Annotated in this window: 48 protein-coding genes and 2 tRNA genes (1 of these 50 running past the window's edge); 15 read left to right on the forward strand and 35 right to left on the reverse strand. The window is 73.1% G+C overall.

Annotated elements, in window-relative coordinates:
- Window positions 1-75: 75 nt before the first annotated feature.
- From def to ACWCV3_RS23040, 8 genes are all read right to left on the reverse strand, one after another.
- Complete coding sequence (gene def / locus ACWCV3_RS23005; protein ID WP_451227234.1) at window positions 76-726, reverse strand: peptide deformylase; 651 nt, start codon at window positions 724-726, stop codon at window positions 76-78.
- A 148-nt stretch (window positions 727-874) separates the two neighbouring features.
- The gene (locus tag ACWCV3_RS23010) at window positions 875-1,855 is read right to left on the reverse strand and encodes a hypothetical protein (RefSeq protein WP_030807439.1); all 981 of its coding nucleotides are present in this window, start codon (window positions 1,853-1,855) and stop codon (window positions 875-877) included.
- Between the two features lie 111 nt (window positions 1,856-1,966).
- Entirely contained in the window at window positions 1,967-3,196 is a 1,230-nt protein-coding gene (locus tag ACWCV3_RS23015) for an HD-GYP domain-containing protein (RefSeq protein ID WP_451227238.1), read from the reverse strand.
- Window positions 3,193-4,503, reverse strand: a complete 1,311-nt coding sequence (locus ACWCV3_RS23020) for an HD-GYP domain-containing protein (RefSeq protein WP_451227240.1) — start codon at window positions 4,501-4,503, stop codon at window positions 3,193-3,195. The genes ACWCV3_RS23015 and ACWCV3_RS23020 overlap by 4 nt, the downstream gene beginning before the upstream one ends.
- 107 nt (window positions 4,504-4,610) lie before the next feature.
- A complete protein-coding gene (gene rsrA / locus ACWCV3_RS23025; RefSeq protein ID WP_451227243.1) occupies window positions 4,611-4,913 on the reverse strand; it encodes a mycothiol system anti-sigma-R factor in 303 nt (100 codons plus the stop codon).
- Window positions 4,910-5,605: a sigma-70 family RNA polymerase sigma factor gene (locus ACWCV3_RS23030; protein ID WP_451227246.1), complete on the reverse strand. Its 696-nt coding sequence runs from the start codon at window positions 5,603-5,605 to the stop codon at window positions 4,910-4,912. The genes rsrA and ACWCV3_RS23030 overlap by 4 nt, the downstream gene beginning before the upstream one ends.
- A 257-nt stretch (window positions 5,606-5,862) precedes the next feature.
- Window positions 5,863-6,510 carry an alpha/beta hydrolase family protein gene (locus tag ACWCV3_RS23035; RefSeq protein ID WP_451227248.1) on the reverse strand — a complete coding sequence of 216 codons (648 nt, stop codon included), beginning with the start codon at window positions 6,508-6,510 and terminating at the stop codon, window positions 5,863-5,865.
- Between the two features lies 1 nt (window position 6,511).
- Window positions 6,512-7,366: an SOS response-associated peptidase gene (locus tag ACWCV3_RS23040; protein WP_451227251.1), complete on the reverse strand. Its 855-nt coding sequence runs from the start codon at window positions 7,364-7,366 to the stop codon at window positions 6,512-6,514.
- Between the two features lie 49 nt (window positions 7,367-7,415).
- Here ACWCV3_RS23040 and ACWCV3_RS23045 point away from each other — a divergent pair, with 49 nt between their 5' ends.
- From ACWCV3_RS23045 to ACWCV3_RS23060, 4 genes are all read left to right on the forward strand, one after another.
- Window positions 7,416-8,138, forward strand: a complete 723-nt coding sequence (locus tag ACWCV3_RS23045; protein WP_451227254.1) for a M50 family metallopeptidase — start codon at window positions 7,416-7,418, stop codon at window positions 8,136-8,138.
- Between the two features lie 61 nt (window positions 8,139-8,199).
- Entirely contained in the window at window positions 8,200-9,516 is a 1,317-nt protein-coding gene (gene aroA, locus ACWCV3_RS23050; protein ID WP_451227257.1) for a 3-phosphoshikimate 1-carboxyvinyltransferase, read from the forward strand.
- Window positions 9,517-9,532: 16 nt separating this feature from the next.
- Complete coding sequence (gene rsgA / locus ACWCV3_RS23055; protein WP_451227260.1) at window positions 9,533-10,543, forward strand: ribosome small subunit-dependent GTPase A; 1,011 nt, start codon at window positions 9,533-9,535, stop codon at window positions 10,541-10,543.
- A gap of 270 nt (window positions 10,544-10,813) precedes the next feature.
- A complete protein-coding gene (locus ACWCV3_RS23060; protein ID WP_451227263.1) occupies window positions 10,814-11,137 on the forward strand; it encodes a DMT family transporter in 324 nt (107 codons plus the stop codon).
- 50 nt (window positions 11,138-11,187) lie between these two features.
- Here the strand turns inward: ACWCV3_RS23060 and ACWCV3_RS23065 are convergent, their stop codons facing one another.
- Window positions 11,188-11,796, reverse strand: a complete 609-nt coding sequence (locus ACWCV3_RS23065) for a TetR/AcrR family transcriptional regulator (protein WP_451227266.1) — start codon at window positions 11,794-11,796, stop codon at window positions 11,188-11,190.
- 164 nt (window positions 11,797-11,960) lie between these two features.
- Between ACWCV3_RS23065 and hisN the strand changes: the two genes are divergently transcribed.
- The 3 genes from hisN to ACWCV3_RS23080 all read left to right on the forward strand — a co-directional run bounded on the left by hisN (window position 11,961) and on the right by ACWCV3_RS23080 (window position 13,842).
- A complete protein-coding gene (hisN, locus tag ACWCV3_RS23070; RefSeq protein ID WP_451227269.1) occupies window positions 11,961-12,755 on the forward strand; it encodes a histidinol-phosphatase in 795 nt (264 codons plus the stop codon).
- 197 nt (window positions 12,756-12,952) lie between these two features.
- On the forward strand, window positions 12,953-13,330 hold the full coding sequence (locus ACWCV3_RS23075; protein ID WP_451227272.1) for a CBS domain-containing protein: 378 nt from the start codon (window positions 12,953-12,955) through the stop codon (window positions 13,328-13,330).
- 95 nt (window positions 13,331-13,425) lie between these two features.
- Window positions 13,426-13,842 (forward strand): Fur family transcriptional regulator, encoded by a 417-nt coding sequence (locus tag ACWCV3_RS23080; protein WP_451227275.1) that lies wholly within the window; start codon window positions 13,426-13,428, stop codon window positions 13,840-13,842.
- A gap of 61 nt (window positions 13,843-13,903) precedes the next feature.
- Here ACWCV3_RS23080 and ACWCV3_RS23085 read toward each other — a convergent pair.
- The 4 genes from ACWCV3_RS23085 to ACWCV3_RS23100 all read right to left on the reverse strand — a co-directional run bounded on the left by ACWCV3_RS23085 (window position 13,904) and on the right by ACWCV3_RS23100 (window position 19,081).
- A tRNA-Met gene (locus ACWCV3_RS23085) sits at window positions 13,904-13,977 on the reverse strand.
- 72 nt (window positions 13,978-14,049) lie between these two features.
- The gene (locus ACWCV3_RS23090) at window positions 14,050-15,882 is read right to left on the reverse strand and encodes a tetratricopeptide repeat protein (RefSeq protein WP_451227278.1); all 1,833 of its coding nucleotides are present in this window, start codon (window positions 15,880-15,882) and stop codon (window positions 14,050-14,052) included.
- Window positions 15,883-16,087: 205 nt separating this feature from the next.
- Window positions 16,088-16,161, reverse strand: a tRNA-Met gene (locus tag ACWCV3_RS23095).
- 43 nt (window positions 16,162-16,204) lie between these two features.
- Window positions 16,205-19,081 (reverse strand): UPF0182 family membrane protein, encoded by a 2,877-nt coding sequence (locus tag ACWCV3_RS23100; RefSeq protein WP_451227419.1) that lies wholly within the window; start codon window positions 19,079-19,081, stop codon window positions 16,205-16,207.
- Between the two features lie 163 nt (window positions 19,082-19,244).
- Between ACWCV3_RS23100 and ACWCV3_RS23105 the strand changes: the two genes are divergently transcribed.
- Window positions 19,245-19,787: a PPA1309 family protein gene (locus ACWCV3_RS23105; RefSeq protein WP_451227281.1), complete on the forward strand. Its 543-nt coding sequence runs from the start codon at window positions 19,245-19,247 to the stop codon at window positions 19,785-19,787.
- An 85-nt stretch (window positions 19,788-19,872) separates the two neighbouring features.
- On the opposite strand, the gene ACWCV3_RS23110 is transcribed toward ACWCV3_RS23105, so the two are convergent.
- The 4 genes from ACWCV3_RS23110 to ACWCV3_RS23125 all read right to left on the reverse strand — a co-directional run bounded on the left by ACWCV3_RS23110 (window position 19,873) and on the right by ACWCV3_RS23125 (window position 22,967).
- Window positions 19,873-20,970, reverse strand: coding sequence for a YlbL family protein (locus tag ACWCV3_RS23110; RefSeq protein WP_451227284.1), 1,098 nt, complete (start codon window positions 20,968-20,970; stop codon window positions 19,873-19,875).
- 50 nt (window positions 20,971-21,020) lie between these two features.
- Entirely contained in the window at window positions 21,021-21,194 is a 174-nt protein-coding gene (locus tag ACWCV3_RS23115) for a hypothetical protein (RefSeq protein ID WP_165425490.1), read from the reverse strand.
- Between the two features lie 130 nt (window positions 21,195-21,324).
- On the reverse strand, window positions 21,325-21,786 hold the full coding sequence (locus ACWCV3_RS23120) for a molybdenum cofactor biosynthesis protein MoaE (RefSeq protein WP_451227287.1): 462 nt from the start codon (window positions 21,784-21,786) through the stop codon (window positions 21,325-21,327).
- A gap of 53 nt (window positions 21,787-21,839) precedes the next feature.
- On the reverse strand, window positions 21,840-22,967 hold the full coding sequence (locus ACWCV3_RS23125; protein ID WP_451227289.1) for an SDR family oxidoreductase: 1,128 nt from the start codon (window positions 22,965-22,967) through the stop codon (window positions 21,840-21,842).
- 191 nt (window positions 22,968-23,158) lie between these two features.
- Here ACWCV3_RS23125 and ACWCV3_RS23130 point away from each other — a divergent pair, with 191 nt between their 5' ends.
- Window positions 23,159-24,640, forward strand: a complete 1,482-nt coding sequence (locus ACWCV3_RS23130) for a zinc-dependent metalloprotease (RefSeq protein ID WP_451227291.1) — start codon at window positions 23,159-23,161, stop codon at window positions 24,638-24,640.
- Window positions 24,637-25,158, forward strand: coding sequence for an NUDIX hydrolase (locus tag ACWCV3_RS23135; RefSeq protein ID WP_451227293.1), 522 nt, complete (start codon window positions 24,637-24,639; stop codon window positions 25,156-25,158). Before ACWCV3_RS23130 ends, ACWCV3_RS23135 begins: the two co-directional genes overlap by 4 nt.
- Window positions 25,159-25,304: 146 nt before the next feature.
- Here ACWCV3_RS23135 and ACWCV3_RS23140 read toward each other — a convergent pair whose 3' ends face one another.
- The 4 genes from ACWCV3_RS23140 to ACWCV3_RS23155 form a co-directional block, all read right to left on the reverse strand.
- Window positions 25,305-26,060 (reverse strand): AIM24 family protein, encoded by a 756-nt coding sequence (locus tag ACWCV3_RS23140; protein ID WP_355381568.1) that lies wholly within the window; start codon window positions 26,058-26,060, stop codon window positions 25,305-25,307.
- Window positions 26,061-26,077: 17 nt separating this feature from the next.
- Window positions 26,078-26,758: an AIM24 family protein gene (locus ACWCV3_RS23145; RefSeq protein ID WP_405552972.1), complete on the reverse strand. Its 681-nt coding sequence runs from the start codon at window positions 26,756-26,758 to the stop codon at window positions 26,078-26,080.
- An 11-nt stretch (window positions 26,759-26,769) separates the two neighbouring features.
- Entirely contained in the window at window positions 26,770-28,419 is a 1,650-nt protein-coding gene (locus tag ACWCV3_RS23150; protein ID WP_451227297.1) for a TerD family protein, read from the reverse strand.
- A 111-nt stretch (window positions 28,420-28,530) separates the two neighbouring features.
- Window positions 28,531-29,109 (reverse strand): M48 metallopeptidase family protein, encoded by a 579-nt coding sequence (locus tag ACWCV3_RS23155; RefSeq protein WP_451227300.1) that lies wholly within the window; start codon window positions 29,107-29,109, stop codon window positions 28,531-28,533.
- A gap of 246 nt (window positions 29,110-29,355) precedes the next feature.
- On the opposite strand from ACWCV3_RS23155, the gene ACWCV3_RS23160 reads away from it, so the two are divergent.
- Together ACWCV3_RS23160 and ACWCV3_RS23165 are read left to right on the forward strand one after the other, a co-directional pair.
- Window positions 29,356-30,618 carry a TOMM precursor leader peptide-binding protein gene (locus ACWCV3_RS23160; protein WP_451227303.1) on the forward strand — a complete coding sequence of 421 codons (1,263 nt, stop codon included), beginning with the start codon at window positions 29,356-29,358 and terminating at the stop codon, window positions 30,616-30,618.
- On the forward strand, window positions 30,611-32,026 hold the full coding sequence (locus tag ACWCV3_RS23165) for an ABC1 kinase family protein (RefSeq protein ID WP_451227306.1): 1,416 nt from the start codon (window positions 30,611-30,613) through the stop codon (window positions 32,024-32,026). Before ACWCV3_RS23160 ends, ACWCV3_RS23165 begins: the two co-directional genes overlap by 8 nt.
- A 143-nt stretch (window positions 32,027-32,169) precedes the next feature.
- On the opposite strand, the gene ACWCV3_RS23170 is transcribed toward ACWCV3_RS23165, so the two are convergent.
- From ACWCV3_RS23170 to ACWCV3_RS23185, 4 genes are all read right to left on the reverse strand, one after another.
- A complete protein-coding gene (locus tag ACWCV3_RS23170; RefSeq protein ID WP_451227308.1) occupies window positions 32,170-32,511 on the reverse strand; it encodes a hypothetical protein in 342 nt (113 codons plus the stop codon).
- Window positions 32,508-32,876, reverse strand: coding sequence for a WhiB family transcriptional regulator (locus tag ACWCV3_RS23175; protein ID WP_451227310.1), 369 nt, complete (start codon window positions 32,874-32,876; stop codon window positions 32,508-32,510). Before ACWCV3_RS23175 ends, ACWCV3_RS23170 begins: the two co-directional genes overlap by 4 nt.
- Window positions 32,877-33,053: 177 nt before the next feature.
- Window positions 33,054-33,374 carry a hypothetical protein gene (locus ACWCV3_RS23180; RefSeq protein ID WP_451227313.1) on the reverse strand — a complete coding sequence of 107 codons (321 nt, stop codon included), beginning with the start codon at window positions 33,372-33,374 and terminating at the stop codon, window positions 33,054-33,056.
- A 140-nt stretch (window positions 33,375-33,514) separates the two neighbouring features.
- The gene (locus ACWCV3_RS23185; RefSeq protein WP_451227316.1) at window positions 33,515-35,827 is read right to left on the reverse strand and encodes an ATP-dependent DNA helicase UvrD2; all 2,313 of its coding nucleotides are present in this window, start codon (window positions 35,825-35,827) and stop codon (window positions 33,515-33,517) included.
- A gap of 111 nt (window positions 35,828-35,938) precedes the next feature.
- Between ACWCV3_RS23185 and ACWCV3_RS23190 the strand changes: the two genes are divergently transcribed.
- Window positions 35,939-36,196 carry a mycoredoxin gene (locus ACWCV3_RS23190; protein ID WP_451227319.1) on the forward strand — a complete coding sequence of 86 codons (258 nt, stop codon included), beginning with the start codon at window positions 35,939-35,941 and terminating at the stop codon, window positions 36,194-36,196.
- Between the two features lie 139 nt (window positions 36,197-36,335).
- Here the strand turns inward: ACWCV3_RS23190 and nudC are convergent, their stop codons facing one another.
- The 5 genes from nudC to ACWCV3_RS23215 form a co-directional block, all read right to left on the reverse strand.
- Complete coding sequence (gene nudC / locus ACWCV3_RS23195; RefSeq protein ID WP_451227322.1) at window positions 36,336-37,280, reverse strand: NAD(+) diphosphatase; 945 nt, start codon at window positions 37,278-37,280, stop codon at window positions 36,336-36,338.
- Window positions 37,281-37,402: 122 nt separating this feature from the next.
- The gene (locus tag ACWCV3_RS23200; RefSeq protein WP_451227325.1) at window positions 37,403-38,809 is read right to left on the reverse strand and encodes a dipeptidase; all 1,407 of its coding nucleotides are present in this window, start codon (window positions 38,807-38,809) and stop codon (window positions 37,403-37,405) included.
- 10 nt (window positions 38,810-38,819) lie between these two features.
- Window positions 38,820-42,242 (reverse strand): UvrD-helicase domain-containing protein, encoded by a 3,423-nt coding sequence (locus ACWCV3_RS23205; protein WP_451227328.1) that lies wholly within the window; start codon window positions 42,240-42,242, stop codon window positions 38,820-38,822.
- A gap of 85 nt (window positions 42,243-42,327) precedes the next feature.
- Window positions 42,328-45,672 (reverse strand): ATP-dependent helicase, encoded by a 3,345-nt coding sequence (locus tag ACWCV3_RS23210; protein ID WP_451227331.1) that lies wholly within the window; start codon window positions 45,670-45,672, stop codon window positions 42,328-42,330.
- Window positions 45,673-45,832: 160 nt separating this feature from the next.
- Window positions 45,833-46,204 carry an MGMT family protein gene (locus ACWCV3_RS23215; protein ID WP_451227334.1) on the reverse strand — a complete coding sequence of 124 codons (372 nt, stop codon included), beginning with the start codon at window positions 46,202-46,204 and terminating at the stop codon, window positions 45,833-45,835.
- 183 nt (window positions 46,205-46,387) lie between these two features.
- Here ACWCV3_RS23215 and ACWCV3_RS23220 point away from each other — a divergent pair, with 183 nt between their 5' ends.
- A complete protein-coding gene (locus ACWCV3_RS23220) occupies window positions 46,388-49,147 on the forward strand; it encodes a lysylphosphatidylglycerol synthase domain-containing protein (protein ID WP_451227337.1) in 2,760 nt (919 codons plus the stop codon).
- 113 nt (window positions 49,148-49,260) lie between these two features.
- A complete protein-coding gene (locus tag ACWCV3_RS23225) occupies window positions 49,261-50,802 on the forward strand; it encodes an alpha/beta hydrolase (RefSeq protein WP_451227340.1) in 1,542 nt (513 codons plus the stop codon).
- A gap of 191 nt (window positions 50,803-50,993) precedes the next feature.
- On the opposite strand, the gene moeZ is transcribed toward ACWCV3_RS23225, so the two are convergent.
- From moeZ to ACWCV3_RS23250, 5 genes are all read right to left on the reverse strand, one after another.
- Window positions 50,994-52,172, reverse strand: coding sequence for an adenylyltransferase/sulfurtransferase MoeZ (gene moeZ, locus ACWCV3_RS23230; RefSeq protein ID WP_451227343.1), 1,179 nt, complete (start codon window positions 52,170-52,172; stop codon window positions 50,994-50,996).
- Window positions 52,173-52,236: 64 nt separating this feature from the next.
- Window positions 52,237-52,977, reverse strand: a complete 741-nt coding sequence (locus ACWCV3_RS23235; RefSeq protein ID WP_451227346.1) for a spherulation-specific family 4 protein — start codon at window positions 52,975-52,977, stop codon at window positions 52,237-52,239.
- On the reverse strand, window positions 52,965-53,924 hold the full coding sequence (locus tag ACWCV3_RS23240) for an NAD-dependent epimerase/dehydratase family protein (RefSeq protein ID WP_030807303.1): 960 nt from the start codon (window positions 53,922-53,924) through the stop codon (window positions 52,965-52,967). Before ACWCV3_RS23240 ends, ACWCV3_RS23235 begins: the two co-directional genes overlap by 13 nt.
- A 336-nt stretch (window positions 53,925-54,260) precedes the next feature.
- Entirely contained in the window at window positions 54,261-55,406 is a 1,146-nt protein-coding gene (locus tag ACWCV3_RS23245) for a hypothetical protein (RefSeq protein WP_451227349.1), read from the reverse strand.
- Window positions 55,403-56,522, reverse strand: partial view of a DUF3492 domain-containing protein gene (locus ACWCV3_RS23250; RefSeq protein ID WP_451227352.1) — the 3' portion only. The gene runs 536 nt beyond the window's last position; the window shows 1,120 of its 1,656 coding nt (coding positions 537-1,656); its start codon lies off the right edge, out of view; the stop codon is at window positions 55,403-55,405. Before ACWCV3_RS23250 ends, ACWCV3_RS23245 begins: the two co-directional genes overlap by 4 nt.

Below are 56,522 nucleotides of genomic sequence, written 5' to 3' on the forward strand. Positions count from 1 at the left end.
GACGCCCGGCCGGAATGGTCTCCGGCCGGGCGTCGCGGCTGTTCGGTGCGGTGGCGCCGGTTCCGCGCGGCCGCGTCAGTCGTTGGCGACCACGTCGTAGCGCGGTTCGTTCTCGGCCATCTGCCGCAGCGCGTCCTTGCGGTCCCGCTTGGAGAGGCGGTCGATGTAGAGGTACCCGTACAGGTGGTCGGTCTCGTGCTGGAGGCAGCGGGCGAAGTAGCCGGTGCCGCGCACCTTGATGGGGTTGCCCTTCTCGTCCTGCCCGGTCACCTCGGCGTAGTCGGGGCGCGCGAGCGGCGCGTACGCGGTGGGCACGGAGAGGCAGCCCTCGTTGCTGTCGTCCAGGCGGCGGGCGGCGGCGGGCAGTTCGACCAGCTTGGGGTTGACGACCACGCCGGTGTGGCGGACGCCGTCGTCGTCCGGGCAGTCGTAGACGAAGACCTTCCGGCTCACGCCGATCTGGTTGGCGGCCAGGCCCACGCCCTCGGCGGTGCGCTGGCTGGCGAACATGTCCGCGACCAGTTCCTCCAGCTCGGGACCGAACTCGGTGACGTCCGCGCACTCCTTGTGCAGCACCGGGTTCCCGACGACCGTGATCGGCCGCGAGGTCCCGCGCTCGCGCCAGCCGGTCTCGCGCTCCTCGCAGTCCTCCGTGTCGACGACATAGCCCTCGTCATCGACGGGGAGCACGCCCACGCGCTGCTGATCGGTGTCCTGCTGAGCCATGACCGAGTGACGCCTTCCTCAAAACAAACATGGGGGGAGTAGCGGATACAGGGTACGTGGACACGCCTCCCGCGGGGCGCGGGTCCGGGTCCTTTCGTACGGGACCGCCGCGTGGGCGCGTACGAAGACCGCGCACCGGCAGCGGCGATCAGCAGACCTCTTCCAGATCCCGCCAGTCGCGGGAGTCGGGACTGTCGGCGACCCACCCGTCCAGCAGCCCCCGGACCAGCGAAGCCGGCGCGGCGATCCCGCACTCGCGCTCCGGCACCCAGAGCTGCCCGTCGGTCCGGTGCCCCAGCGGACCGGGATGACCGGGCTCACTGTGGTCGTGGGGATCGAGATGCACGCCCTCCCCCTCGTCGGACGGCATCCGCGACTCCGAGCACATCCGGCACAGCAGCCGCACGGAGGACGACCAGTCCTCCGCCGCGAACCCCGCGTCGGCGGCCAGCTGCTCCAGCGCGTCCCGGTCCGCCTCGGTCGCCGCCTCCAGCAGCACCACCCAGGTCGGCACGGGCGACGGCGCCCACAGCTCGATCTCGTCGAAGACCGGATAGGAGTGCCCGGTGGACGTGGTCCGCTCACCGTGCGGGACACCGTCGTGCAGCACGACCTCGCCCCAGCGCCGCCCCGAGGACGGCAGCGGGATGGACAGCACCTCGATGCGGGCCGGGTCCAGCCGGCGGCCCCAGACCACCTCGGCCTCGCCCTCCGGGGAGAGGCGTACGGCCGCGCTGCCCAGCTCCATGCCCAGCGGCTCGCCCAGCGCGGTGGCGCCGCCGGGCACCTTCAGCCCGTACGCCTGCCAGGCGCGGCGGGCCAGCGGCCAGTCCTGGAGAGCGGTGGCGGCGATGCCCACGTTCCACCAGTCGGGCGCGCCGGTCTCCCGGTCCAGCAGGGCGACCGCGCGCAGCCCGGCGGCGCGGGCCTGTTCCCAGTCGTGCCGGAACTTGTGCAGCAGGGCCAGGTTGAACCAGGACTCGGCGAGCCAGGGCTCCAGATCGGCGGCGCGGGTCAGCAGCTCGCCCGCGTCCTCGTACCGGCCGTCGCCGATGAGCGTGAACGCCCGGTCGGTGGCCTGCCGCCAGGAGGCGGAGGGCCGGTTCCGTACCTTGCCGAAGATCCTCACGATTCCCGCCTGCCAGTTCCGTTCCGCTCAGTGGGCTGGCTTGTGCCCCCGGACATGCCTCTCCCTCGCATCCAACCACGTCACGCGGGAGAGGCGCTCATTACCCGTCGGTTACCCAGCAACCGGCAGGCTCAGACAGTCACGGGACAGGACCCGCGCCAGGGACTCCACCACCTCGGGGGCGTAGTCCCCGGCGGTGGCCAGCCGGAGTTCCTCCAGTGCGCACAGCGGGCCCTGCGCCCCGGCGTCGTGGGACTTCTCCTCGTAGGCGTTGACCGCGCGCACGATGCGGGCGGCGACCGGCTGGTCCCGGTAGGGGTCGGCCTGCCGCTCCACGACCACGGCGACGGCCGCGGCCACCCCGGTCTGCCGGACGACGGCCCCGCCGAGCAGGGCGATGCGGCGCTGCTCCTCACAGGGCAGCCCGGCGGTCGCGCCCGCGGGGACCGGGTCGAGAAGGCTGAGCTGGCCGATGTCGTGCATCAGCGCCGCGTGTTCCAGCACGGTCAGCTCGGTGCCGGTGAGCCCGAGGTCCCGGCCCACCGCGAGGCTGAGGGCGGCGACCCGGCGGGCGTGCCCGGCCGGGGTGTAGCCGGCGATCTCGGTGGCGCGGGCCAGGGAGGTGATGGTCTGCCGGTAGGTGGCGCGCACCGCCGCGTACCGGCGCAGCGACAACTGGGTGAGCAGCAGCGGAAGGCAGAACACCGGCAGCGCCCAGAGTCCGGCGACGGCGACCGCGAGCGCCATCACCACGCCGGTGGCGCAGACGGCGGACCCGATGCCGGGCAGCCCGCGCAGTTCCTCGCGCAGCAGCGGGCCGAAGGGCCAGCCGGTGCGGGCCCGGCCGAGCGCGGCGGCCAGTACGGCGTCGCACAGCGCGGTCAGGACGAGCAGCGCGACGAGCAGCAGGGCGTAGGCGCAACCGTCCCAGTGCCGGAACACCCCCCGGCTGTAGAGGGGTTGGAAGCAGACGGCGGCGAAGCCCACCTTGAGGACCCGGCGGGCCAGGTGGTCCAGGGTGGGGCTCTGGCCACGCCAGATGTGGGGAACGCCACCGAGCAGCGTGGCGACGAGCACCACGGTGACGATCTGCGCCGGCCCGTGGTGCGCCGGTTCTCCGGCCTCCGCGCCGAGCAGGGCGTACGACAGGGAGCCCGCGGTGCCGAGTGGCGCGGCGCGGCGGGAGCCGCCGCCCCGCCAGCGGGTGAGTTCGCCGACGGCGATGAGGACACCGAAGGCGAGCGCGGTGCCCCGGTCCTCGATGCCGGTCCACAGGGTGGCGCCGAAGGCCAGGACGGCGACGAGCGCGGCGGCGCCGTGGATCAGTCTGCGGGCGGTCACCGGTGGGCCCCGGTGGTCCGTCCGTGGGTGCGCTGGCGCGGCGGGACGCCGGAGGCGGGCTCGTCGGCGGTGACCTCGGGCCGCCAGCCGTGGCGGCGCAGGGCGGCGGCGAGCGCGCCGACCATCCGGGGGTCGAACTGGGCACCCGCGCACCGCTCCAGCTCGGCGACGGCGACCTCGACCGGGCGGGCCCGGCTGTAGGAGCGGGTGGAGGTCATGGCGTCGAAGGCGTCGGCGACGGCGACCACACGGGCGCACTCGGGGATCTGGGCACCGGCGAGGCCGTAGGGGTAGCCACTGCCGTCGAGGCGTTCGTGGTGGTGCAGGATCGCCGCGCGGGCCTCCCCGAGGAAGGAGATGCCGCGGGTCATCTCGTGGCCGTACTCGGGGTGGAGTTCGATGATCCGGCGTTCCTCGGGGGTGAGCGGGCCGTCCTTGCGCAGCAGCCGGGTGGGGACGCCGAGCTTGCCCACGTCGTGCAGGATGCCCGCGAAGCGCAGTACCTCCACGCGTTCGTCGTCCAGGCCGAGCTGGCGGGCGATCATCACTGACGCCCGGCCGACGCGCTCGCTGTGGCCCCTCGTGTAGCCGTCCTTGATGTCGACGGCCTGGACGAGGGCGCGGATGGTGGCCTGGTGGGCGGCGCGCTCGCGGTGGTACTGGGCGAACACCCAGCAGGAGACGCCCATCGGCAGCAGCACCAGCAGGGCTGCGACGGGACCGTAGGGGCTGCGCCACAGCACGGCGGTCATCAGTCCGGCCAGGCCGTGCACGGCGACGGGCGCGAGGGAGCGGGTGAACAGTCCCCGCCAGGCGCGGCGCGCCGGCACCCGGTCGGCCGCGGCGTGCATGGCGCCGTCGAGCAGGGTGAGCACCAGGCAGAAGGCGAGCACGGCGGCCCCGGCGGGCAGCAGCGCGTACGGGAAGACGGAGCCGTCGACGGCGGCGCCGCCGTCGAGCGCGTGGTGCGTCCGGGCGGCAGCCCAGACGGCGAGCGCGGGCCGGGCGGCGCGCCAGACTCGGCGCGGGAGGGCCGGCGCGTGCTCGACCGGGGAGAGCAGGGCGGCGGGCAGCGGGACGAGCGCGGCGGCGGCCGGGGACAGCAGGAAGGCCCCGGCGAGCAGGACGGGGTAGAAGGTGCCGCCGAAGCGGCGCCGGACGACCTGGTCACAGAGCGCGTACAGCGCGGAGAGGAGTCCGACGGCGCCCCAGGCCGTGGGGCCGGTGAGGGCGGGCAGCGCGCAGAGCGCGGCGAGCAGGGCGGCACCGGCCACGCAGACCCGTGCTCTTGCCGGAACCGCCTTCATGACGCCCTCCCCGAACGTGCCCCGTCCGGGTGGAGCGTAGGACGGGGCACGGGGAGGGCGGGGGCTGGTCCGGGGGGATTAGCACGTTCGGGTGACCGAGGCGGCGGTCAGCTCTCGCGGGCGACCGTGGTCACGTCATGCTCGGGGACGGTGCCGCCGGAGCGGATCAGGTCGATCCGGCCCATGACCTTGGCGCGCAGGTCCGCGGGGACGTCGTCGTGCCCGCAGCACCGCTTGACCAGCTTCTTGACGGCCTGCTCCAGACCGTACTTCTCCAGGCACGGGTGGCATTCCTCGAAGTGGTGCTGGAACTTGTCGCGGTCGACGTCCGGCATCTCGCTGTCGAGGAACTCGTACAGGTGGTCGAGGACCTCACTGCAGTCCGTCTCGTGCGGCTCTCCGCAGCTCATGAGCCCGAGCCTTTCGCTTCGTCCGACTCTCCGGCGCCCGCGGGGACCAGGCCGCGCTCGCGCGCGTAGTCCTCCAGCATGCCGCGCAGTTGGCGACGGCCCCGGTGCAGCCGGGACATCACCGTACCGATGGGTGTCCCCATGATGTCCGCGATCTCCTTGTACGCAAAGCCCTCCACGTCCGCGAGATAGACCGCGATGCGGAACTCCTCGGGGATCGACTGGAGCGCGGACTTCACGTCCGAGTCCGGCAGGTGGTCCAGCGCCTGGGACTCGGCGGAGCGCAGCCCCGTCGACATGTGCGACTCGGCACGGGCGAGCTGCCAGTCCTCGATCTCCTCGGCCGCGCTGCGCTGCGGTTCCCGCTGCTTCTTGCGGTACGAGTTGATGAAGGTGTTGGTGAGGATCCGGTACAGCCACGCCTTGAGGTTGGTGCCTTCGCGGAACTGGTGGAACGAGGCGTACGCCTTGGCGTACGTCTCCTGCACCAGGTCCTCCGCGTCGGCCGGGTTGCGCGTCATGCGCAGCGCGGCCGAGTACATCTGGTCGAGGAATTCGAGCGCGTCCCGCTCGAAGCGCGCGCTGCGCTCCGCGCTGGTCTCGGCGCCCGTACCCGCGCTCGCGCCCTGGCCCTCGGGCTGCTCCGCCTGGCCGCTGCCGGCCCCTGCGTCGGTACCGGTGACCGGACCCACCTCCTCAAGTTCCCGCGCGAGGCCGAAACCGGCCCCACTCGTCTCGGAGGATAGAACACGACCCGTACCCGCCGCCGCTCGAAGCGGAGCGGTCCTGGCCGCGTGCAGCACCGTCCAGTCCAGGTCAGTGCGGCTGCTGCGACTCGGACATGCGGTCGAACCCATGCGGCTGACTTCCTCTCCCGCGACGACGCCCCTTCGGGCTCCCTTGCTTCTGCTCGCCACAACAGCGTTGCCGCGTCCGGCATTCCCGGGGGTCACCCGAGTGACGCGGCCCACCTGGTGACGGCGTCCGTCACGGTCTCCAGCGCGGCCTCCCCGGTCAGGGGGGCCCGCTTGGGCACCGCGAGGGAGTGGTCGCCGCAGGGCACCTCGACGAGCTCGAACCCGTCCGCGGGGAACTCCTCGGGGCGGCCGAAGGGGTCGTTCCCGCCCTGGACGACGAGCGTGGGCACCCCGGCGCCGAGCAGCTCGTCGGCCCGGGACCTCTCCGGCCTGCCCGGCGGGTGCAGCGGGAAGCTCAGCGCGAGCACCGCGCGGGCGCCCAGCTCGGTGGCGGTACGGCAGGCGACGCGGGCGCCCGCGCTGCGGCCCCCGGAGATCACCGGCAGGCCGGCGCGGGTGAGGGCGGGCCACACACCCCGCCAGCCGCTGTCCAGCGTCCTGGGCGCGGGGGCGACCTTGCGGCCGGCCACCCGCCAGGGCTGTTCGACCAGGGCGACGCTCACCCCGTGCGCGGGCAGGGCGGTGGCGAGGGCCTGGAGGTCGCGGGCCTCGATGCCGCCCCCGGCGCCGTGACCGGCGGCCAGGACGAGGCGGGGCTCGGGTGCGTGGTGCCAGGTGACGCGGGCCGTCCCGGCCACGGTCTCGACGGTCTCGGTCGCATCGGCGGAAGTGGGGCTCACGTCAGAAGAGTGTGCCCTCCTCGGGCCCCTCCAGCTCCTTCAGCAGCTCCGGTCCGTTGTTGCGGACGTTGCTGACGGCGGTCGACACCGGATAGGCCCGCATCAGGCCCCCGGGCGGCGGGGCGAGCAGCTCCCGCAGCTCCCCGGGGTCGGTACGGGCGGGGTCCAGCCAGGCGTCCCAGCGGTCCGGGGTCAGCATGAGGGGCATCCGGGGGTGGATGTCGGCCAGCGAGCCGGGGCCCTCGGCGGGCGCGACGGCCAGCGGGCCCCGCTCGGCCTCGGTGGTGATCACCGAGCAGGTCGCCCACCAGGCGCCGGGATGGTCGTCGGGCAGCGTGCGGTCGCGCCAGAACTCGTACAGACCGGCCATGGCGAACACCGAGCCGTCGGCGGGGGTCACGAAGTACGGCTGCTTGCGCGGCCGCTTCCTCCTGCCCTCGGCCTCGAGGTCGCGCTCCTGCTCGCCGGTGACCCACTCGTAGTAGCCGTCGGCGGGCAGGATGCAGCGGCGGGCGGCGAAGGCGCGGCGGTAGGCCGGCTTCTCGTGCACGGTCTCCGCGCGGGCGTTGATCATCCGGGCGGCGCCCTCGGGGGTCCGGGCCCAGGACGGCACCAGTCCCCACCTCAGCCGGCGCAGCTGGCGAACCGGACGCCGGTCGGCGGCGTCTTTCAGGGGGCGGTCCAGGACCGCGTAGACCTCCTTGGTCGGGGCCACGTTCCAGTCCGGCGCCAGGGTCTCCTCGGGGTCCGGGGTACGGTCGCCCCCTTCCGCCGGGGCTGGGGGGACCCCCACTTCGATGCCGAAGGCTCCCGCGAGATCCTCTGGGCCACGACTGGCCGCATACCGTCCGCACATACCAGCCACAGTGCCAGAGTCCGTCCGACACAGGGAGTCACCCGTACACATGGACAGCAACACGACCGCCGCGCTGCCCGGCCTCTGGGACCGGCTCAGCGGCACCCAGTCCGGTCCCGACCTGTGGGTCGTCCTCGCCACCCTGGCCGCCGCGCTCGCCGTGGTCGCCCCGCACCCGGTGTGGCGGGTGGCCCGGAACGCGATCACCATCGCGCACGAGGGCGGCCACGGACTGATCGCGCTCGTCACCGGCCGGAAGCTGACCGGGATACGGCTGCACTCCGACACCAGCGGCCTCACCGTGAGCCGGGGCAAGCCCTACGGGCTCGGCATGATCCTCACGGCCGCCGCGGGCTACACCGCGCCCTCGCTGCTCGGGCTGGGCGGGGCCGCGCTGCTGGCCTCCGGCCGCATCACCCTGCTGCTGTGGGTGGCGACCGCCCTGCTGCTCGCGATGCTGGTGATGATCCGCAACGCCTACGGGGTGCTGACGGTGGTGCTGACCGGCGGGGCGTTCCTTCTGGTGTCCTGGCTGGCGGGACCGCAGGTGCAGGCGGCGTTCGCGTACGCGGTGGTGTGGTTCCTGCTGCTGGGCGGGGTGCGTCCGCCCTTCGAGCTGCAGGCCAAGCGGAGGCGGGGCGGCGCCGGCGACTCGGACGCGGACCAGTTGTCCCGGCTCACCCATGTACCGGCCGGGCTGTGGCTGTTCCTGTTCCACGCGGTGTCGCTGTGCTCGCTGATCGGCGGCGGGCAGTGGCTGCTGCGGCTCTGACCCGCCGCCTGCCGGGTCCGGCCAAGATCTGGGGGCGGTCCCAGCCACTAAAGTGGGGCGCATGACCGTGAACCCCGCGCACACCGCCCTCTGGCCCGCCCCGCACGCGACCGGAGCCGTCGACGCGACGGTCCACGTGCCCGGTTCCAAATCGGTCACCAACCGGGCCCTGGTGCTCGCCGCCCTCGCTTCCGAGCCGGGCTGGCTGCGCCGTCCGCTGCGGTCGCGGGACACCCTGCTGATGGCCGGGGCGCTGCGGGCGATGGGCGTGGAGATCGAGGAGGGCGTCGGCCCGGACGGTTCCGGCGAGGCGTGGCGGGTGCTGCCGACGGGGCTGCGCGGTCCGGCCGCGGTGGACGTCGGCAACGCCGGCACGGTCATGCGCTTCCTGCCGCCGCTCGCGGCACTGGCCGACGGCCCGATCCGCTTCGACGGCGACCCCCGCTCCCACGAGCGCCCGCTGCACGGCGTGATCGACGCGCTGCGCGTGCTGGGCGCCCGGATCGACGACGACGGCCGGGGCGCGCTGCCGCTGACCGTGCACGGCGGCGGGGCCCTGGAGGGCGGCCCGGTGTCGGTCGACGCCTCCTCCTCGTCCCAGTTCGTCTCGGCGCTGCTGCTGTCCGCGCCGCGCTTCAACCAGGGCGTGGAGGTCCGTCACACCGGCGCGACGCTGCCCTCGCTCCCGCACATCCGGATGACGGTGGACATGCTGCGCGCGGTCGGCGCCCAGGTCGACACCCCGGAGTCGGGCGGCGAGCCGAACGTGTGGCGGGTGACCCCGGGCGCGCTGCTGGGCCGGGACCTCACCGTCGAGCCGGACCTGTCCAACGCCCAGCCGTTCCTGGCGGCCGCCCTGGTCTCAGGCGGCAAGGTGACGATCCCGGACTGGCCGGAGCGCACCACCCAGCCGGGTGACCGGCTGCGGGAGATCTTCACCGAGATGGGTGGCTCCTGCGAGCTGACCGAGTACGGGCTGGTGTTCTCCGGTTCCGGCGCGGTGCACGGCATCGACGTGGACCTGGGCGACGTGGGCGAGCTGACCCCCGGCATCGCCGCGGTCGCCGCCCTCGCCGACTCCCCCTCCACCCTGCGGGGCGTGGCCCACCTCCGGCTGCACGAGACGGACCGGCTGGCGGCGCTCACCAAGGAGATCAACGAACTCGGCGGCGATGTCACGGAGACCGCCGACGGCCTGCGCATCCGGCCGCGCCCCCTGCACGGCGGCGTGTTCCACACCTACGACGACCACCGGATGGCGACGGCGGGCGCGGTCATCGGCCTGGCGGTGCCGGGGGTGCGGATCGAGAACGTGGCGACGACGGCGAAGACCCTCCCGGACTTCCCCGAGCTGTGGACCGGGATGCTCGGCGACTGACGGGCTGGACGAGACAATGCGCCGCTACGGCAAGCACACCGACGAGGACGACATCCGCACGCGTCCCAACCGCAAGGGCAACCGCCCGCGGACCAGCATCCGTCCCAAGCACGAGGACGCGGCGGAGGGCATGGTCCTCACCGTGGACCGGGGCCGGCTGACCTGCCTGGTCGAGGGACGGACCATCACCGCGATGAAGGCCCGTGAGCTGGGCCGCAAGGCGGCCGTGGTGGGCGACCGGGTCTCGATCGTCGGCGACCTGTCGGGCCAGAAGGACACCCTCGCGCGGATCGTCCGCATCGGGGAGCGCTCCTCCCTGCTGCGCCGCACCGCCGACGACGATGATCCCTACGAGCGGGTCGTGGTGGCCAACGCCGACCAGCTCGCGATCGTCACCGCCCTCGCCGACCCCGAGCCCCGCCCCCGGCTGATCGACCGCTGCCTGGTCGCGGCCTTCGACGGCGGCCTGGAGCCCCTGCTGGTGATGACCAAGTCGGACCTGGCCTCCCCGGACAAGCTGCTGGAGCTGTACGGCGACTTGGACATCCCCTACGTGGTGACCAGCCGCGAGGAACTGGAGAACGGCGGCGCGGCCGACCGGGTCCGCGAGCAACTCGACGGAAAGATAACGGCGTTCGTCGGCCACTCCGGCGTCGGCAAGACCACCCTGGTCAACGCGCTGGTACCGCAGGACCTCCGGCGTACGACGGGACACGTCAACGCGGTGACCGGCCGGGGCCGGCACACCACGACCTCCGCACTGGCCCTGCCGCTCGGCGACGGCGCCGGCTGGGTGGTCGACACTCCGGGCGTACGGTCCTTCGGGCTGGCGCACATCGACCCCACGCGGGTGATCAACGCCTTCCCGGACCTGGTGCCGGGCACAGCCGAGTGCCCGCGCGCGTGCAGTCACGACGAACCGGACTGCGCGCTGGACGCCTGGGTGGCCGCCGGCCACGCGCGCCCGGCCCGGCTGTACTCGCTGCGCCGGCTGCTGGCGACGCGGGAGCGCCGGGAGGGCGACTGAGACTCGCGTGGTTTGCCGGGGCGCGGGTCCGGCGAGTGCATAATCGCACCGAGCCGGGGATCCGGACCAAAGGTCTTTCCTCCGGATCAGGCCGGCTCGGGCCGAGGGCGCCTGTCGGCTGACCCGAGCGGGTTCCGGTGCGTGCAGCTGCACGGCGGAGGAGGGCGTCGACGCGGAGCGTCGGCAACCGACGACAACGCCGCAGATGTGCGTGCCAGAACCCGCGACCCCGGCAAGATCCGGAAGTCAGACCCTAGGGGAGGACAGCGCATGGCGTGGCTGCTGGTCATCGTGGCCGGGCTTCTGGAGACGGGTTTCGCCGTGTGCCTGAAGCTGTCCCACGGGTTCACCCGGCTCTGGCCGACCATCGCCTTCGCCTCCTTCGCCCTCGGCAGCTTCGGCCTGCTGACCCTGTCCCTGAAGAAGCTCGACGTCGGCCCGGCCTACGCGGTCTGGACCGGCATCGGCGCGGCGGGCACGGCGATCTACGGCATGGTCTTCCTCGGTGACCTGGTCTCCACCTTGAAGATCGTCTCCATCTCCCTGGTGATCGCCGGGGTGATCGGACTCCAGCTCTCGGGGTCGGCGCACTGAGGGGCGTCTCCTCGGTCTTCACCGGCCGACGCGGACCGAGGAGACGCCCCTCAGCCGTCGAGGTTCCGGCGCAGGGCGTGGTGGACGAGTGCCGTCGTGCCGCCCTCGCCGGCCGGCGCCGCCACGCAGGACAGGCCGAGGCGGAGCGCGACTTCGCAGGCGAAGGCCAGCCGGGCGGTGTCGGACGCCGGGGTGCCGGGTGCGGCGAGGACCGCCACGGCCCGGTCGCGTGCCATCCGCAGGAAGTCCCCGGGCGCCGGCAGCGGCCCGTCGGCCCGGCGCTGCGCGGGCACGGTGGAGGTGGAGGGCGGGCCGTTGCGCGCGGGCTCGGGGAGCCGTTCGGTCCAGCTTCCGGTGAGCATGGCCCGTACCAGCGTGTCGCCCCGCGCGGCGGTGGCGGTCCACTCGGCGGCGGCGGCAAGCCGGTCGCGGGGGTCGGCGTGGGTGGCGAGGGCGCGTTCCACACCGGCGAGGTAGCCGTCGGCCGCGCGCCGCATCAGGGCCCGGGCCAGGCCGTCCTTGCTGCCGAACTCGTTGTAGAGCGTCTGCCGGGACACTCCGGCGGCCGCGGCCACGTCGACCATCCGCACCGTGGACCACGGCCGGTGGGCGAGCGCTCCGCCTGCGGCGTCCAGCAGCGATTCACGGGCTGCGGGCATCGTCGCCTCCCTGGGGCGAGTCGTGGCGCTTAGATTTGACTCGCCCGCCGGCGCTGTCAAGGGTCGGGGGGCGTGCCGGGAGCACGGTTCGGCCAGTGCGCCGTGCGCCGCGCCCGCGCCCCCCCTGGTGGCTTCCGGACACCCGCGGCCGATACGGTCGTCACATGCCGGACTATCTCGACGACCTGCGCCTAGCCCATGTCCTCGCCGACGCCGCCGACGCGACCACCATGGAGCGCTTCAAGGCACTCGACCTGAAGGTCGAGACGAAACCGGACATGACCCCGGTCAGCGAGGCGGACAAGGCCGCCGAGGAGCTGATCCGCAACCACCTCCAGCGCGCCCGCCCGCGCGACTCGGTGCTCGGTGAGGAGTACGGCGCCGAGGGCTCCGGTCCGCGCCGCTGGGTGATCGACCCGATCGACGGCACCAAGAACTACGTGCGCGGGGTCCCGGTGTGGGCGACCCTGATCTCGCTGATGGAGGCGGGTCCGGGTGGCTTCCATCCGGTCGTGGGCCTGGTCTCGGCCCCCGCCCTGGGCCGTCGCTGGTGGGCCGCGAAGGACCACGGCGCCTTCACCGGACGCAGCCTCACCTCGGCGAGCCGTATCCACGTCTCCGCGGTGGCGGACCTCGCCGACGCCTCCTTCGCCTACTCCTCGCTCACCGGCTGGGAGGAGCGGGACCGGCTGGACGGTTTCCTGGAGCTGTCCCGCGAGGTGTGGCGCACGCGCGCCTACGGCGACTTCTGGCCCTACATGATGGTGGCGGAGGGCTCGGTGGACATGTGCGCGGAACCCGAGCTGTCGCTGTGGGACATGGCGGCCAACGCGATCATCGTCACCGAGGCGGGCGGCACCTTCACCGGTCTGGACGGCCGTGCGGGCCCGCACAGCGGCAACGCGGCGGCCTCCAACGGCCTGCTGCACGACGCGCTGCTGGGCCGCGTCGGCGACTGAGCGCACCCGCTCGGTGCGCGCGCCCCCGACGGGTAACGCACGCCCCCTTGTTGACCTCCCCTTTACCTGTCACTCTGAAGCCTCCCTCGTTTGTGCGTTCGTGAATCCGTGCTGTGCGGCGCGGGTTCCGCAGGAGGTGGCTGAAGCCCATGCTCGTTCCCGCCCCCGCATCACCCCCCACGCTCGTCCGAGACGCCATGAGCACGGTGGTCCTCACCATCGGCCCCGCTCACACCCTTCGCCAGGCCGCCGCCCTGATGTCCGCCCGCCGGGTCGGCGCCGCCGTGGTGCTCGACCCGGAGGCGGGCGGCATCGGCATCCTCACCGAACGGGACATCCTCAACTCCGTCGGCCTCGGCCAGGACCCGGACACGGAGTCCGCCCAGGCCCACACCACCACGTCCGTGGTCTTCGCCGCCCCGGCCTGGACCCTGCGGGAGGCCGCGAGCGCCATGACGCACGGCGGCTTCCGGCATCTGGTGGTGCTGGACCGGGGCGAGCCCGCGGGCATCGTCTCGGTGCGCGACATCATTCGCTGCTGGGCCCCGGCCCGCGCCCCGGAACCCGCTCTCTGACGCCCGCCAGCGGAGTTGGACTCAGTCCAACTCTGCTGGCATTCCAAAATCACACCCATTCGGGATCTGTTCCGCCTGCTGTTACGCTGGCTGCCATGAGTGACCTTCTGGACCGGCTGCGTGGACGCGGATGGCGGCTGACCTCGCAGCGCCGAGTGGTGGCCGAGGTGCTGGACGGCGAGCACGTCCACCTCACGGCCGACGAGGTCCACGCGCGCGCCGTGGCGAAGCTGCCGGAGATCTCCCGCGCGACCGTCTACAACACCCTGGGCGAACTGGTCTCGCTCGGCGAGGTGCTGGAGGTCAGCACGGACCACCGCGCCAAGCGGTACGACCCGAACGCGCACCGTCCGCACCATCACCTGGTCTGCTCACGCTGCGGCGCGATCCGTGACGTGCACCCCACCGGCGACCCGCTCACCGACCTCCCCGACACCGAGCGCTTCGGCTTCGCCGTCTCGGACGTCGAGGTGACCTACCGGGGCGTGTGCCCGGAGTGCGCCGCCGCCTGAGCCGGTACCCGGACACGACAGAGGGCCGGAATCCCATCGGATTCCGGCCCTCTGCCTTCAGTAGCGGGGACAGGATTTGAACCTGCGACCTCTGGGTTATGAGCCCAGCGAGCTACCGAGCTGCTCCACCCCGCGTCGGTGAACACGACACTACGGGACCCATGGGCGCGGAGGCAAATCCATTCCCCCGCGCACCTTCCGTCCAGCTCAGGCCGACAGCTCCTCGCGCAGCGCGCCCTCCAGCCGCGCCGCCCGCTCCCCCACTTCCCTGGGGCCCAGCTCCATCGCGCGGGCCGCCCAGCGCTGCCCCTCGGCGAGCTCGCCCCGGCGGGCGTACACCAGGGCCAGGCGGAGCGCGGCCCGGCCGTGCCCGGCGTCGGCCGCGCGGGTCCACCACACGGCGGCCTCGGGCTCGCTGCCCTCGCGGGCCAGCAGGAGCCCCAGGTTGAAGGCGCCGTTGCGGGACCCGGCCTCGGCGGCCGCCCGGTACCAGCGCGCCGCCTCGACCACGTCACCGCGCGCCGCCGCGAGCATGCCGACCCGCACCTGGGCACGCCGGTGGCCCTGGCCGGCCGCCCGCTCGTACCACTCCTCGCACTCGGTCTTGTCGTGCACGCTCTCGCCCAGTTCGTGCGCGGGCTCCGGCGGACGGCGCGCGTCCAGCACGGTGGCCAGCCGGTACGCGGCCTCCGCGCTGCCGCCGCCGGCCGCGCACCGCAGATGGCGCTCGGCGGTCTGCTCGTCGCCCTCCCGCAGCCGGGCGATGCCGACCTGGAGGGCGGCCTCGGTGTGCCCGGCGGCGGCCGCCCGCTCGTACCAGCGCACCGCGGCCTCGCTGTCCTGGACGGTGTCGCGGCCGGCGTGCAGGATGCCGAGGTTGAACGCGGCGTCCACACTGCCGGCCTCGGCGGCCTTGGAGAACCAGGGCTCGGCACCACTGGTGTCGCCGCCCCGCAGCAGCAGGATGGCCAGCGCGTTCGCCGCCTCCCGGTGCCCGGCGTAGGCGGCGCGCCGGTACCACTGCTCGGCCTGCGCGGTGCGGCCCTGCTCGGCGCAGAGCAGCCCGAGGTTGTAGGCGCCGTTGTCGTCACCGGCGTCCAGCGCGGCCCGGTACCAGCGCTCGGCGGTCTGGGTCTCGCCGCGCTCGGCGTGCAGGGCGCCGAGCGCGTTGGCCGCGTTGCCGTCCCCGTCCTGGGCGGCGCGCAGCCACCACACGGCCGCGCTCTCGGTGTCCCCCGCGTCGCGCAGCAGGAAGCCGAGCGCGCAGGCGGCACGGGCCTCGCCGTCCTTGGCGGACGTGAGGTACCAGCGCCCGGCCTCCTTCAGCTCGCCACGCTTCTCCAGGATGGCGCCGAGGTGCAGCGCGGCCCGGCGGTGGCCGCGCGCGGCGGCCTGGCGGTACCACTGTTCGGCCTCGGCCGACGCCTCGGCGGTGCCGGGCTCCGCCGCACGTCCCGTCCCGGGCTCGGCGTCACCGCCGTCCAGGGAACGGGCGAACCGGTAGGCGGCCTCGCGGTGGCCCCGCTCGGCCGCGGCCCGCATCCAGTGGGCGGAGCGGGAGTCACCGCGGTGCTCCAGCAGGTCGGCGAGGGCGTAGGCGCCGAGCACATGGCCCTGCTCGGCGGACTGGCGCAGCCAGTACTCGGCGGCGGGTTCGTCGCCGCGCTCGCGGTGGTGGCGGCCGAGCGCGTGCGCGGCGGCGGCCGAGCCGGCGACGGCGGCGATCCGCCACCAGTCGGCGGCCTCGTCGGCGTACCCGCGCTGGTGCAGCAGGACGCCCAGGTTGTTGGCGGCGGGCCGGTCGCCGGCGGACGCGGCGGCACGGAGCTGGGGCTCGGCCGCGTCGAGGTCGCCGCGGCGCAGCAGCATGGCCCCGAGGATGCTGGCGGCCTCGGCGTCGCCGGTGCGCGCCGCCATCCCGAGGCGCACCTCCTCGGCGTCCTCCCCCACCTCGTCCACGTCGCGGGAGGGGTCCTCACCCGAAGGCTGCACAAATCGCCCTGTCTCGAACAGAGTTGCCTTGTCCCCCATAACGTCCATCGTCGCACCACCTGCAACCTGGGTACACCCGGTGTACCGCAGCCCGTGAGGTCACTTCAGCGTTTTGTCGACATGCCCACAGAGAGACAAGTCAAACACAGTTGGCCCAACTCCGGGCGGCGGCACGGCCGATGAAAGGCGCAGGACATGAGTTCGCACATCACGAAGGCCCGGATCTCGATGAGATCCGGGCCCTCGTTTTCAGTAGCGGGGACAGGATTTGAACCTGCGACCTCTGGGTTATGAGCCCAGCGAGCTACCGAGCTGCTCCACCCCGCGCCGTTGTGTGCACAACTCTAGCACGGCGCGGGAGCGGGTCCGGTCAGTCGCCGCTGGTCCGGGGCTTGTCCGCCGCGGACTGGGCGTCCTCGGCCTTCTTGAGCGCGTCCTGGAGGTCCTTCTGCGCCTTGGCGTAGGCGTCCCAGTCCGGACCGGACTTGAGCGCCTCCTGGCCCGCGTCGTACGCCTTCTGGGCGTCCTCCAGCGCCTGGCGGACCGTCGGGTTGGTGGACGCCGGCGGTTCGGTGGTGCCCGACGGCGGGGGCTCGGAGCCCTTGACCCCGAACACCTTGTCCAGCGCCTGGTCCAGGGTGTCCTCGAACGCGGTCCGGCCCTCGTAGGTCACCAGCACCTTGCGCAGCAGCGGGTACTTCAGCGTGCCGCCGCGCACGTAGACCGGCTCCGCGTACAGCAGGCCGCCGTCCAGCGGGACGGTGAGCAGGTTGCCGTACTCCACCTGGGAGTGGCCCCGGCTCAGCAGGCTGATCGTCTCCGCGATGGACGGTTCGGAGTTGAACTGGCTCTGCACCTGCTTGGGGCCGTCGACCGTGGTGCTCGTCGGCAGTTTCAGGATCCTGATCTTGCCGTAGTCGCTGGCGCGCGGATCGGAGTCGACGGCCATGAACGCGCTCAGGTTGTCCCGGCCGTTGGGCGTGAAGGTCGTCGTGAGCGAGAAGACCTGCTGCTTCTGGTCCGGCATCTTCATGCTCAGGTAGTACGGCGGGACCGAGTCGCGGGAGTCGTTGGACGGGTCGTCCGGGACCTGCCACACCTCGCTGCCGCTGAGGAAGGTCTGCGCGTTGGTCACGTGGTAGCGGGTGAGCAGCTCGCGCTGGACCTTGAACAGGTCCTGGGGGTAGCGCAGATGGGCCATCAGCTCCGGGCTGATGTCCGAGCGGGACCGCACCGTGCCGGGGAACGCCTTCATCCACGTCTTGAGCACCGGGTCGGCCGAGTCCCACTGGTAGAGCTTGACGTCACCGGTGTAGGCGTCGACGGTGGCCTTGACGGAGTTGCGGATGTAGTTGACCTGGTTCTGCTGGGCCACCACCGCGCGGGAGTTGTTGGTCGCGGTCAGCGAGTCGGCCGTGGTGTCCCCGAGCGTGGTGCGCGAGGCGTACGGATAGCCGTTGCTTGTCGTGTACGCGTCGACGATCCACTGGATGCGTCCGTCCACCACGGCCGGATAGGCGTCGCCGTCGATGGTCAGCCAGGGTGCGACGGACTCGACGCGGCCCTTGGGGGTGCGGTTGTACAGGATGCGCGAACCGTCGCCGATGGCCCCGGAGTAGAGGATCTGCGGCTCGTTGAACGCCACCGCGTACGCCGCCCGGTTGAGCGGGTTGTCGAGGTTGACGCCGCTCCTGCCCTGGTAGCTGGTGGTCTTCTCGCCCTCGTCGTCGGAGTAGTCGATCTCCTTCTGGGGACCGCCGACGATGGAGTACGTGGTGGTCTTCTCGCCGTAGTACACCTGCTGCTGGTACTCGCCGAGGTCGCCCTTGGAGGGCAGGTTCTTCTCGGTGAAGACCGGACGGCCCTTGTCGTCGGCCTCGGTGCCCTTGGCGGCGACCACGCCGTAGCCGTGGGTGTAGCGGAAGTGGTCGTTGATCCAGTTGTTCTTCGGGATGCCGTCGAGGTTCAGCTCACGCAGGCCCAGGACGGTGTCCTGCTCCTTGCCGTCCTTGGTGGGGTACCGGTCGACGTCCAGGTTGTTCGGGAAGCCGTAGTAGTTCCGGATCTGCTGGAGCTGCTGGAACGTGGGCGAGACCACGTTCGGGTCCATGATGCGGATACTGGCCGTCTTGCCGACCTGGTCGCGCAGCTTGGTCCTGTCCTCGGTCGCGGCCCTGCCGGAGTACTCGCTGACCTGGGTGCGGTCGATGCCGTACGCCTCGCGGGTCGCCTTGAGGTTCTTCTGGACGTACGGGGCTTCCTTGGCCTGCTCGTTGGGCTGGACCTGGAACTTCTGCACGATGGCCGGGTAGAGGCCGCCGATGAGGACCGCGGAGAGCACCATCAGGCCGAAGCCGATCACGGGGAGCTGCCAGGTGCGCCGCCACAGCGTGGCGAAGAACAGCAGCGCGCAGATGACGGCGATGAAGAACAGGATGTTCTTGGCGGGCAGATAGGCGTTGGCGTCCACGTAGCGCAGACCCGTCCAGTTACCGGTCGCCCGGAAGTCGCTGGACTTCACCGCGAGTCCGTACCGGTCGAGCCAGTAGGCGACGGCCTTGAGGGACACGAAGACGCCGAGCAGCACCGAGAGATGACCGGTCGCGGCGGCCGAGGCGCGCGAGCCGGGGCTGGTGACGCGCAGCCCGCCGTACAGGTAGTGGGTGAGCGCGGCGGCGATCAGCGACAGGATGGCCGTGGCGAAGCCGAAGGCCAGCAGGAAGCGGTACCAGGGCAGGTCGAAGGCGTAGAAGGACACGTCCCGGTGGAACTGGGGGTCCTTCTGGTGGAACGGCACGCCGTTGACCCACATCAGCCAGACCCGCCACTGCCCGGCCGCCGAGGCGCCGGCGATCAGCCCGACCAGCGCGGTGACGGCGAGCAGCAGCCAGGTCTTGTACGGCGCGATCCCCATCCGGTAACGGTCCAGGCTCTGCTGCTCCATCGACATGGCGCTCAGCGGGGGCCGCATCCGGTGCGCGAGCCAGATGTTGAAGCCCACCGCGAGGGCCATCAGCAGACCGAAGACGAAGAACAGCCCGATCTTCGTCCACAGGGTGGTGGTGAAGACCGACGAGTAGTGCACCGACCGGTACCAGAGCCAGTCCGTCCAGAAGCCGGCGAACATGGTGAAGGCCATGCCGAGGGCTGCCAGGACGCCCAGGGTCACGAGCAGGGTCCTCACCCGCCGGGACGGGCGGCCCGCCCTGATCCGTGGCCCCGTCGGGCCTCCGCCGCGGTCCGGCATCTGGAAAGCCAAGGTGCGCACCTCGAAGTCACTGTCGATCCGTCAGACCCTCGTGTTCGCGGGCCCTTGGTGGCCCCCTGTGATCGCGGGCCCCCACCTATGCAACTTACTCACGGTTTACTCGGTTCCCGATTTCGGCCGGGAACGAGGCAGGATTGTGACCATGTCCAACACTCCCATGGCGGCGAGCCCGCTCACCCGGGCCGTGCTCGAGATCGACGAGTACGCGTCCGGCCTCGGCTGGGACCAGCCGGCCCGCCTCTTCGCCCTCGTCGACACCGCGCGTCTGCGCACCCAGGAACCCTCTCTCGCGGCCCAGCTCGGCCTGGACGAGGAGAGTGGTGACACCGGCTTCACCCCCATCGAGCAGGACGAGGTCCCGGCGGACAAGGCGCTCGACGAGTTCCTCGCCACCATCGCCTGGCCGGACGCGGTGGTCGGCTGCGCCCTCACCGTGGAGCGCCTGATGCTGCCCTCGTCCGTCGACACGCAGGTCCCGCAGGGGCTGAGCGACGCCGAGCTGGCCAAGTGGGTGGCCGCGCGTCCGGAGCGCCAGGAGGTGCGGATGACGGTGGCGGTACTGCGCGACGGCAACCGCGAGTCGGCGATCAGGCTGCGGGAGAAGGACTCGTCCACCGAGGTGCTGACCGGTCCCGATCTGGTGCCGGGGCTGGCCGAGGCGCTGGCCGCGACGTTCGCCGACTGATCCTCGTACCGCCTCGCGCGCGGGGGCGCCCGCCGGATGTCCGGTGGGCGCCCCCGCGCGCGTGACGGGTTTGTCCGTGGGGACCTCAGCCCCTGGTGGTGCACTTCGGCAGGTCGGCGGTGCGGCCCTCGCGGATGTCCTTGAGCGCGTCCAGCGCGTCGCCGATCTTCTTCACCTTGACCAGGGTGAGGCCGCTCGGGGTGTCCTTGGCCGCCGAGGCGCAGTTGTCGGCGGGGGTCAGGAAGTACTGGGCGCCCTTGGCGCGGGCCCCGACCGTCTTCATCTCGATGCCGCCGATGGGGCCGACCGTGCCGTCGTCGTCGATGGTGCCGGTGCCCGCGACGAACTTGCCGCCGGTGAGGCTGCCCGGGGTGAGCTTGTCGTAGATGCCGAGCGAGAACATCAGGCCCGCGCTGGGGCCGCCGACGTCGGCGAGCTTGATGTCGATGGTGAACGGGAAGGTGTGGTCGGTCCCGGCGGAGATCCCGACGATGGCCCGGTGGGCCCCCTTGTCGTCGGAGTCGGTGGTCGTGACCGTCACGTCCTGCGTCTTCGTCGCCGTCCGGTGCGCCTTCTCCGCGGCCGCCTGCTCCTTGGCCGGCACGACGGTGAAGACGACCTTCTGTCCCGGCTTGTGCCTGGTCACCAGCTTGGCCACGTCGGACGGCTGCCTGACCGGGGTGCCGTCCACGGCCTTGATCACGTCACCCGCGTGCAGCTTGCCCTCGGCCGGGGAGCCCTTGATCACCGTGGAGACAATCACCCAGGACGTCACCGGGATGTGCAGCTCCTTCAGGGCGGCGACCTTGGCGCTCTCCTGGGACTGGCTGAACTCCTCGGCGTTCTCCTGCGTGGACTGCTCCTCGGTCTTGCCGTCCGGGTAGAGCGTGTCGTGCGGGACGACCTTGGTGTCGTGCGCCAGCCAGCCGTAGACCGCCTCGACCAGGTTCATCCGGAAGTCCGCGCTGGTCACCCTGACGGTGGTCATGTTCAGGTGGCCGTCGGCCGGATAGGTGCGGTGGCCCGAGACCTGGAGCACCGGCTCGCCGTCGTGCTCCCCGAGCGTGTTCACGGTCGGCCCCGGCGACATCTCCGCGTACGGCACGGGGATGAGCACTCCCGCGCAGAGCAGCGCGATCAGCATCAGGGTGGACGCGAGCATCGTCGCGGTACGGCGTGGCATGGCACGACAGTACGGGACACCCGCGTCAGCGCCCCGTCAGGGCACCCCCGTCAGGCGCCGGGAGCGCCCGTGTGGGACTTCTCCATGGCCTCGCGGAAGCGCGCGTAGCCGTCGAGTTCGGGTCCGTCGCCGCGGGTCCTGCGGGTCCGGTTGGCCCAGCTTCCCCACAGACCGGCCGCGACCGCGGCGATGAACGGAATCAGCAACCAGACGAGCACCGCCATGCCGACCTCCCAACCCCATGAGTGTCCGCTGCGAACTGTGATCAGCAGATTAACCATTCGCAGGGACAACGCTCACGCGCGGGGGTCGGTTACGCAACCGGAGCACCCGATGGGCCGAACGTCACCGCCGTCAGCAGGCTCCGACCCATTCCTCGGTGCCGTCGGAGAAGCGCTGGTGCTTCCAGACGGGCACCTCGTGCTTGATGTCGTCGATGAGCTTCCGGCAGGCCGCGAACGCCTCGTCCCGGTGCGGGCACGCCACGCCGACGACCACGGCGAGATCGCCGACCGCCAGGTCACCCACCCGGTGGACGGCCGCCAGGGCGCGCACCGGGTACTCCGCGACGACCTTCTCCGCGACCCTCCGCATCTCGTCGGCGGCGGAGGGGTGGCAGGAGTAGCCGAGGGCGTCGACGTCCGCGCCCCCGTCGTGGTTGCGCACGGTGCCCACGAACAGCGAGATCCCGCCCGCCGCCTGGTCGCCGAGCGCGGCGAACACCTCGTCCACCGAGAGAGGCGTGTCCCGGATGCCGATCAGCCGGACCGGGCTGGGGGCCGCCTGCTCACCGGGGTGTTCGTGCGTGGGTGTCATGGGCCCATGGTGCCGCACACCGCCGGGGAGGCGGAATGCCGGGCGGCAACGCGTCAGATGCGGCGCCGCGCCTTTCGGGCCCGGCGTACCACCGCGGCCGCGCCGAGCAGGGCCACCGTCGCGCCCGCCGCGCCGGCCGCCGTGGCGTCCTTGCGGCCGAGCCTGCGTCCGGCGACGGTGTGCCGGCCGGAGACCTCCGCCAGCAGCTCCGCCAGCACTTCCTCGTTCGTCCAGCGGGGCCGCCACCCGGCCGAGTGCAGCCGGCTCCCGCTGACCACCCAGGGGTACATCGTGTACGCCAGGTCGCCCGCCGGGGACGGGGTGAGCCCGATCCGGTGCAGCCGGGCGGCCGCGCCGAGGGCCACCGCGGAGGGCAGCTCCATGCGCCGGATGCCGCTCAGCTCCTCGACCTCCTCCTGCTCCAGCCATCCGTCGCAGCCGACGGCGAGCTCCCCGTCGACCTTCTCCAGCACGGCGTACTCCAGCGCCGTGCAGAGGTCGTCGACGTGGCAGAACTGCCAGGCGGGGCGGGAGTCCGCGACCACGAGCAGCCGGGGCGACTCGAAGTACCGGGTCAGCGCGGTGTCGGTGCCGCCGACCAGCAGGGCGGGGCGGACGACGGTCACGTTGAGGCCGGGATGCGCGCGGGGCGCGCGGCGGGCCAGGCGCTCGATCTCCAGCAGGTCTGCGACCCCGGTGGCCTCGGCGGTGGCGCGCAGCTCGGCGTCCTCCGACAGCGGCAGCTCGTTGTCGGGCAGCGCGCCGTAGACCATGGCCGACGTGCACAGCACGACCCGGTGCACCCCGGCGGCGGCCGCGGCGGTCAGCACGGTCTGGGTGCCGCGCACGTTGTAGGCGGTGCGGGCGGCCGCGTCGCTGCCCAGGTCCAGGTCGAGCGCCAGGTGCACGACGACGTCGGCGCCGCGCAGCTTCTCCGCGATCGCCGGGTCCCGCACGTCGAGGATGTGCCACTCGGCCTCGGCGCAGTCCCCGCGCCGCTCGTCGATGGCCACGACCTGCCGGATCTGCTCGGACGCCGCGAGCCGCTCGGTGAGCAGCGCGCCGATCCCGGTGGCGGCGCCGGTGACCGCGACGACCGGCCCCCGTGCCGCGGGTGAGGGCGATGCGGGCGGAGATGAGGGGTTTCGCGCTGCGCGAACCTGCGGATCTGGGGAACTCACCGGGCGTCTCCAGCGGTTGTCTTCTGTACGAGCGCGGACGACGCGCCCGTACCAGGTGCATCCATCCTGCCGCAGCCCATCTGTGGGCGAAGCACCGAGGCCCTATCCGGTCCGGGTGTCTACGCTGGGTGGTGAAGTCGGGCAGCCGCGCCGCCGGAGAGAACCGGTGGCCTTACCAGCCGAGGAACCCCGTGAGTGACACCCCATTCGGATTCGGCCTTCCGCCGGAGGAGCCGGACGACGGCGACGAGGGCAAGAAGAAGGACCAGCAGAGCGGTGGTGGGCAGGGACCGGCCAATCCGTTCGGTTTCGGCGGTCTGCCGGGAGCCGGGGGCTTTGGCGGTCCCGGCGCCGACAATCCGCTCGCCGCGATGTTCGGCGCCCTGAACCCCAATGACCTGGGCGCGGCGTTCCAGCAGCTCGGCCAGATGCTCTCCTACGAGGGCGGGCCGGTGAACTGGGACATGGCCAAGCAGATCGCCCGCCAGACGGTCGCCCAGGGCACGCAGGACGGCGTCAAGGACGCGAGTGTCGGCCCGGCCGAGCGCTCCGCGGTCCAGGAGGCCGTGCGCCTGGCCGACCTGTGGCTGGACGACGCGACCTCGCTGCCGTCGGGTGCCAACACCTCCGTGGCCTGGTCGCGCGCGGAGTGGGTCGAGGCGACGCTGCCGGCCTGGAAGGAACTGGTCGACCCGGTGGCCGAGCGGGTCGGCGCGGCGATGGGTGATGTCCTGCCGGAGGAGATGCAGGCCATGGCGGGCCCGCTGATCGGCATGATGCGCTCGATGGGCGGCGCGATGTTCGGCACCCAGATCGGGCAGGCCGTGGGCGTGCTCGCGGGTGAGGTCGTCGGCTCCAGCGACATCGGCCTGCCCCTGGGCCCGGCCGGCAAGGCCGCGCTGCTTCCGGTCAACATGGAGGCGTTCGGCAAGGACCTGGGCGTCCCCATGGAGGAGGTGCGGCTGTACCTCGCCCTGCGCGAGGCGGCCCACCAGCGTCTCTTCGCCCACGTGCCGTGGCTGCGCTCGCACCTGTTCGGCGCGGTCGAGGGGTACGCGCGCGGCATCAAGGTCGACACCGCCAAGCTGGAGGACGTGGTCGGCCAGTTCGACCCGCAGAACCCCGAGCAGCTTCAGGACGCGCTGCAGCAGGGCATGTTCCAGCCCGAGGACACGCCCGAGCAGAAGGCGGCCCTGGCCCGGTTGGAGACCGCGCTCGCGCTGGTCGAGGGCTGGGTGGACGCGGTGGTCCACGCGGCCGCGAAGCCGCGGCTGTCCTCCGCCGACGCGCTGCGCGAGACGCTGCGCCGCCGTCGCGCGAGCGGTGGTCCGGCGGAGCAGACCTTCGCCACACTGATCGGTCTGGAGCTGCGGCCGCGCCGGCTGCGGGACGCCTCCCGTCTGTGGGCCTCGCTCACCGACGCGCGCGGGGTCGACGGCCGGGACGACCTGTGGCACCACCCGGACATGCTGCCGACGGCCACCGACCTCGACGACCCGGACGGCTTCGTCCACCGCGAGCAGATGGACTTCTCCGAGCTGGACAGGATGCTCGGCGAGGCGGCCGGCGGTGGCGCGCGGAAGCCCGACCTGAAGAAGGACGAGGGCGCCGAGAGCGCCGAGGGCCCCGCGGGCGACAAGGGCGACGAGGGCAAGGACGACAAGAGCGAGTGAGCCTGTACGACGACGCGGTCCTCGTACTGAAGGAGTACGAGGGCGAACCGGAACTGCGTGCTGCCTACCAGGACCACCTCGCCGTCCACCCGGACGGCGTCTGGCGCTCCTGCGACGCGGGCCACCTCACGGCGAGCGCCCTGGTGGTCGATCCGGAGCAGGGCCGGGTGCTGCTCACCCTGCACCGGAAGCTGCGGATGTGGCTCCAGATGGGCGGCCACTGCGAGCCGGGCGACATCTCCATGGCGGGCGCGGCCCTGCGCGAGGCGACGGAGGAGTCCGGCATCGCCGGGCTGACCCTGCTCCCCGGCGGCCCGGTCCGGCTGGACCGGCACCAGATCCCGGCCCCGTGCAACTGGCACCTCGACGTGCAGTACGCGGTGCTGGCCCCGCGCGGTGCCGAGCAGGTGATCAGCGACGAATCGTTGGACCTGCGGTGGTTCGGCTACGACGAGGTCGCGTCCGTGGCCGACGAGTCGGTCGTGCGGCTGGTGGAGGCCACCCGGGCGCGGCTGTGAGCGTGCTCGGGCCGCGAGCGTGGGGGGCGCACCCTTGCGGGCGGCCCCCACACGTTCGCCGCGCTTCGCACGGCGCGTCGTCCAGGGCCCTCAGTCCGGATCAGGCCGGACCCCCGCGGAGCCCGGCGTGATCCGAACGAGAGTCACTAGCTCCAGACGTTGCCCTGGTTCTGTCCTCGCGCACCCTGCTGGCCCATGCCGAACTGGGCCGCGACTCCGCCCCCTATCTGCGCGTGCTGGGGCGGGAGCAGCTCGCTGGGCTGGACCAGGGCGAAGCCGGAACCCATGAAGCTCAGCTCCCAGCCCTCGCCGGTGCTGCCGCGCCGACGCCACACCCCGGAGGAGTGGGTCTGGGCCTGCATCTGCACCCGCAGCGAGGTGGACCAGGCAACGATGGCGTCCGCGTCGCAGTTGACGTACCGGTCCGGCGTGACCTGCATCAGCAGGGGCGTGCCGGAGGTCATCAGGGCGACCTTGCCCCGGCCGGTGATGTTGAGCTGGTACTTCCCGGAACCGGAGATGCCGTAGAGGCTGTCCACCGCGATGACCTCGTGATGCAGCGAGGAGTCCATGGCGAGGACGTAGGAGCTGTCGACGGTCAGGCCCTCCTGCTCCACGTCCAGCAGGTGGACGTGCTGGGCGAGGTTGGCGAGGTAGACGGTGCCCTGGCCGTGACAGCGCATCAGGTCCAGACCCTCGCCGGTGTGGGCCCGCGCCCGGCGCTGGCCCTGGCTGCGGTACTCGGCGTCGAACTCGACCATGCCCTGGTAGGCGACCATGGCGCCCTTGCGGGCCAGCAGGTCGTCGTGGCCCTCCAGGGTGACGCGCAGCATCTGGGAGTTCTGGAGGCTCCAACGCTCCTGCGTCTGCGAGTCGTTGTGCGCGAAAAGCGGGCTCTGCATGGTGTCTGTGCTCCCCCTCAGCCCCGGAACCGGAGGCGGTCGGTGCTGTCCTCGCTGGGCTGGACGACGACGATGCCCTGCCCGGAGAACGCCATCTGGTACGCCTCGCCGCTGCCCCGGCCGATCAGTGACTGCGCCTTGAAGCTGCGCTTGCCCTTCACCTTCAGGTTCGGGGACCACGCGACGAGCGCGTCCGGGTCGACGTACGTCTCGTCCTCTCCGCCGCCGCAGTCCACCACGATCGGCGTGCCACGCGAGGTCAGCGCGACCCAGCCCTGGCCGGAGATCTTCGTGTTCCACAGGCCCTGCCCGGCGAACTTGGCGAGCCCCTTCACCCGCTCCACGCCCCAGGTCAGGCCGGCGTCGAAGGCGAGCAGGTTGGTGGCGTTGACGGAGATCCCGTCGCCGTTCAGGTTGATCACGACCACGTCGGCGCCGTAGTCGGCGAGGTAGAGCAGGCCGTCGCCGGAGCACTTCATCAGCGGGGCGCCCTCACCGGTCATCCAGTCGCGGGCGATCTGCCGAACGGCCGGCGGGTTGGGCTCGTACTGGATGAAGCCCTCGTAGGCGATCATCGAGCCCACGCGCGCGAGGAGGTCGTTGCCGGTCTGCATGGCGACCTTCAGCATGTGGCTGCCGTGGTTCTCCATGCGCGCGGTGACGGGTGCGGGAGCGAAGCCCGCGAGCGGCTGGTTCATGACGGGCTCCCTCAGACCTCGTACGGCTGGACGACGATGAAGTTGCCGGGTGCGCCCCGGAACTGGAGGTTCACGCTCTCCCCCGTGTCGCCCGCGTAGGCGTTGCGGCGCATCCGGACCTGGCTGGAGACGATCACCTGCGAAGCGGCCGACCAGGCGACCACGGCGTGGCAGTCGGCGAAGGTGGTCGGCGTCACCGGCAGCACCACGGGCGTGCCGTGCGTCTTGACGACGAGCGTGCCGGTGCCCTGGAACTGCATCGTGAACAGCGCGCCGCCCGGGATGCCGTGGCCCTCGATACGGCGGACCTCGTACTGGAGGCTCTCGTCGAAGGCGAGGACGTTCTCGGCGGAGACGCAGATCGCGTCGCCCTGCAGCTCGACGGGGTGGAGGTGGGTGGAGTCGTCGGCGAGGAACACCTGTCCCTGGCCGGTGCAGCGCATCAGCTGCATCTCCTGGCCGGTGGCGTTGCCCACGAGCCGCCCGGTGATGCCGGCTCCCTTGTAGTTGAAGTCGACCTTGCCCTGGTAGAGCACCATGCTGCCCTGCCGGGCCAGTACCGGCTGGCCGCCGGCGCCGAGATCGACGCGGATCAGCTTGTGGTTCTGCTGGGTCCAGCGCTGTCCGGTGGGCGCCTCCTTGAACTTCTGGAGCGCGGCGCCCACACCGGCCGCTCCCTGGGGCGCGCCCTGCGGGACGCCGTAGGAGGGGGTGCCCTGGCCGGGGACCTGACCGTAGCCGGGGGGCATGGGGGCGGACGGCTGGCCGCCGAGGGAGGGCGGGGAGGTGTGGCCGGGCGGTGCGGAGGCCACCGGGGGCATGCCGTGTCCGGGCGGCGCCGGGGCGGCCGGGGGCTGGCCGTAGCCCGGTGGCGGGGGCGCGCTCGGCGGAACCGGGTGGCCGAAGGCGGCGGGTGCGGGGCCGGGCGGCGGAACGGTGCCGTGCGGCGGGGTCAGGGGTTCGACCAGGGTGGGCGCCGCGTGCACGTCGGGCCGGGGCGCCGGGGGCGCAGTGAACGCCTGAGGCGCGGAGGGCGTGGCCGGTCCGGCGGGGGCGGCGAAGGCGGGCGGGGCGAAACCGGGGGCGGCGGACCCCGCGGTGGCCTCCGGCCGGGCCGGCGCGGGCGCCTCCTCCTCCGCGACCTCGCCGCCGAAGTTCTTCAGCAGCGCCTCCAGGCCGCCGTCGAAGCCCTGCCCGACCGCGGCGAACCGCCAGACGTCCTTGAGATAGAGGTCGCCGAGCATCACGGCGCGTTCGGTGCTGAACTCCGCGCCGGTGAACGAATACCGCGCGACCTCCTCACCGCCCGCCACGATCCGCAGATAGCCGGGAGCGATGCGGGACATCTGCCCGTCGCCGTCGATGGTCGCGGTGAAGGACAGCTTGTGGATACCGGCCGGAATCCGGTCCAGCGTCACCCGGAACGACTCGGTGTCGCCCGCCTGGGGACCCAGCAGCTGGATGGACTCCTCGGGCGACTTCGGCTGGTTGAAGAAGACGAAGTACCGGTCGTCGGAGAGCCGTTCGTCGGCGTCGAGGCCGAAGCAGCTTATGTCGAAAGTCAGTCCGGGAGCGGAGATCTGCACGCCCACGTACAGATCCGTACCCGCGGTGAGGTCACTGATCCGGGCCTTGTGGCCGCGTTGGAATTCCCTGGACATGCGTTACGTCCGTCCCCCGTCCCGAGAGCAGTTGCGTCGCGTCAGGCTAACCGCAAACGCCGGCATCGGCCTCAGCCGGTACAGACCCGGTACAGAACCGCGGCCCGGCCCTCACACCTCCTCGTCGTCCGTCACGTCCGCCGGCATGTCCGGCGTCCGTGCGGCGGCGGCCACGCCCTCCAGATAGCCGCGCGCCCGCTCGGTGCGCGGGTACGCCTCCAACAGCCGCCAGAAATCCGGGCCATGACCCGGCACCAGCAGGTGCGCCAGTTCGTGGCAGAGGACGTAGTCGACCACGTACCCGGGCATCCCCCGCAGCCGGTGGGAGAGCCGGATGGTGCCCTCAGCCGGGGTGCACGAGCCCCAGCGGGTGTTCTGGTTGGTCACCCAGCGCACCGAACCGGGCCGCGCCCGGCCGTCGAAATACCGCTCCGACAGCCGCCCGGCCCGCTCGGCCAGCTCGCTGTCACCGCCGGGCACGCTCCGCCTCGCCTCCTTGGCCGCGAGCCGGTCGAGCATGGCGGTGACCCAGCGCCGCTCCTCCGCCTTGGACATGCGGGCGGGGATCAGCACGATGGTGCGGTCGCCCTCGCGGTAGGCGGAGACGGTGCGGCGGCGCCGGTCGCTCCGCCTGACCTCGACGGGGCCGTGGGGGGTGGACGACCGCTGTTCGGTCGGTTCGGTGGGCACGTCTCGAAGATACCCGTCGGCGCGGACGGCGGGCGGACCTGTGGACAGCGGCTGTGGACACCGGACCAGTGAGCAGCTCGTACGACGATCACCCCGGACCTGTGGACAACTTTCGGCACGGATTCCGGACCCCGGCCATGCTGGCAGTCGTCGCGACGAGTCCGACCGGCTCGGGCGGCACACGAGAAGCAGAAGGACGCACGCCCGGCCGGGGTGTGTGCGAGACCTGGGAGACGGGGGCCCGTCATGCATCCGATGGTGAAGCCGGCGCTGCGGCGCGGCTGGCGCGATCTCGGCACCGTGCAGTTCGGGATGACTCCCGCGCACGCGATCACTCTGGGTCCGGTGGACCTGGCCACGGGCAGCTTCCTGGAACTGCTCGACGGTACCCGTGACCTGGCGTTGCTCCGGGAGGAGGCCCAGCGGATGGACCTGCCCGACGGCCATGCCGACCGGCTGGTGAGCCGGCTGGGCCGGGCGGGGCTGCTCGACGACACGAGGGACTGCTCTCCCGCAGCGACCGCGCTGCGGGAGAGAGGGGAGGCACTGGAGCGGCTGCGCCCGGACCTCGCCTCGCTGTCGCTGACCACGGCAGAGCCGGGCGGCGCGCTCACCCGCCTCGCCGCCCGGCGTGCCCTGCGGGTGCGGGTGCTCGGTGCGGGCCGGGTGGGGTCCGTGCTGGCCGCGCTTCTCTCCGGGGCGGGGGTGGGGGAGGTCGACGTGCGGGACGTGGGCCGGGTGCAGCCCTGGGACGTGGCGCCCGGCGGGCTGCCGGTGGAGGCGGTGGGCGAGCGGCGGGACGAGGCCGCGCGGGCCGCGGTGCGCCGCGCGGCACCGGACCGCCCCTCGCGCCGGACCCGCCACGGCAGGCTCTGCGGTCTGGGCCCGCAGGAGGAAGCAGGCCTGTCACTGGTGGTGCTCGCCCCGCGCGACGAGGTGGCGGTGCACGCCCCGGACCCGTTCCTCGCCGAGCCGCTCATGGTCTCCGGCACCCCCCATCTCTACGCGGGGGTCGCGGAGGGCACCGGGGTCGTCGGACCACTGGTGCTGCCCGGCGGGACAGGATGCGCGGGCTGTCTCCAGCAGCACCGCACCGACGAGGACGCCGCGTGGCCCCGGCTGATCACCCAGTGGCGCTCGGGCCGCGCGCGCCGGGTGGGCGCGTGTGATCTGACCCTCGCCACGGCGGTCGCGGGGCTCGCCGCGGCCCACGCTCTGAGCTTCCTCGACGGGGCCGAACCGGCGGCCACCGGCACTCGCTGGGAGGCAGCTCTACCCACTCTGAGCTGGGACGCTCATCCCATCGCCCCGCATCCGGCGTGCGGCTGCGGGGCGAAGGAGAGGAGGAGGGAAAGCACCCCGGCGCGGACCGGGGAGAAAGCCGAGGGCGAGCACTCCTCAACGCGAGGGCGGGCGCGCGCGACAATGGCGGTGCAACGGCCGTCGGCCGAGCGGCGACGCGAGACCGGCGCGGCGCGGCCGGCAGGGACTTGGAGGGCGCATGTCTGATCTTCCCCGGAAGGCGGTCACCCGGACCGCGAAGCTCGCCGCGCTTCCGCTCGGCTTCGCCGGCCGGGCGACCTGGGGGCTGGGCAAGCGGATCGTGGGCGAGTCGGCCGAGCTGGTGGGACGGGAGCTTCAGCAGCGGACGGCCGAGCAGCTCTTCAAGGTCCTCGGTGAGCTGAAGGGCGGGGCGATGAAGTTCGGGCAGGCCCTGTCCGTCTTCGAGTCCGCGCTCCCCGAGGAGGTCGCCGGGCCGTACCGGGTCGCGCTGACCAGGCTCCAGGAGGCGGCGCCCCCGATGCCGACCCGCACGGTGCACGCCGTGCTGGCGGAGCGGATGGGCGAGGACTGGCGGGAGCTGTTCCTGGAGTTCGAGGACAAGCCCTCGGCGGCGGCCTCCATCGGCCAGGTGCACCGGGCGGTGTGGCACGACGGCCGGGAGGTGGCGGTCAAGGTCCAGTATCCGGGCGCCGGTGAGGCTCTGCTCTCGGATCTCGGCCAACTGAGCCGTTTCGCCCGTCTGCTGGGCCCGCTGATCCCCGGCATGGACATCAAGCCGCTGATCGCGGAGCTCAAGGACCGGGTCTCCGAGGAGCTGGACTACGAGCTGGAGGCGCAGGCGCAGGCCGCGCACGCGGCGGAGTTCGCGGACGACCCGGACGTGGTGGTCCCGGCGGTGGTGCACCAGCGCGACCAGGTGCTGGTGACCGAGTGGATCGACGGCATCCCGCTGTCGGAGGTCATCTCCGGCGGCACGGAGGAACAGCGCGACCGGGCCGGGCAACTGCTGGCACGCTTCCTCTTCTCCGGTCCGGCCCGCACCGGACTGCTGCACGCCGACCCGCATCCGGGCAACTTCCGGCTGCTGCCGGTGGGCCCCGGCGGCGAGGACGGCTGGCGGCTGGGCGTGCTGGACTTCGGCACGGTCGACCGGCTCCCCGGCGGTCTTCCACCGACCATCGGGGTGGTGCTGCGCATGACGCTGGACGGGGACGCCGAGCCGGTCTACGAGATGCTGTGCGAGGAGGGCTTCATCAAGGAGTCCATGGACCTGGATCCCGACGCGGTCCTCGACTACCTCCTGCCGATCATCGAGCCCGCGCAGGTGGACGCCTTCACCTTCACCCGGTCGTGGATGCGCGGGCAGGCGGCCCGGGTCGCCGACCCGCGCTCCCCCGCGTACCAGCTCGGCAAGCAGCTCAACCTGCCGCCGTCCTACCTGCTGATCCACCGGGTCACGCTGAGCACCATCGGGGTGCTCTGCCAGCTGGGCGCGGAGGTACGGCTCCGGGAGGAGCTGCAGGAGTGGCTGCCGGGATTCGGCCCGGACCTGGAGCCGACGGAGTCCGGGACGCCGGAGTCCGAGGAGCCGGAGGAGGAGGACCTGCCCGAGGTGCCCGCAGCGGAGGCGTAGGCCCGGGCGGAACCGCGGGGGCGGACGTGCCTCGGGGGCCGGTCCGTTCGGCCGGACCGGCCCCCGAGGGGAAGACTTCGCCTCCCGGAGCCGGGAGGCCACCGCTTCGGGTGGGTGCGCTCAGTGCGCGTCGAGGGCGGCGCCTACTGCATGACGGCGACGGCGAGCGCACGGCGGGCACGCAGCGAGGCGCGCTCCGCCCGGCGCTGCATCCGCCGCGCGGTGGCCAGGCTCGTGGCCCGGCGCTCCCGCTGGGCGTCGTGCAGGCGCTCGTGCATATGCGCACGGGCCAGGGCTTCTGGGATGAGATGCATTTCGCGGGTCCTGTTCGTCTGGCGCGAGCCTGTCACGCCACGGTTGCCGAGGTCTGGGGTCGCCGAGCCGGTGGGCTCGCTGGTGGACGGCTTCATCGGGGCCTGCTTCTTGGGGTCGTGCGTGAGGGGACGATCGATCGTTCCTGCGGGGTGCCTGCGTGCGACGTTCATGCCGTGACCGGGTTCTTGCGCGGACGGCCGCGGGGCCGCTTCCGGGCGACGACGACGCCCTGCACGAACAGCTCCCCGCCCCAGACGCCCCAGGGCTCCCGGCGCTCCTTGGCCCCGGCGAGGCACGCCTCGACCAGCGGGCAGGTCCGGCAGAGCGACTTGGCGTACTCGACGTCGGCCGGCGACTCGGCGAAGAAGACCTCCGGGTCGTTGGAACGGCAGGGGACGGGCACCCCGAGGTTCTCGATGGCGTCGTCGAGCGCGGTGAGCGCGGTGAGGGGGAGCAAGGCGGGGTCCTCCGTGGAGCCGAGCTGAGTGATCGCTTGTGAAGGCGGTACTGACGGGGCGTGCGCTTCGAGTTGCACGGGGTGTTTTCCTCGTCTGGTCGTTCCGGTCGGTGGACCGGGTGTCGGCTGGGTACCGGGTTCTCTTTTGTTGTCCCGAGGCGTCTTCGGGGTTGTTCTCCCTGTTCGGGGAAAACAGAAGGGCCGCGGTTCCCGGATGGGGTTCCGCGGCCCTGAAGGCGCCTGCCTGATCGACGATCAGGCTGGATCACTCCAGGGTTCTGGCCCACGGAAGGCCCACATCTGGTGGTGCTGCGTCTGCGTGCGGAATCCGGCACCGGCCGCCGCGAAGGCATAGGCGCCCTGCGCCTGTGCCTCTACCGCTGCCAGTGCCTTGGTCGGTCGCTCATTGCGCTCACGGACAGGGAGGTCCGCGGAGAGCAGCGAGGAGGCCGGACGGGCGGCACGAATGCCGGACAGACCGGTGCCCTGGGAGGGCGTGCCGAGCATGCACAGGGAGACGGCCGGACGATCGGTCAGTTTGACCGGGCTGGTGATGATGGTCTCGATGCTGATCATTGGGCTCGCCTCCTCTCGGCGTCTTGGGGACCGGTGTGAATCGGTCCTCGGATAGGGAAGTACAGCACGGATTCACGGCCTTCGAGAAGGCCGCCGTTTCCGTGCCTAGAACCTATGGGGATTCCCGGCGCGGGCGCAAACTATTTTTGCGACGAGTTCCGACCACCCGTACCGGCCGCGTCCGCGAGGTCGGTGCCGACTTCCTGGCCTGCGCAGATGGCCAGTACGTCGGTGCCGTACCGGCGCAGCTTGCGATCCAGGACGCCGGGGATGCGGGAGAGCTCGGCAGCGCAGTCGGGGCGGGTTTCGGCGATGGCCATCAGGGTGCGGTCGGTGAAGACGCAGAAGTCCGGCTGTCCGCTCTGTCCCGCCTCCGCCGCCCGCCATTCCCGCAGCCGCTCGTAGAGGCCCTCGTCCATGTCGGAGGGGCAGTCCTCGCAGCGCATCAGTTTCATCTCGCCGGCGTCGGTGAGGGTGCGCCCGCAGACCCGGCAGCGGGCCGGGCTGCGCTGGGCGCGCCGGGGTGCCGCCGGGAGGCCGCCGAGGGTGCCGCGCTCGACGCCGCCGGTGCCGGTCGCCGCCCGGCCCACGGTGGCGGTGGAGCCGGGGCGCAGTCCGTCGAGGAACCGGCTCGGCCTGCGGCCAGCCCTGCCGCCGGGCGAGCGGGCCAGCGACCAGGAGAGGTGGAGCCGTTCCCGCGCGCGGGTGACGCCGACGTACAGGAGGCGGCGCTCCTCCTCGATCTGCTCGTCGGTCCTGGCGTAGGTGATCGGCAGCATGCCCTCGGCGACGCCGACCAGGAAGACGGCGTCCCACTCCAGTCCCTTGGCGGCGTGCAGCGAGGCGAGGGTGACGCCCTGGACGGTCGGGGCGTGCTGGGCGGTGGCCCGTTCGTCCAGCTCCGCGACCAGGTCGCTCAGCGTGGCCTCGGGGTGGTTGGCGGCGAAGTCGTGGGCGAGGGCGACCAGCGCGGCCAGCGACTCCCAGCGTTCGCGGACGGCACCGGAGCCGGCCGGGGGTTGGCTGCTCCACCCCTCGCCGGAGAGCACGGCACGGACCTGCGAGGGCAGGTCGACCGCCTCGTCCAGCAGGGAGTCGTTGCCGCCGAAGCGGGCGGCGGCACGCAGGGCGACGCCCGCCTTGCGCACCTCGGGCCGGTCGAAGAAGCGCTCGGCACCGCGCAACTGGTAGGGGACGCCGGCGTCGGCCAGCGCCTGTTCGTAGGTCTCGGACTGGGAGTTGGTGCGGAACAGGACGGCGATCTCGGCGGCCGGGGTCCCGGCGGCGATCAGCTCGCGGATGCGGCGGGCGGCACCCTCGGCCTCGGCGGGCTCGTCGGTGTACTCGGTGTAGACGGGTTCGGGGCCCTGGGCGCGCTGGGAGACCAGTTCCAGCCGGTGGTCGGCTGCGCGGCCGTGGGCCTGGGCGAGCAGGCCGTTGGCGAGGCGGACCACCTGGGGGGTGGAGCGGTAGTCCCGGACCAGCTTGACCACCGTGGCGCCGGGGTGGCGGAGCCGGAAGTCGAGGAGATGGTCGGGGGTTGCTCCCGTGAACGAGTAGATGGTCTGGCTGGCGTCGCCGACGACGCACAGGCTGTCGCGGTCGCCCAGCCAGAGTTCGAGCAGCCGCTGCTGGAGCGGGCTGACGTCCTGGTACTCGTCCACCACGAAGTGCTGGTACTGGGCGCGTACCTGTTCGGCGATGTCCTGCCGGTCCTGGAGGACGGCGACGGTGAGCAGCAGCACGTCCTCGAAGTCGATGACGGCGCGGTCGCGCTTCAGGTTCTCGTACGCCGCGTAGAGGTGGGAGATCTCGGCCGGGTCGCGCGGTGTCTCGCGGCCCGCCTTCACAGCCGCGTACGGATAGTCGGCGGGAACGGTCTGGGTGACCTTGCACCACTCGATCTCGGCGGTGGCGTCCCGCAGCTCACCGCGGTCCAGGCGGAGACCGCAGGCGGCGGCCGCGTCGGCGACCAGCTGGATCTTGCGGTCGACCAGCCGGGGCAGTCCGCCGCCGATCGCTTTCGGCCAGAAGTACTGGAGCTGGCGGAGCGCGGCGGAGTGGAAGGTACGGGCCTGCACGCCCTGGGCGCCGAGCTGGCGGAGCCGTCCGCGCATCTCGCCCGCGGCGCGGTTGGTGAAGGTGACGGCGAGCACGCTGGAGGGGGCCAGGAGTCCGGAGCGCACCCCGTACGCGATGCGGTGGGTGATCGCGCGGGTCTTGCCCGTGCCGGCCCCGGCCAGGACGCACACCGGCCCGTGCAGGGCGGTGGCGACCTCGCGCTGCTCGGGGTCGAGCCCTTCGAGCACCGCGTCGGCAGAGTCCGGGGTCCGCGGGAAGAGAGGGGAGGGCGTTGCTGCTGTCACATGGCCATGCTGCCAGGTCTGCCGGGACCACCGCGTCGGTTGTCCACAGGCAGGACCCGATAGTCGTTCTAATGCGGCGGGTGTCACAGCGGCCGCGAGCGGCGGGTGTCACATCCGTGGGAATGCCCGCCGGGTCTCCCGCGTTGGCCCAGTGCACGACGTAGGACGTACCCCCCGGCCGCCTGAGGAGCGCGAGACATGCAGGGCACTGTGACGATGTACAGCACGACTTGGTGTGGTTACTGCCGCCGGCTGAAGGGCCAGCTCGACCGGGAGGGCATCCCCTTCACCGAGATCAACATCGAGCACGACCCGGAGTCCGCGGCGTTCGTGGAGAAGGCGAACGACGGCAACCAGACGGTGCCGACCGTGCGCGTCGTTCCCATCGGGAGTGGCTCCGAGGTCGTCATGACCAACCCGAGTCTCGCCCAGGTGAAGCAGGCGCTCGGCGCCTGACCCCGAGAACCGCGGGAGACCCCGGCCGCCACTGCGGTGGCGGCCGGGGTCTCCCGCGTCCGGGGCCTCTCGTTCGGATCACGCCGGGCTCGCGGGGGCCGGTGCCGCCCCTGATCCGGCCTGATCCGGACGAATGACCCTAGAAGGCGCTGCGGGTCGGCAGCGGCTTGCCGTACCACATCTCGATCAGCCGGGCGGCGATGGAGATGCCGTAGGGCGGCAGCACCTCGCCGGAGTCGAAGGCGGCGCCCAGCTCGTCGCGGGAGAACCAGCGGGCCTCCTCGATCTCCTCGCCGTCGGCGTCGATCTCGGTGGAGGTGGCGTGGGCGAAGAAGCCCAGCATCAGGCTGGACGGGAACGGCCAGGGCTGGCTGGCGACGTACTCGACCTCGCCGACCGTGATGCCCGCCTCCTCGAAGACCTCGCGGCGCACCGACTGCTCGATGGCCTCGCCGGGCTCGACGAAGCCGGCCAGCGTGGAGAAGCGGCCCTCGGGCCAGTGCACCTGCCGGCCGAGCAGGATGCGGTCCTGGCCGTCGGTCACCGCCATGATGACCGCGGGGTCGGTACGCGGGTAGTGCTCGGCACCGCAGGCCGGGCAGCGCCGGATGTGCCCGGCGGCGGCGATGACGGTGCGCTCGCCGCAGCGGGAGCAGAAGCGGTGGGTGCGCTGCCAGTTCTCCAGGCCGACCGCGTGCACCATCAGCCCCGCGTCCCGCGGGGAGAGCAGCAGGCCCGCCTCGCGCAGTCCGGCGGGACGCGCGGACTGGTCGATGCGGCCGGGCAGGGAGTCCTTCTGGAGCGCGAAGTAGCTGACGCCGTCCTCGTCCTCGCCCAGGAAGTAGCGGTGCGCCTCGGTGAGAGGGGCCTCGAAGGACGGGGTCATGACGAGTTCGGTGCGCCCGTCGGGCGTCTCGTCGATGAGCACCTGGCCGCCGGAGACCACGAAGCAACGGGTCGTGGGATGGCTCCACGCCGCCGCGAGCCAGGCTTCGTCGAGCCGGTGGTGGGCGGCTCGGTCGATGCCGCTCGGGGCGGTGAGCGAGATGGGTCGGTCAGCGGTGTGGTCGGTCCGGGTGGTCACTGGTGCTTCCAACTCCCCCAATGAAACGGGCGGTTCGGCGGGACACGGGTCTGGGCACCGCGGCCGGGCCGGGCGGTCCTTCAAGTGTGCCCGGCGCGGTGCCGTTCCCGAACGGCGGCTGTTCAGCGGCGGACGGGGCGCCAGTTCTCGGCGAGGTCGCTCCACAGGTGGGCGCTGGTCTCGACGCCCTTGAAGAGCAGGTCCAGCTCGATCTTCTCGTTCGGCGCGTGCCAGCCGTCGGAGGGTACGGAGATGCCGAGGAAGAGGACCGGGGCGCCGAGCACCTCCTGGAGGTCGGCGGCGGGGCCGGAGCCTCCCTCGCGGGTGAACCGCACCGGCTTGCCGAAGGCGCGGCCCATCGCGCGGGCGACCGACTCGAGGGCGGGGTGGTCGAGCGGGGTGAGGCAGGGGCGCGTACCGGGGCTGAACTCGATCTCCAGCCGGATACCGGGAGGCGCCTGCCGTTCGGCCCAGTCATGCACGGCCTTCTCGACGGCGCCGAGGTCCTGCCCGGCGACCAGCCGGAAGGACAGCTTCACCACGGCCGAGGAAGGGATGATCGTCTTGCTGCCGGCGCCCTGGTAGCCGCCGCCGATGCCGTTGACCTCGGCGGTGGGGCGGGCCCAGACGCGCTCCAGGGTGCTGTATCCGGCCTCGCCGTGGGCCGCGTACGACTTCGCGGTGCGCAGCCACTCGGCCTCGTCGAAGGGCAGCTCGGCGAGGAGTTCCCGCTCGCGGGCGGTCAGCTCGACCACGCCGTCGTAGAAGCCGGGTACGGCCACGCGCCCCTGTTCGTCGTGCAGGGCGGCGACCAGGCGGGCGGCGGCGGTGGCCGGGTTGGGCACGGCGCCGCCGAAGGAACCGGAGTGGATGTCCTGGTCGGGGCCGTACAGCCGGATCTCGCACTCGGCGAGGCCCCGCATGCCCGTGCACACCGTCGGGGTGTCCTCGGACCACATGCCGGTGTCGGAGACGATCACCGCGTCGGCGGCGAGCCGGTCGGCGTGCTCCTCCACCAGGGCGCGGAAGTTCGGGGAACCGGACTCCTCCTCGCCCTCGATCAGCAGCTTGAGGTTGACCGCCGGGGCGGAGCGGCCGGTCGCGGCGAGGTGGGCGCGGACGCCGAGTGTGTGGAAGAACACCTGGCCCTTGTCGTCGGCGGCACCGCGCGCGTGCAGCCGGTTTCCGCGGACGACGGGCTCGAAGGGGTCGGTGTCCCAGCCGTCCTCGCGGGCGGCGGGCTGGACGTCGTGGTGGCCGTAGACCAGCACGGTGGGGGCCTCTGGGTCGTCCGAGGGCCATTCGGCGTAGACGGCCGGGGCGCCGGCGGTGGGCCAGACCTCGGCCACCGGGAAGCCCGTCCCGGTCAGTTTCGCGGCGAGCCAGTCGGCGCTGCGGCGGACATCGGGGGCGTGTTCCGGCTGGGCGGACACGGACGGGATGCGCAGCCACGCGGCGAGGTCGTCGAGGAAGGCGGCGCGGTGCCGTTCGATGTACGCGTGGACGGCGCTGTCCGGGGTCTGGCTCATGCTGACGAGCCTATCGGCCCGCGCGGACATCCTCGGCGGGCGGTTCGTCACACCCGGGCGGCCCCTTCGCCCCGGTTCCATCCCCTTCGAGCAGTCGCGCCAGCTCCTCCCGGCCGGGCAGCGGGTCCGGACGGTCGACCTCCCCGGTGCGCACGTACAGGAACGCGGCCGTGACCCGTTCGGGCTCGATGCCCTGCTGCTCCGCCCAGGCCAGCCGGTACACGGCGAGCTGCAGCGGGTCCGCCTCGCGCGTGCGGCCGGTCTTCCAGTCGAGGATCTCGTACGTGGCGTCCGCGCCCTCGCCGTCCTTGTAGACGGCGTCGATCCGGCCGCGCACCACCCGGCCGGCGAGGGTCATCTGTACGGGCACCTCGACGCGGTACGGCGTGCGCCGGGCGTACTCGGTGCGCTCGAAGGCTTCCTTGAGGGCTTCGAGGTCGGCCTCGTCGGCGATCTCGGCGTCGGTGCCGGGCAGGTCGTCCGGTTCCAGCAGGGGCAGCATCAGCTCCTCGTAGCGGGACTCGACCCAGGCATGGAAGCGGGTGCCCCGGCGCGCGGCCGGCTGCGGGGGGCGCGGCATGGGGCGGGCGAGCTCCTGCGCGAGCCCGTCGGGGTCCTCGGCCAGGCGGAGCATCTGGGTGGCGGTGAGTACGGCGGGCAGCGGTACGTCGACGACACCGCGCCGGGCGCGCATCAGCTCCCCGGCGAGGGCGTCGAGGTCGCGGTCCCAGGAGGCGACCGCGCGGGCCTCCTCCGGGGTGAGCAGCTCGGGGGCGGACGCCTGGTGCGGGACGGGGGAGGCCGGGCGGTCGGCGCTCGGGGAGTCCCACTCGCCGGGCTCGCCGGACTCGCCGAACGCGTCGTAGGGCTCCTCGTCCTCCGGTGGCGCGGTGGGCCACTCGGGGTCGTCGTACGGGACCGGGACGGTGGCGGGCGGGGTGCGGAGGTGGGCGCGGACCGCGCGGGCGGCCCGGTGACGGCGTTCGAAGGCCGTGGCGTCCAGGGGCAGCGGCCATGCCCGGCCGGCGCCGGCGGCGCGCAGGGCGGGGTTCTCGTCGTCCTCCCCGGGGGCCTGCGCCCACACCTCGGTCTCGCCGTACCCGGCGGCGCAGTGGTCGTGCAGGGCCGTCAGGAAGTCGGAGGGGCCGCGCGGCTTCTTCTGGCTGGGGCCCCACCAGTGCCCGGAGCCGAGCAGGAGCGAGCGGGGGCGGGTGAAGGTGACGTACCCGAGGCGGAGTTCCTCGGTGAGCTGGTGCTCCTTCATCGCCTCGTGGAAGCCCTTGATGCCCTTGGCGTCCCAGGAGTCCACGTCGGGCAGGGTGGCGGTGTCGCCGCGCAGGGCGTGCGGGAGCACCTTGGCCTGCGCGGTCCACTTCTCGCGCCCCTGGGCACTGGGGAAGGTGCCCTTGACCAGGCCGGGGACGGCGACCACGTCCCACTCCAGCCCCTTGGACCTGTGCGCGGTGAGCACCTTGACGGTGTTCTCTCCGCCGGGCAGCGCGTTGTCGAGGCCCTTCTCGTACTGGGCGGCGGTACGCAGGAAGGCGAGGAAGGCGAGCAGGGTGGCCTCGCCGTCGCCGGCCGCGAAGGAGGCGGCCACGTCGAGGAAGTTGGACAGGGTCTCGCGGCGGCGGGCGGCCAGCGCGTGCGGGGACGCCGACAGCTCGACCTCCAGGCCGGTGACGGCGAGCACCCGGTGCAGCACGTCCATCAGCGGGTCGGAGAGGCTGCGGCGCAGGTCGCGCAGTTCGGCGGCGAGGCGGGCGAAGCGCACGCGCGCCTCCGTGGAGAACGGCAGGTCGTCGTCGTACCCCTCGGTGCCGAAGGAGGTCTCCAGGAAGGTGTCCAGGGCGTCCGCGAGCGAGGTGATCTCGGAGGGGTCGACGCCCTCGACGGCCTCCGCGAGCCTGCGGTCGGGATCGTCGGTGCCGTCCGCGCGCGCGTGGGTGACGAGCAGCCGGGCGCGGCGGCCGAGCAGGGCCAGGTCGCGCGGGCCGATGCGCCAGCGCGGACCGGTGAGCAGCCGCACCAGGGCGGCATTGGCGCCGGGATCCTGGAGCACCTCGCACATGGCGACCAGGTCCGCGACCTCCGGCAGGTGCAGCAGCCCGGACAGCCCGACGACCTCCACCGGCACGTCGCGGGCGACCAGCGCGCCCTGGATCTCCGCGAAGTCGGTCGCGGTGCGGCACAGGACGGCGATCTCGCCGGGTGCGGTGCCGGTGCGCACCAGGTGGGCGAGGGAGTCGGCCAGCCAGTCGATCTCCTCTGCGTGTGTGGGCAGCAGGGCGCAGCGGACCAGGCCGTCGCGTTCGGCGCCGGGGGCGGGACGGAGCGCCTCCACGCCCGCGTGCATGGCGCGCAGGGGCTCGGCGAGGCCGTTGGCGAGGTCGAGGAGGCGGCCGCCGCTGCGCCGGTTCTCGCTGAGCGCCTGCCGGGCGGCGGGGCTGCCGTCGGCGCGGGCGAAGTGCTCGGGGAAGTCGTCCAGGTTGGCGACGGACGCGCCGCGCCAGCCGTAGATGGCCTGGCAGGGGTCGCCCACGGCGGTGACGGGGTGGCCGGTGCGCTGCCCGAAGAGGCCCGCGAGCAGGACGCGCTGGGCGACCGAGGTGTCCTGGTACTCGTCCAGCAGGACGACCCGGAACTCCCCGCGCAGCAGGCGGCCGACCTCGGGGATCCGGGCGAGGCGGGCCGACAGGGCGATCTGGTCGCCGAAGTCGAGCAGGTCACGGGCTCGTTTGGCGGCCCGGTAACGCTGGACGAGGCCGGCGAGCTCCGCGCGCGCGGCGAGCGTCTCGGGAACCTTGCGCAGGTCGGCGTTGCTCAGCCTGACCCCGTCCAGGGTGGTCAGCAGGTCGGCGTCCCAGGCGCGCAGGTCCGCGGGGTCGACCAAGTGCTCGGACAGCTCGGAGTCGAGCGCGAGCAGGTCGGTGACGAGGTCCGCGAAGGAGCGGGTGAGCGCCGGATAGGGTCCCGGCGCCTCGCGCAGCACCCGGGCGGCGAGCTGGAAGCGGGTGGCGTCCGCGAGCAGCCGCGAACCGGGCTCCAGGCCGAGACGCAGTCCGTGGTCGGCGAGCAGGCGCCCGGCGAAGGCGTGGTACGTCGAGATGACGGGCTCGCCGGGCGGGTCGTCCGGGTGACTCGCGTCCGGGTCGGTGATCCCGGCCCTGACGAGCGCCTTGCGGACGCGTTCGGCGAGTTCGCCGGCCGCCTTGTTGGTGAAGGTCAGGCCGAGCACCTGCTCGGGGGCGACCTGGCCGGTGCCGACCAGCCAGACCACGCGCGCGGCCATCACGGTGGTCTTGCCCGAACCGGCTCCGGCCACGATCACCTGCGGGGCGGGCGGCGCGATGATGCAGGCCGTCTGCTCCGGGGTGAACGGGATGCCCAGCAGCTCCTTGAGCTGCTCGGGGTCGGTGAGGTGCGCGGGCATGCGGGGAAGGCTAGCGGCGCCCGCCGACAAGCGGACGCCCGCACTGTGGAAACCGCAGGTCGGCGAGGTGCGGTGGTGCCCTACGTCACTCCACCACGTGCCGTCCCTCGGGCCGGGCGCTGCACGAGGCCCGGAAGGAGCAGTGCGCGCAGTGCTGGCCGGTGGCCGGGGTGAACCGTTCGTCCAGCACCTTTCCGGCCGCCGTGGCCAGCAGGTCCCCGACCCATTCGCCCTCCAGCGGGTCCTGGGACTGCACCTTGGGCAGCGTCTCGCCGCCGTCCTTCTTCGCCGCGCCCTGCCGGAGCTGGACGAGTTCCGCGCCGCCGGGCCGCGGGCGCTCGCCGTCGAAGGCGTCGTCCACCGCGCCCTCGGCCACCGCGAGCTGGTAGACGGCGAGCTGGGGGTGGCGGGTGACCTCGGCGGCGGTGGGCGCGTTCTTGCCGGTCTTGAAGTCCACGACATAGGCCCGGCCGTCGCCGTCCGTCTCGACGCGGTCCATCTGGCCCCGGATGCGGACCTGGTACTCGCCGGCCTCCAGGGTCACGTCGAAGTCCCGCTCGCTGGCGACGGGGGTGCGGGTGGCGCGGTCCAGGACGTGCCAGTTCAGGAAGCGTTCGAGCGCCGCGCGGGCGGTCTCCTTCTCCTGGGCGGACTTCCAGGGCGCGTCGAAGGCGAGCGCGTTCCACACCGAGTCCAGGCGTTCCATCAGGACGTCGAGGTCGGCGGGGGTACGGCCGGAGGCGACCTCGTCGGCCAGGACGTGGACGACGTTGCCGAAGCCCTGGGCGGCCGTGGCGGGCGCGTCGGCCTTCACCTCGCGGCCCAGGAACCACTGGAGGGCGCAGGTGTTGGCGAGCTGGTCCAGCGCGCTGCCGGACAGCACCACGGGCTGGTCCCGGTCGCGCAGCGGCACCTTGCTCGCGGTCGGCTCGTACATCCCCCACCAGCGGTCCGGGTGGGCGGCGGGCACCAGCGGCCGGCCGTCCTCGTCCGCGAGCGCGGCGAGCCGGGCCAGCCGGCGCGCGGCCGCGTCCCGCAGCCCCTCGGAGACGTCCGGATCGACGGTGGTGGCGCGCAGTTCGGCCACGAGCGCGGCGACCGCCAGCGGACGGCGCGGGCGGCCGGTGACGTCGCGGGGCTCGACGCCCAGCTCGGTCAGGAAGCGGGACGGCTGGTCGCCGTCGTCGGCCGGTGCCTTCACGGCGGTGACGACGAGACGGTCCCGCGCGCGCGTGGCGGCCACGTAGAACAGCCGGCGCTCCTCCGCGAGCAGCGCGCCCGGGGTCAGCGGCTCGGCCAGGCCGTCCCGGCCGATCCGGTCGGCCTCCAGCAGGGAGCCCCGGCGGCGCAGGTCGGGCCAGAGCCCCTCCTGCACGCCCGCGACGACGACCAGCCGCCACTCCAGCCCCTTGGCGCGGTGCGCGGTCATCAGGCGCACGGCGTCGGGGCGTACCGCGCGGCGGGTCAGGGTGTCGGCGGCGATGTCCTCGGCGGCGATCTCCTCCAGGAAGTTCAGTGCGCCGCGTCCGCCCGTGCGCTCCTCCGCGCGGGCGGCGGTGGCGAACAGGGCGCAGACGGCGTCCAGGTCGCGGTCGGCGTTGCGGCCGGCCGCTCCCCCGCGCCGCGCGGCCCGCTCCAGCCTGCTGGGCCAGGGCGTGCCGTTCCACAGCGCCCACAGCGCCTCCTCGGCGGTCCCGCCCTCGGCCAGGCAGGCGCGTGCCTTGCGCAGCAGCGCGCCCAGCCGCTGCGCCCCGCGCGCGTAGGCCGGGTCGTGCGCGACGAGCCGCTCCGGCTCCGCCAGCGCCCGGGCGAGCAGCACGTCGGAGGGGGCGGGCAGGGCCTCACCGGCGGCGCGCTCCTCCTCCCGCAGGGCCCGGCCGAGCCTGCGGAGGTCGGCGGCGTCCATGCCGCCGAGAGGCGAGGAGAGGAGTGTCATGGCGGTCTCGGCGCCCGGCCAGGGGGTCTTCGGGGCCTGGGTCCCTTCGGTTTCCCCCGCCGACCCCGCCTCGGCCCCGTCGGCTTCCCCGGCGGACCCCGCCTCCGCCTCCGCGACCGTCCGCAGCGCCGTCAGCAGGGGCGCGACCGCCGGTTCGTGGCGCAGGGGCAGGTCGTCGCCGTCGATGTCCAGGGGGACGCCCGCCGCCGTGAGGGCGCGGCGGAGGGTCGGGATGGTGCGGGAGCCCGCGCGGACGAGGATCGCCATCTCGTTCCACGGGACGCCGTCCTCCAGATGGGCGCGGCGGACGATGTCGGCGATGTTGTCCAGCTCGGTGCCGGGGGTCGGGTAGGTGTACACCTCCACGCGCCCGCCCTCGCGGACCGCCGTGGGTCCGCGGTGGACGCGGAGTTTCTCGGCGGGGAGCTGGGACAGCGGCATGCGCTGGGTGATCCGGCGGGTCGCGTCCAGCAGACCGGCCCCGGAGCGGCGGGAGGTGCGCAGCACCTCGACGGGCGCCGGGCGGCCGTCGACGCGCGGGAAGGCGGCCGGGAAGTCGAGGATGCCGTTCACGTCGGCGCCGCGGAAGGTGTAGATCGACTGGTCGGGGTCGCCGAGCGCGACGAGGGTGCGCCCGCCCCCGGCCAGCGCGTGCAGCAGCCGTACCTGTGCGGGGTCGGTGTCCTGGTACTCGTCGACGTAGACGGCGTCGTAGGACGCGGCGAGGTGTTCGGCGACCTCGGGGCGGTGGGCGAGGAGCACCGCGCGGTGGACGAGTTCGGCGTAGTCGATGACGCCCTGGAGGTCGATCACGTCGAGGTACTCGGCGAGGAAGGCGGCGGCCGCGCGCCAGTCGGGGCGCCCGATGCGGCGCGCGAAGGCGTCCAGCGCTCCGGGCTCGAGCCCCAGCTCGCGGCTGCGCGCGAGGACCGCGCGGACCTCGTCGGCGAAGCCGCGGGTGGTCAGGCAGGCGCGCAGGTCGTCGGGCCAGCGCACGTGCGTGAGTCCGAGCCGCTCCAGCTCGGGCTGCCCGGCGAGCAGCTCGCGCACGGTGACGTCCTGCTCTGGGCCGGAGAGCAGCCGCAGCGGCTCCGCGAAGCGGTCGCCGTCCTGGTGGGCGCGGACCAGGGCGTAGCAGTAGGAGTGGAAGGTGGTGGCGCGGGGGGCGCGGGCGGCGCCCATGCGCCGGGCCATCCGGTCGCGCAGCTCGACGGCGGCCTTGCGGCTGTAGGTCAGCACCAGGATGCGTTCGGGGTCGTCGCCCCGCGCCACGCGTGCGGCGACGGACTCGACCAGGGTCGTGGTCTTGCCGGTGCCGGGCCCCGCGAGGACGAGCAGCGGGCCGCTCCCGTGCTCGATCACCGCGCGCTGGGCCGCGTCCGGGCGGGGCGGCGGCGCCTGGACGGGCGGGGTGCGGAGCAGCCGGTAGGCACCACGGGGCGCCTGCCGGCCCTGGGGGTGCGGCAGGCGCCTCGTGGAGGAGGTGATGCTCACGTGGTTCGCCGGTCCTGATACTGGTGCGGGGTGGTCGCGGGGACGTACGAAGGCGTGGTGTCTCGGAGGCGTCCCGCCCCACGAACGTACGTCATGTCGCCGGACGTGCCCGATGTCCCCCGTGCGAGCGGATGTGAGCCGCGACCCTTGCCGGAGGTCCTCAGCTGTGGTGCGCGTCGCCCCCGTCCCAGCGGGCCCGTCTCATGTCGAGGCGCGGCAGATGCCCCTCGGCACCGCGCGAGGCCTGCTTCAGCGGGGTGCCCTCGGCCCGGTACCGGTCGAGGGCGCGCAGCTCGTGGCCGGGCAGCAGCGCCCCGTCGGCCCGCACCACGCGCCACCACGGCACCGCGCCCCCGTACAGCGCCATGACCCGGCCCACCTGGCGCGGCCCGCCCTCCTCCAGCCACTCCGCGACGTCGCCGTAGGTCATCACCCGGCCCGGCGGAATCCGCTCGGCCACCTCCAGCACGCGCTCGGCGTACTCCGGGAGTTCGTCCGGGCGCCCCTCCCCGGCAGGGCTCTGCTCGCTCATCCACCCCATCCTGCCGTACGCCTACGACAACGGGACGAGGCCCACCAGGGACGTCCGGACCGGTCCTCGGGCCGCCGGATCGCACTTTTCGCACCCCATCCGCACCCTGATGCCCCCTCGTGCCCCTCAGTCGTGCCACCATCGTGCGGGCGGTGACTGGTGATACGAGACCAAGAAGAGACCATGAAGCAGCAGGGTGTGCACGACGACGCGGAGGGCACCTCCGGCGCGTCCGCGCGCCCCGAGGCCGCCCGCGAAGCGGGCGACGGCCCCTTCGAGGACGCGAACGCACGCGCGCGTGAGGGCGGCGTCCCCGCGCGGGCGTACGCCCCGAGGCGCCCCTCCGACGACGTCCTGGAGGAGGTCGAGGGCGACGAACCGCTGCTCCCCGCGCGCGTGCACCGCCCCTCCGACCTCATGCGGCTCCTGGTGGGCGTGCTGGCGATCGCCCTGCTGCTCGCCGTCGCCGCCTTCGCGCACGGCACCACCTCGGGGCTCGAACAGGACATCAACAAGGGCACCGGCCAGGCACCCGACCTGCTGATCAAGATCGCGGGACTGGTGTCCAGCATCGCCATCCTGCTGGTCCCGGTGGCCTTCGCCATCGAGCGGCTGATCAAACGCGACGGGCTGCGGATCGCGGACGGTGTCCTCGCCGCCGTCCTCGCGCACGGCGTCACCCTCGCCACGGACCTCTGGGTGGCCCGCGCGGCGCCCGGCTCCATCCAGGAGGCGCTGACCCAGCCCGCGCCCGGCGACATCCACGCGCTGACCGACCCGGTGCACGGCTATCTCGCGCCCGTCATCGCCTACATGACGGCCGTCGGCATGTCCCGCCGACCCCGCTGGCGCGCGGTGCTGTGGATCGTGCTGCTGCTCGACGCGTTCTCCATGCTGGTCACCGGCTACACCACGCCGTTCGCCATCATCCTGACGGTGCTCATCGGCTGGACCGTCGCCTACGGCACCCTCTACGCGGTGGGCTCGCCCAACGTCCGTCCCACCGGCCGCACCCTGATGGCCGGCCTGCGCCACGTCGGCTTCCACCCGGTCAGCGCGGTCCGCGAGGAGGGTCCGGAGGCGGAGAACGGCGACCGGGGACGGCGCTACTTCGTGACCCTGGAGGACGGCCCGCCGCTGGACGTGACGGTCGTCGACCGGGAGCAGCAGGCGCAGGGCTTCTTCTACCGGGCCTGGCGCAACCTGACCCTGCGCGGCTTCGCCACCCGTTCCAGCCTGCAGTCCCTCAGGCAGGCCCTGGAGCAGGAGGCACTCCTCGCCTACGCGGCCATCGCGGCCGGCGCCAGCGCACCGAAGCTGATCGCCACCTCCGAGCTGGGTCCGGACGCGGTCATCCTCGTCTACGAGCACACCGGCGGCCGCACGCTGGACTCGCTCGCCGACGACGAGATCACCGACGAGCTGCTGCACAAGGTCTGGCACCAGGTGCGGGCGCTGCAGTCCCGGCGTATCGCGCACCGCAGGCTCGCGGGCGACGCCGTTCTGGTGGATCGTTCCGGCAACGTGATCCTCGCCGAGCTGCGCGGCGGGGAGATCGCGGCGGGCGATCTGCTGCTGCGCATGGACGTGGCCCAGATGCTCACCACGCTCGGCCTCAGGGTCGGCGCCGAGCGGTCCGTGGCCTCGGCGGTGGCGGTGCTCGGTCCGGACACGGTGGCCGACTGCCTGCCGATGCTCCAGCCCATCGCGCTGACCCGCTCCACCCGCGCCACCCTGCGCAGGCTGGGCCGGGAGCGCGCGCAGCGGGAGCGGGAGGCGGTGCTGGAGTCGTCCCGGCTGGCCAAGCAGGCCCGGCTGGAGGCGGCCTCCGAGGAGGGCGCGGCGCCTTTGGGCAAGCCCGACAAGAAGACCGTCCGCGCCGAGCAGCGGGCCGAGAAGCGGGCCATCGACGAGGCGATCGACGAGGCCCGCGAGGAGGACCTGCTCACCCAGATCCGGCACCAGGTGCTCCGGATCAGGCCGCAGGCCCCGGTCGAGCCCGCCCGGCTGGAGCGCATCCGGCCGCGCACGCTGATCAGCTTCATCGCGGGCGCGATCGGCGCGTACTTCCTGCTCACCCAGCTCACCCACATCGAGTTCGGCAAGCTGTTCGCGCAGGCCCAGTGGGGCTGGGTGGCGGCCGCCGTGGCGTTCTCCGCGCTCAGTTACGTGGCCGCCGCGATGTCGCTGCTCGGGTTCGTGCCGGAGCGGGTGCCGTTCGTGCGGACGGTGGCGGCGCAGGTCGCCGGCTCCTTCGTGAAGATCGTCGCTCCGGCGGCGGTCGGCGGTGTCGCACTGAACACGCGGTTCCTCCAGCGGCAGGGGGTGCGGCCGGGGCTCGCGGTGGCGAGTGTGGGCGCGTCGCAGCTGTTCGGACTGGGCTGCCACATCCTGATGCTGCTCTCCTTCGGCTATCTCACCGGCACCGAGAAGACGCCCTCGCTGTCGCCGTCCCGGACGGTCATCGCGGGGCTGCTGACGGTCGCGGTGCTGGTGCTGGTGGTGACGTCGGTGCCGCTGCTGCGGAAGTTCGTCGTCACGCGTGTGCGCTCGCTGTTCGCCGGAGTGGTGCCGCGCATGCTGGACGTGCTGCAGCGGCCGCAGAAGCTGGTCACCGGCATCGGCGGCATGCTGCTGCTCACCGGGTGCTTCGTGATGTGCCTGGACGCCTCGATCCGCGCGTTCGGCGACGAGTCGACGCACCTCAGCATCGCCAGCGTCGCGGTGGTCTTCCTCGCGGGCAACGCGCTCGGTTCCGCCGCGCCGACGCCGGGCGGGGTCGGGGCCGTGGAGGCGACGCTGACCGTGGGGCTGATCGCGGTCGGGCTGCCCAAGGAGGTGGCGGCTCCGGCGGTACTGCTGTTCCGGCTGCTGACGCTGTGGCTGCCGGTGCTGCCGGGATGGCTGGCGTTCAACCATTTGACCCGTAAGGGAGCCCTGTAGGGGCACGGGGCCGGTCCGTGCGCCCTTACGGGATCCCGTAGGGGTTGTCGTCCCCGTACTCCTTACGGCTCGTGCCCCGCGCGGAGTGGCGGGCGCGCCGTGAGGATGGCTGTATGCCGAACCCTTCCCGGCTTCGCGCCGCCGCCCTGACGACCAGTGCCGTGCTGATGGCCGCCCTGCTGTGCGGCTGCGGCGGGTCCGGGCACGGGGATCTGACGAAGCAGAGGCTTCAGTGGAAGGAATGTCCGGCCCCCTCGGAGGCGGAGGGCGGCGGCCCGGCTCCGTCGCCGCTGCCCGGCGGCGCGAAGTGGCAGTGCTCCACCATGCTGGCCCCCCTGGACTGGGGCAGGCCCAAGGGCGACACCATCGGCATCGCCCTGATCCGCGCCAGGACGGACGGCCCGGCGGAGGACCGGATCGGCTCACTGGTGTTCAACTTCGGCGGTCCCGGCGGCAGCGGTGTCACCACGCTGCCCGCGTTCGGCGAGGACTACGCGGCCCTGCGCACCCGGTACGACCTGGTCAGTTTCGACCCGCGCGGGGTGGGGCGCAGCGCGCCGGTGCTGTGCGAGAGCGACTCCCAGCTCGACACGTTCTTCCAGCAGGACGCGACGCCCGCGAACACCGCGGAGCAGAAGCAACTCATCGCCCGCACCGAGAAGTTCAACAACGCGTGCGAGCGGCGTTCCAAGAAGATCCTGCCGCATGTGCGCACCACGGACGCGGCCCGCGACATGGATCTGATGCGGCAGGTACTGGGCGACTCGAAGCTGCACTACTTCGGCATCTCGTACGGCACCGAACTCGGCGGTGTGTACGCGCACTTGTTCCCCAAGCACGTGGGACGGGCCGTGTTCGACGCGGTGGTGGACCCCACCCAGACGCCCGAGCAGGGGGCGCTCAGCCAGGCGCGCGGATTCCAGCTCGCGCTGGACAACTTCGCACGGGACTGCACCTCCAAGGTCGAGGACTGCCCGATCGGCGACACCGCGGACGACGTGAAGGAACGTATCGCCAAGCTGCTGAAGGACCTGGAGAGGAAGCCGATCCCCGGTATCCCCCCACGCCGGTTGACGCAGACCGCCGCCACCAGCGGCATCGCGCAGTCGCTGTACTCCAAGGACTTCTGGGAGTACCTCACCGAGGGCCTGGAGCAGGCGTACGAGGGGGACGGCAGGGTGCTGATGCTGCTCTCCGACTCGATGAACGGACGGTCGGAGAACGGGGAGTACAGCAACATCACCCCGGCCAACATCGCCATCAACTGCTCGGACGAGAAGCCCCGGTACACCCCGGCGTACATCCAGTCCAAGCTCCCCGCCTTCCGCGGGGCCTCCCCCGTCTTCGGCGACTACCTCGCCTGGGGCATGGCCGGCTGCACCGACTGGGCCGTCCCCGGCGCCGCCGACCACCCCGACGTCCACGCCCCCGGCTCCGCCCCCATCCTCGTCGTCGGCAACACCGGCGACCCCGCGACCCCCTACGAGGGCGCCCACGCCATGGTCGACGCGCTCGGCAAGGGCGTCGCCGTCGAACTCACCTACAAGGGCCAGGGCCACGGGGCGTACGACAGCAAGAACAGATGCGTCCAGAAGGCGGTCAACGACTACCTGCTGACGGGCAGGACCCCCGAGCCTAGCGCGGTGTGCTCCTGACGTTCGGCGCCCCTGGGGGCGCTCGGTAGGGCTCTCCGGCACGGTCCCCGTCAGCCGGGCCGCGTCAGCGCCCCGGGCCCCCGGATACGCCTCCGCGTCGTCCGCCGGGGACGCTGATCAGGGTGGGGACGGCGAAGGCCCACGGCCCCGAGCGTGAGTCGGGGGCCATGGGCCTCGGATGCCGGAAGGGCTCAGTACACCGGCTTGCCGGGCTCGATCTGGTTGACCCAGCCGATCACGCCGCCGCCCACGTGGACCGCGTCCGCGAAGCCCGCGGACTTCAGGACCGCGAGGACCTCCGCGCTGCGCACGCCCGTCTTGCAGTGGAGGACGATGCGCTTGTCGTGCGGGAGGGACTCCAGGGCGGTGCCCATGAGGAAGTCGTTCTTGGGGATCAGCTTGGCGCCGGGGATGGAGACGATCTCGTACTCGTTCGGCTCGCGGACGTCGATGATCTCGATGTTCTCACCGTCGTCGATCCACTCCTTGAGCTGCTTGGGAGTGATCGTGGAGCCGGCCGCGGCCTCCTGGGCCTCCTCGGAGACGACGCCGCAGAACGCCTCGTAGTCGATCAGCTCCGTGACCGTGGGGTTCTCGCCGCACACCGCGCAGTCGGGGTCCTTGCGGACCTTGACCTGGCGGTACTGCATCTCCAGGGCGTCGTAGATCATCAGGCGGCCGACCAGCGGGTCACCGATGCCCGCGAGCAGCTTGATCGCCTCGTTGACCTGGATCGAGCCGATCGACGCGCACAGCACGCCGAGCACACCGCCCTCGGCGCAGGAGGGCACCATGCCGGGCGGCGGCGGCTCCGGGTAGAGGCAGCGGTAGCAGGGGCCGTACTCGGACCAGAAGACGGACGCCTGGCCGTCGAAGCGGTAGATCGAGCCCCACACGTACGGCTTGTTCAGCAGCACGCACGCGTCGTTGACGAGGTACCGGGTGGCGAAGTTGTCCGTGCCGTCGACGATCAGGTCGTACTGGCCGAAGATCTCCATCACGTTCTCGGCTTCGAGCCGTTCCTCGTGCAGGACCACGTCCACGTACGGGTTGATGCCCTTGACCGTGTCCCGCGCGGACTCCGCCTTCGAGCGGCCGATGTCCGCCTGGCTGTGGATGATCTGCCGCTGGAGGTTGGACTCGTCGACCTCGTCGAACTCCACGATGCCGAGCGTGCCGACACCGGCCGCCGCGAGGTACATCAGCGCGGGCGAACCCAGGCCGCCGGCGCCCACACAGAGCACCTTGGCGTTCTTCAGCCGCTTCTGCCCTTCCATCCCCACATCCGGGATGATCAGGTGGCGGGAGTACCGGCGGACCTCGTCTACGGTGAGCTCGGAAGCGGGCTCGACCAGGGGTGGCAGCGACACGGGGACTCCGTTGGTCGGTCGATCACTACGGGTTGTTCTTCCCGTAACACTGCCACGGCCTTCTTCATTCCGAGACACCCGTCCCGACCCGCGAGACGAATTCGTCCCAGTGGCCGGGCATGGTCTCCCAGGGGTTGGCCCGGCCGCCGTGATCCGTGCGGTCGGTGAGGTAGACCGTCCCGGCACCCTGCCAGCGCGCGATGCGCAGCGCCTCCTCCAGGTGGCCGCGCGGCACCCCGTGCACGAAGTGGCAGAAGCGGCTCTCCGGGTGGTCGGCGGTCCACTCGGCCACCTGCGACCAGCGGTAGTCGGCCCAGGAGCCCCGGAAGGTCACCAACTGCTCGGCGTTCTCGGCGTAACCCGGACAGGGGTGCTCCCCGTGGCCGAGCACGATGTGGGTGTCCCCGGCGAGTGCGCGCAGCGTGGTGATCACCCGGCGGACGTCGGTCAGGTTTCTCCGGTCAGCGGGACAGCGTTCCAGCAGGAAGCCGTCGACGCGGTACCAGTCGAGGTGGCGGTGCGCGTCGGTGACCAGGTCGGCGAAGGGGCGCATGCCGTGCGCGAGGTCCAGATGGCCCAGCACGCGGACCCCGCCACCCCGCAGCCGGGCCGCCGCCGCCAGGCAGTGCGGATCGGGGCGGGTGCCGGGTCCGGCGGCGACATTGAGCACCACCCAGTCCAGCGGCGTCCCCGGGCGCGTCAGTTCGGCCCACTGGGCGGGCGCGGTCAGGGGGTGCGCGTAGTCGGGGACGCCGATCGCGGTGCGGACGCCGGTGACGGCGGTCGCACCGGTCAGATACGGCATGCCGCCTCCATCCAGATGTCCGCCAGGGACTCCTCCAGGTTGATCCGGGGCCGCCAGCCGAGCCGGTCGCGGGCGGTGCGGACATCCGCCTGCTGCCAGCTCCCGCAGCCGTCCGGGTAGGGGTACGCGACCGGCACCGCGTGGTCCAGATCACCGCGCGGATGCCCGATCTGCCCGCGCAACGGGCCGGGCGGCGCGTCGAGTTCGTTGAGCGCCCCGCCGTACCCGGCGACCCGCGCGAGGACCGTGGCCGCGTCGCGCAGGCGTACGGCCCGGCCGGATCCGATGTTGATCACGCCCTGCGCGGCGGACAGCGAGGCGGCGTGCACGGCGCGGGCGACATCGCGCACGTCGACGAAGTCGCGCTGGACGCCGAGCCCGGCGAGCTTGAGTTCGCCGTCGCCCGCCTGCATGGCCCGGCGCATGGCCTCCGCGAGCCGCCCCAGGGGTGACCCTGCCGGGGTGCCGGGTCCGGCCGGTGAGAAGACCCGCAGCACCACGGCGTCCAGCCCGGAGCCGAGGACCAGTTCGGTCGCCGCGAGCTTGCTGACCCCGTAGGGGCCGCCCGGCCGGGGCACGGCGTCCTCGGCGGTGGAGGAGCCGGGCTGGCTCGGCCCGTACTCGGAGCCGCAGCCGATCTGCACCAGCCGGGCCCCGCAGCCGCTGCGGCGCAGCGCCTCGCAGACGGTGGCCACGGCGACGGTGTTGTGCCGGGTGAGGTCGCGGGCGCCGCCCCGGGTGGCGCCCGCACAGTTGACGACGACGCCCGGGTGCACGGCGTCCAGGAACCGCGTGAGCGCGCCGGGACTGCCGGTGGCGAGGTCGAAGCGGACGTCCGCGTCGTCGCCCCGGCCCAGCGCGGTGAGCTGCACGGCGGGGTCGGCGAGGAGGCGGTCGGCGACGAAGCGGCCGATGTACCCGTTGGCTCCGATCAGCAGGACCCTCATAGGGCGGCCCCCGAGGTGCGCGCCGCGGCTGCTCCCACGGACCCGGCCACTGCGGTGACTCCGTGTCGGGAGGTGGTCATCTGGTGTTCTCCTTCTCAGGGATGAAGGGGGTAGCGGACGTGGGGGCGGTGGGGCGCCGACGGTCGTGGGAGAGCCGGGGGCCGGCTCGGGGTACCGGACGCGGGTTCCCGGGCGCCCTCGGCCGGGCCGCGGGGGCGGGCGACGGGCCCGGATGCGTGGCCGCGGAGGCCTGGGCCGGCCCGGGCGGGAACGTCCGCCGGCGGCCGGGTGCCCGGCCGCCGCCCTCGTCCCGTGACCGCCCGGCATCCGCGTGCCTCACTCCGGGCCCCCCGCGGGCGCGTGGGCCGAGGCGCGGGTGAGGGTGCGCAGGGCGTGGACCAGGAGGACCAGGGCCGCGCAGCCGCAGCTCAGGGTCGGGACGGCGGCCGGCCCCAGGGAGTCCGCCAGGGTCGTCACCGGTAAGGCGAGGAACCCGCAGCCGGGGAGCCGTCCGCTCAGCACCAGCGCCGGCGCCGCCACCTCGGCGGCGGCCGCCGCGCCCAGGATCACGGCCGGCGCGTGCCGGTGCCGGTGGACGGTGAGGAGGCGGGCGAGGAAGAGCAGGGCACCCAGGGTGAGGCCCTGCGGACAGGCAGGGTCCTCGTGCAGTACGGCGCCGGTCAGGGCGAGCAGGCCGGCCAGGGCGGCCAGGTACAGCGCGAGGACGCCGAGCAGCAGGGGGCGTGCGCCGGAGGTGAAGTCCTCCAGGCCCCGGCTGCCCGCGAGCCGTCGGCGGGCGCCGAGGTCGAGCAGGTGGGCGCACCAGGCCGCGGGTGCGCAGGCCAGCGCGAGGGCCAGTGCGGGCGCGGTGGCGGCGGGCCAGGGTCCGTCCGGGGCGCCGGTGGGCAGCGCGTCGGGGCCGCCGCTCATCACGGCGTCCAGCAGGCCGTCGCCGAGGAGCCCGTACCCGAGCAGGCAGACGGTCCACACGGGGGCGGAGTGCCTGGGGGCAGCGCCGGGGCGGGCCGCGAGGGGGCCCCGGCCGAGGGCGGCGCGTACGGCGAGAGCCACCGCGAGGAGTCCGCCGAGAGCGACCAGGGGACGGGCGGTGCCGTGGCCGAGCCGCAGCCCCACGACGGCGCCGGAGGCGACCGCGCCGGGCAGCAGGGTGAGCAGCACCCAGCCGGCGCGGATGCGCGGGGCGGGGCCGGGGACGGGCTCGGGCGACGGGTCGGCGGCGCGGGGGACGCGCGCGTACAGCTCCTCGGCGAGGGAGAACACGTCCCGGTGCCGGTAGCGGGCGGCGGAGCGGTCGGTGAAGCCGTGCGACTCCAGCCCCGCCGCGATCTCCAGCGGGTCCACGGCCCGCTCGCACAGCTCCCGGTGCTGGTGCAGCAGGGCCTTCACGGGGTCGACGGTCCCCCTGCGCGGGGCGGCCTCGGAGGCGACCGCACCCGCGGCCGTTCTGTTCACGTCCCTCATCGCGCCCCCTCCGCCCCGACGCGGACCGGCTCCGGTGAGGCGCGCAGCAGGGTGGGAAGGGTCCAGCGGCCGGGCACGTGGGCCTCGGCGGGGACGGCGAACGGCAGCGGCTCCCCCGCCTCGTCCACGGCGACCCGGCGCACCGGGCAGTGCGACATGATCTCCAGGTAAATGCCGTGAAATGCCGCGATGTTCTGGTCGACGCCGAACAGCTCCAGCGCCCGCGCCCGCGCCGCCGCCCCCAGCCGCGCCCGGCGCTCGGGGTCGCGCAGCAGCGCCACGCACGCCTCGGCGAGCGCCCGCGGGTTGCGCGGCGGTACGACGAGCCCGGTGCCCCCGATGACCTCCACCACCGCGCCCACGTCCGTGGACACCGTGGCCCGGCCGCAGAACATCGCCTCGGCCAGGCTGACCGGGAACCCCTCGACCACACTGGACAGCACGACCACGGCCCCGGCGGCGTAGGCGTCGGGCAGCGTCGGCGCCTCGGGCGCCCCCACCTCGGTGAACGACACGGGGTTGTCCCCCACCGCGTGCAGCCCCTCCGCCTCGTCCGGGAAGAGCTGGGCGGCCAGCGCCCGGCACTGGGCGAGGTACGCCTGCCCCTCGGCCCCCACGGGCACCCCCACGATGCGCAGCCGCGCGTGCGACTCCTCCTTGCGGACCTCGGCGAAGGCGTGCAGCAGCGAGACCAGGTCCCGGCCGGGCTCGATCCGGCCGACCCACACCAGCGTGTCCGCGTCGGCGCGGTCGGGCGCCTCGCCGACCTCGGCGAACCGGTCGGCGTCCATGCCCGGATGGACGGTGCGGATGCGGGCCCGGTCGGCGCCGCACCGCTCCTGCCAGCGGCGGGCGTGGCCGCTGCCGGGGGTGAGGATCTCGGCGCGCCGGTAGACCTCGGCGGCGAGCCGCCGGTGGAAGGCGCCGAGCAGCGCGCGGACGGCGGGGGCGGCGCTGTCCGGACCGAGGGCGAGGTAGTGCGCGCGGAGCTGGACGCCGTACTCGGTGACCAGCAGGGGCACGCCGGAGAAGTGCCGGGCGAGCAGGCCGGGCAGGGCGGCGGAACCGCCGGAGGTGGCGTGGCAGAGGTCGACGGCGGCGAGGGCGTCCTCGCCG

The sequence above is a fragment of the Streptomyces sp. NPDC001781 genome, assembly GCF_053596035.1.

Excerpts from the sequence above, each read along its gene's own strand:
- ACWCV3_RS23110 (WP_451227284.1), bottom strand. The coding sequence starts at position 20,970 with ATGCCACGCCGTACCGCGACGATGCTCGCGTCCACCCTGATGCTGATC.
- ACWCV3_RS23220 (WP_451227337.1), top strand. The coding sequence starts at position 46,388 with ATGAAGCAGCAGGGTGTGCACGACGACGCGGAGGGCACCTCCGGCGCG.
- ACWCV3_RS23105 (WP_451227281.1), top strand. The coding sequence starts at position 19,245 with ATGTCCAACACTCCCATGGCGGCGAGCCCGCTCACCCGGGCCGTGCTC.
- ACWCV3_RS23040 (WP_451227251.1), bottom strand. The coding sequence starts at position 7,366 with ATGTGCGGACGGTATGCGGCCAGTCGTGGCCCAGAGGATCTCGCGGGA.
- ACWCV3_RS23115 (WP_165425490.1), bottom strand. The coding sequence starts at position 21,194 with ATGGCGGTGCTCGTCTGGTTGCTGATTCCGTTCATCGCCGCGGTCGCG.
- ACWCV3_RS23225 (WP_451227340.1), top strand. The coding sequence starts at position 49,261 with ATGCCGAACCCTTCCCGGCTTCGCGCCGCCGCCCTGACGACCAGTGCC.
- ACWCV3_RS23200 (WP_451227325.1), bottom strand. The coding sequence starts at position 38,809 with ATGAGCCAGACCCCGGACAGCGCCGTCCACGCGTACATCGAACGGCAC.
- ACWCV3_RS23065 (WP_451227266.1), bottom strand. The coding sequence starts at position 11,796 with ATGCCCGCAGCCCGTGAATCGCTGCTGGACGCCGCAGGCGGAGCGCTC.
- ACWCV3_RS23245 (WP_451227349.1), bottom strand. The coding sequence starts at position 55,406 with ATGAGGGACGTGAACAGAACGGCCGCGGGTGCGGTCGCCTCCGAGGCC.
- ACWCV3_RS23160 (WP_451227303.1), top strand. The coding sequence starts at position 29,356 with ATGCATCCGATGGTGAAGCCGGCGCTGCGGCGCGGCTGGCGCGATCTC.
- ACWCV3_RS23060 (WP_451227263.1), top strand. The coding sequence starts at position 10,814 with ATGGCGTGGCTGCTGGTCATCGTGGCCGGGCTTCTGGAGACGGGTTTC.
- ACWCV3_RS23165 (WP_451227306.1), top strand. The coding sequence starts at position 30,611 with ATGTCTGATCTTCCCCGGAAGGCGGTCACCCGGACCGCGAAGCTCGCC.
- def (WP_451227234.1), bottom strand. The coding sequence starts at position 726 with ATGGCTCAGCAGGACACCGATCAGCAGCGCGTGGGCGTGCTCCCCGTC.
- ACWCV3_RS23020 (WP_451227240.1), bottom strand. The coding sequence starts at position 4,503 with ATGAAGGCGGTTCCGGCAAGAGCACGGGTCTGCGTGGCCGGTGCCGCC.
- ACWCV3_RS23170 (WP_451227308.1), bottom strand. The coding sequence starts at position 32,511 with ATGAACGTCGCACGCAGGCACCCCGCAGGAACGATCGATCGTCCCCTC.
- rsgA (WP_451227260.1), top strand. The coding sequence starts at position 9,533 with ATGCGCCGCTACGGCAAGCACACCGACGAGGACGACATCCGCACGCGT.
- ACWCV3_RS23100 (WP_451227419.1), bottom strand. The coding sequence starts at position 19,081 with ATGCCGGACCGCGGCGGAGGCCCGACGGGGCCACGGATCAGGGCGGGC.
- ACWCV3_RS23080 (WP_451227275.1), top strand. The coding sequence starts at position 13,426 with ATGAGTGACCTTCTGGACCGGCTGCGTGGACGCGGATGGCGGCTGACC.
- ACWCV3_RS23075 (WP_451227272.1), top strand. The coding sequence starts at position 12,953 with ATGAGCACGGTGGTCCTCACCATCGGCCCCGCTCACACCCTTCGCCAG.
- ACWCV3_RS23205 (WP_451227328.1), bottom strand. The coding sequence starts at position 42,242 with ATGCCCGCGCACCTCACCGACCCCGAGCAGCTCAAGGAGCTGCTGGGC.
- hisN (WP_451227269.1), top strand. The coding sequence starts at position 11,961 with ATGCCGGACTATCTCGACGACCTGCGCCTAGCCCATGTCCTCGCCGAC.
- aroA (WP_451227257.1), top strand. The coding sequence starts at position 8,200 with ATGACCGTGAACCCCGCGCACACCGCCCTCTGGCCCGCCCCGCACGCG.
- ACWCV3_RS23215 (WP_451227334.1), bottom strand. The coding sequence starts at position 46,204 with ATGAGCGAGCAGAGCCCTGCCGGGGAGGGGCGCCCGGACGAACTCCCG.
- rsrA (WP_451227243.1), bottom strand. The coding sequence starts at position 4,913 with ATGAGCTGCGGAGAGCCGCACGAGACGGACTGCAGTGAGGTCCTCGAC.
- ACWCV3_RS23150 (WP_451227297.1), bottom strand. The coding sequence starts at position 28,419 with ATGTCCAGGGAATTCCAACGCGGCCACAAGGCCCGGATCAGTGACCTC.
- ACWCV3_RS23190 (WP_451227319.1), top strand. The coding sequence starts at position 35,939 with ATGCAGGGCACTGTGACGATGTACAGCACGACTTGGTGTGGTTACTGC.
- ACWCV3_RS23045 (WP_451227254.1), top strand. The coding sequence starts at position 7,416 with ATGGACAGCAACACGACCGCCGCGCTGCCCGGCCTCTGGGACCGGCTC.
- ACWCV3_RS23240 (WP_030807303.1), bottom strand. The coding sequence starts at position 53,924 with ATGAGGGTCCTGCTGATCGGAGCCAACGGGTACATCGGCCGCTTCGTC.
- ACWCV3_RS23145 (WP_405552972.1), bottom strand. The coding sequence starts at position 26,758 with ATGAACCAGCCGCTCGCGGGCTTCGCTCCCGCACCCGTCACCGCGCGC.
- ACWCV3_RS23235 (WP_451227346.1), bottom strand. The coding sequence starts at position 52,977 with ATGCCGTATCTGACCGGTGCGACCGCCGTCACCGGCGTCCGCACCGCG.
- ACWCV3_RS23120 (WP_451227287.1), bottom strand. The coding sequence starts at position 21,786 with ATGACACCCACGCACGAACACCCCGGTGAGCAGGCGGCCCCCAGCCCG.
- ACWCV3_RS23090 (WP_451227278.1), bottom strand. The coding sequence starts at position 15,882 with ATGGACGTTATGGGGGACAAGGCAACTCTGTTCGAGACAGGGCGATTT.
- ACWCV3_RS23180 (WP_451227313.1), bottom strand. The coding sequence starts at position 33,374 with ATGATCAGCATCGAGACCATCATCACCAGCCCGGTCAAACTGACCGAT.
- ACWCV3_RS23140 (WP_355381568.1), bottom strand. The coding sequence starts at position 26,060 with ATGCAGAGCCCGCTTTTCGCGCACAACGACTCGCAGACGCAGGAGCGT.